At 71.4% G+C, this 56,910-nt stretch carries 50 protein-coding genes (1 of these 50 running past the window's edge); 32 read left to right on the top strand and 18 right to left on the bottom strand.

Annotated features, from left to right (window positions below; translation table 11 throughout):
- The 7 genes from BUE48_RS20630 to BUE48_RS20660 all read left to right on the top strand — a co-directional run.
- Positions 1-1,872, top strand: partial view of an FtsK/SpoIIIE domain-containing protein gene (locus BUE48_RS20630; RefSeq protein ID WP_286990767.1) — the 3' end only. 2,637 nt of this gene lie to the left of the window's left edge; 1,872 of the gene's 4,509 nt are visible here — the last part of the coding sequence; the start codon falls outside the window, past its left edge; its stop codon occupies positions 1,870-1,872.
- A gap of 386 nt (positions 1,873-2,258) precedes the next feature.
- Positions 2,259-2,498 carry a hypothetical protein gene (locus BUE48_RS20635; RefSeq protein ID WP_012854459.1) on the top strand — a complete coding sequence of 80 codons (240 nt, stop codon included), beginning with the start codon at positions 2,259-2,261 and terminating at the stop codon, positions 2,496-2,498.
- Positions 2,498-3,121: a DUF6879 family protein gene (locus tag BUE48_RS20640; RefSeq protein WP_286990768.1), complete on the top strand. Its 624-nt coding sequence runs from the start codon at positions 2,498-2,500 to the stop codon at positions 3,119-3,121. Before BUE48_RS20635 ends, BUE48_RS20640 begins: the two co-directional genes overlap by 1 nt.
- A gap of 27 nt (positions 3,122-3,148) precedes the next feature.
- A complete protein-coding gene (locus BUE48_RS20645; RefSeq protein ID WP_281055027.1) occupies positions 3,149-3,280 on the top strand; it encodes a flagellar basal body-associated FliL family protein in 132 nt (43 codons plus the stop codon).
- A 5-nt stretch (positions 3,281-3,285) separates the two neighbouring features.
- Positions 3,286-3,753, top strand: a complete 468-nt coding sequence (locus BUE48_RS20650) for a DUF6082 family protein (protein ID WP_286990769.1) — start codon at positions 3,286-3,288, stop codon at positions 3,751-3,753.
- A gap of 1,367 nt (positions 3,754-5,120) precedes the next feature.
- Complete coding sequence (locus tag BUE48_RS20655) at positions 5,121-5,363, top strand: WD40 repeat domain-containing protein (RefSeq protein ID WP_353745308.1); 243 nt, start codon at positions 5,121-5,123, stop codon at positions 5,361-5,363.
- A 770-nt stretch (positions 5,364-6,133) separates the two neighbouring features.
- On the top strand, positions 6,134-7,072 hold the full coding sequence (locus tag BUE48_RS20660) for a hypothetical protein (RefSeq protein WP_012854464.1): 939 nt from the start codon (positions 6,134-6,136) through the stop codon (positions 7,070-7,072).
- 433 nt (positions 7,073-7,505) lie between these two features.
- On the opposite strand, the gene BUE48_RS20665 is transcribed toward BUE48_RS20660, so the two are convergent.
- Positions 7,506-7,859: an ArsR/SmtB family transcription factor gene (locus BUE48_RS20665; RefSeq protein ID WP_245536910.1), complete on the bottom strand. Its 354-nt coding sequence runs from the start codon at positions 7,857-7,859 to the stop codon at positions 7,506-7,508.
- Positions 7,860-7,988: 129 nt separating this feature from the next.
- Here BUE48_RS20665 and arsI point away from each other — a divergent pair, with 129 nt between their 5' ends.
- The gene (gene arsI, locus BUE48_RS20670; protein WP_286990771.1) at positions 7,989-8,444 is read left to right on the top strand and encodes a trivalent organoarsenical cleaving protein ArsI; all 456 of its coding nucleotides are present in this window, start codon (positions 7,989-7,991) and stop codon (positions 8,442-8,444) included.
- 642 nt (positions 8,445-9,086) lie between these two features.
- Here arsI and BUE48_RS20675 read toward each other — a convergent pair.
- Positions 9,087-10,124 (bottom strand): TIGR03617 family F420-dependent LLM class oxidoreductase, encoded by a 1,038-nt coding sequence (locus BUE48_RS20675; RefSeq protein WP_286990772.1) that lies wholly within the window; start codon positions 10,122-10,124, stop codon positions 9,087-9,089.
- A gap of 205 nt (positions 10,125-10,329) precedes the next feature.
- Here BUE48_RS20675 and BUE48_RS20680 point away from each other — a divergent pair, with 205 nt between their 5' ends.
- From BUE48_RS20680 to BUE48_RS20710, 6 genes are all read left to right on the top strand, one after another.
- Positions 10,330-10,968, top strand: coding sequence for a DUF5753 domain-containing protein (locus tag BUE48_RS20680; protein WP_286990773.1), 639 nt, complete (start codon positions 10,330-10,332; stop codon positions 10,966-10,968).
- Positions 10,969-10,982: 14 nt separating this feature from the next.
- A complete protein-coding gene (locus tag BUE48_RS20685) occupies positions 10,983-11,186 on the top strand; it encodes a DUF397 domain-containing protein (protein ID WP_286990774.1) in 204 nt (67 codons plus the stop codon).
- A gap of 235 nt (positions 11,187-11,421) precedes the next feature.
- Positions 11,422-11,754 carry a DUF397 domain-containing protein gene (locus BUE48_RS24550; protein WP_353745307.1) on the top strand — a complete coding sequence of 111 codons (333 nt, stop codon included), beginning with the start codon at positions 11,422-11,424 and terminating at the stop codon, positions 11,752-11,754.
- Positions 11,755-13,307: 1,553 nt separating this feature from the next.
- Entirely contained in the window at positions 13,308-15,926 is a 2,619-nt protein-coding gene (locus tag BUE48_RS20700; RefSeq protein ID WP_286990775.1) for a helix-turn-helix transcriptional regulator, read from the top strand.
- 104 nt (positions 15,927-16,030) lie between these two features.
- Complete coding sequence (locus tag BUE48_RS20705) at positions 16,031-16,237, top strand: hypothetical protein (RefSeq protein ID WP_012854471.1); 207 nt, start codon at positions 16,031-16,033, stop codon at positions 16,235-16,237.
- 124 nt (positions 16,238-16,361) lie between these two features.
- On the top strand, positions 16,362-16,604 hold the full coding sequence (locus BUE48_RS20710; RefSeq protein ID WP_012854472.1) for an HGxxPAAW family protein: 243 nt from the start codon (positions 16,362-16,364) through the stop codon (positions 16,602-16,604).
- Between the two features lie 66 nt (positions 16,605-16,670).
- On the opposite strand, the gene BUE48_RS20715 is transcribed toward BUE48_RS20710, so the two are convergent.
- Both BUE48_RS20715 and BUE48_RS20720 read right to left on the bottom strand, forming a co-directional pair.
- Entirely contained in the window at positions 16,671-17,957 is a 1,287-nt protein-coding gene (locus BUE48_RS20715; RefSeq protein WP_286990776.1) for an ArsB/NhaD family transporter, read from the bottom strand.
- 19 nt (positions 17,958-17,976) lie between these two features.
- Positions 17,977-18,435 (bottom strand): CBS domain-containing protein, encoded by a 459-nt coding sequence (locus BUE48_RS20720; protein ID WP_286990777.1) that lies wholly within the window; start codon positions 18,433-18,435, stop codon positions 17,977-17,979.
- A 463-nt stretch (positions 18,436-18,898) separates the two neighbouring features.
- Here BUE48_RS20720 and BUE48_RS20725 point away from each other — a divergent pair, with 463 nt between their 5' ends.
- A complete protein-coding gene (locus BUE48_RS20725) occupies positions 18,899-19,285 on the top strand; it encodes a group I truncated hemoglobin (RefSeq protein WP_012854475.1) in 387 nt (128 codons plus the stop codon).
- A gap of 278 nt (positions 19,286-19,563) precedes the next feature.
- Positions 19,564-20,034, top strand: coding sequence for a GNAT family N-acetyltransferase (locus BUE48_RS20730; protein WP_286990778.1), 471 nt, complete (start codon positions 19,564-19,566; stop codon positions 20,032-20,034).
- A gap of 194 nt (positions 20,035-20,228) precedes the next feature.
- Here the strand turns inward: BUE48_RS20730 and BUE48_RS20735 are convergent, their stop codons facing one another.
- The 5 genes from BUE48_RS20735 to BUE48_RS20755 all read right to left on the bottom strand — a co-directional run bounded on the left by BUE48_RS20735 (position 20,229) and on the right by BUE48_RS20755 (position 27,833).
- Positions 20,229-22,382, bottom strand: coding sequence for a hypothetical protein (locus tag BUE48_RS20735; RefSeq protein ID WP_286990779.1), 2,154 nt, complete (start codon positions 22,380-22,382; stop codon positions 20,229-20,231).
- A 348-nt stretch (positions 22,383-22,730) separates the two neighbouring features.
- A complete protein-coding gene (locus tag BUE48_RS20740; RefSeq protein WP_286990780.1) occupies positions 22,731-25,343 on the bottom strand; it encodes a serine/threonine-protein kinase in 2,613 nt (870 codons plus the stop codon).
- Between the two features lie 155 nt (positions 25,344-25,498).
- The gene (locus BUE48_RS20745) at positions 25,499-25,894 is read right to left on the bottom strand and encodes a DUF1330 domain-containing protein (protein WP_012854479.1); all 396 of its coding nucleotides are present in this window, start codon (positions 25,892-25,894) and stop codon (positions 25,499-25,501) included.
- A 149-nt stretch (positions 25,895-26,043) separates the two neighbouring features.
- On the bottom strand, positions 26,044-26,856 hold the full coding sequence (locus BUE48_RS20750) for an ABC transporter permease (RefSeq protein WP_012854480.1): 813 nt from the start codon (positions 26,854-26,856) through the stop codon (positions 26,044-26,046).
- The gene (locus BUE48_RS20755) at positions 26,853-27,833 is read right to left on the bottom strand and encodes an ABC transporter ATP-binding protein (protein ID WP_286990856.1); all 981 of its coding nucleotides are present in this window, start codon (positions 27,831-27,833) and stop codon (positions 26,853-26,855) included. Before BUE48_RS20755 ends, BUE48_RS20750 begins: the two co-directional genes overlap by 4 nt.
- Before the next feature lie 74 nt (positions 27,834-27,907).
- Between BUE48_RS20755 and BUE48_RS20760 the strand changes: the two genes are divergently transcribed.
- Positions 27,908-28,882: a helix-turn-helix transcriptional regulator gene (locus BUE48_RS20760; protein ID WP_148233069.1), complete on the top strand. Its 975-nt coding sequence runs from the start codon at positions 27,908-27,910 to the stop codon at positions 28,880-28,882.
- A gap of 12 nt (positions 28,883-28,894) precedes the next feature.
- Here BUE48_RS20760 and BUE48_RS20765 read toward each other — a convergent pair whose 3' ends face one another.
- On the bottom strand, positions 28,895-29,164 hold the full coding sequence (locus BUE48_RS20765) for a WXG100 family type VII secretion target (protein WP_286990781.1): 270 nt from the start codon (positions 29,162-29,164) through the stop codon (positions 28,895-28,897).
- A 106-nt stretch (positions 29,165-29,270) separates the two neighbouring features.
- On the bottom strand, positions 29,271-29,888 hold the full coding sequence (locus tag BUE48_RS20770; protein WP_012854484.1) for a hypothetical protein: 618 nt from the start codon (positions 29,886-29,888) through the stop codon (positions 29,271-29,273).
- A gap of 358 nt (positions 29,889-30,246) precedes the next feature.
- Here BUE48_RS20770 and BUE48_RS20775 point away from each other — a divergent pair, with 358 nt between their 5' ends.
- The 4 genes from BUE48_RS20775 (at position 30,247) to BUE48_RS20790 (ending at position 34,952) form a co-directional block, all read left to right on the top strand.
- Positions 30,247-32,001, top strand: a complete 1,755-nt coding sequence (locus BUE48_RS20775) for an acetyl/propionyl/methylcrotonyl-CoA carboxylase subunit alpha (RefSeq protein ID WP_286990782.1) — start codon at positions 30,247-30,249, stop codon at positions 31,999-32,001.
- Positions 32,002-32,164: 163 nt separating this feature from the next.
- Positions 32,165-33,247, top strand: coding sequence for a baeRF2 domain-containing protein (locus BUE48_RS20780; RefSeq protein ID WP_012854486.1), 1,083 nt, complete (start codon positions 32,165-32,167; stop codon positions 33,245-33,247).
- 49 nt (positions 33,248-33,296) lie between these two features.
- A complete protein-coding gene (locus BUE48_RS20785; protein ID WP_286990783.1) occupies positions 33,297-34,568 on the top strand; it encodes a hypothetical protein in 1,272 nt (423 codons plus the stop codon).
- A gap of 60 nt (positions 34,569-34,628) precedes the next feature.
- Positions 34,629-34,952: a DUF5313 family protein gene (locus BUE48_RS20790; protein WP_012854488.1), complete on the top strand. Its 324-nt coding sequence runs from the start codon at positions 34,629-34,631 to the stop codon at positions 34,950-34,952.
- A gap of 117 nt (positions 34,953-35,069) precedes the next feature.
- Here the strand turns inward: BUE48_RS20790 and BUE48_RS20795 are convergent, their stop codons facing one another.
- The gene (locus tag BUE48_RS20795) at positions 35,070-35,345 is read right to left on the bottom strand and encodes a GlsB/YeaQ/YmgE family stress response membrane protein (RefSeq protein WP_012854489.1); all 276 of its coding nucleotides are present in this window, start codon (positions 35,343-35,345) and stop codon (positions 35,070-35,072) included.
- A 259-nt stretch (positions 35,346-35,604) separates the two neighbouring features.
- The gene (locus BUE48_RS20800; RefSeq protein WP_012854490.1) at positions 35,605-36,987 is read right to left on the bottom strand and encodes an NAD(P)H-quinone dehydrogenase; all 1,383 of its coding nucleotides are present in this window, start codon (positions 36,985-36,987) and stop codon (positions 35,605-35,607) included.
- A 99-nt stretch (positions 36,988-37,086) separates the two neighbouring features.
- On the opposite strand from BUE48_RS20800, the gene BUE48_RS20805 reads away from it, so the two are divergent.
- From BUE48_RS20805 to BUE48_RS20815, 3 genes are read left to right on the top strand one after another with little or no spacing between them, the layout of a single operon-like run.
- Positions 37,087-37,548 (top strand): gamma-glutamylcyclotransferase family protein, encoded by a 462-nt coding sequence (locus BUE48_RS20805; RefSeq protein ID WP_041440179.1) that lies wholly within the window; start codon positions 37,087-37,089, stop codon positions 37,546-37,548.
- 24 nt (positions 37,549-37,572) lie between these two features.
- Positions 37,573-38,370: a purine-nucleoside phosphorylase gene (locus BUE48_RS20810; RefSeq protein WP_286990784.1), complete on the top strand. Its 798-nt coding sequence runs from the start codon at positions 37,573-37,575 to the stop codon at positions 38,368-38,370.
- Positions 38,367-40,043 carry a phospho-sugar mutase gene (locus BUE48_RS20815; protein ID WP_286990785.1) on the top strand — a complete coding sequence of 559 codons (1,677 nt, stop codon included), beginning with the start codon at positions 38,367-38,369 and terminating at the stop codon, positions 40,041-40,043. The genes BUE48_RS20810 and BUE48_RS20815 overlap by 4 nt, the downstream gene beginning before the upstream one ends.
- Before the next feature lie 130 nt (positions 40,044-40,173).
- On the opposite strand, the gene BUE48_RS20820 is transcribed toward BUE48_RS20815, so the two are convergent.
- Together BUE48_RS20820 and BUE48_RS20825 are read right to left on the bottom strand one after the other, a co-directional pair.
- Positions 40,174-40,782 carry a PH domain-containing protein gene (locus BUE48_RS20820; protein ID WP_012854494.1) on the bottom strand — a complete coding sequence of 203 codons (609 nt, stop codon included), beginning with the start codon at positions 40,780-40,782 and terminating at the stop codon, positions 40,174-40,176.
- Positions 40,779-41,873: an adenosine deaminase gene (locus BUE48_RS20825; protein WP_286990786.1), complete on the bottom strand. Its 1,095-nt coding sequence runs from the start codon at positions 41,871-41,873 to the stop codon at positions 40,779-40,781. The genes BUE48_RS20820 and BUE48_RS20825 overlap by 4 nt, the downstream gene beginning before the upstream one ends.
- 554 nt (positions 41,874-42,427) lie before the next feature.
- Between BUE48_RS20825 and BUE48_RS20830 the strand changes: the two genes are divergently transcribed.
- The 3 genes from BUE48_RS20830 (at position 42,428) to BUE48_RS20840 (ending at position 47,251) form a co-directional block, all read left to right on the top strand.
- Positions 42,428-44,032, top strand: coding sequence for a glycosyltransferase family 2 protein (locus BUE48_RS20830; protein WP_174315354.1), 1,605 nt, complete (start codon positions 42,428-42,430; stop codon positions 44,030-44,032).
- Positions 44,029-45,033 carry a glycoside hydrolase family 26 protein gene (locus BUE48_RS20835; protein ID WP_286990787.1) on the top strand — a complete coding sequence of 335 codons (1,005 nt, stop codon included), beginning with the start codon at positions 44,029-44,031 and terminating at the stop codon, positions 45,031-45,033. Before BUE48_RS20830 ends, BUE48_RS20835 begins: the two co-directional genes overlap by 4 nt.
- Before the next feature lie 703 nt (positions 45,034-45,736).
- The gene (locus BUE48_RS20840) at positions 45,737-47,251 is read left to right on the top strand and encodes an ArnT family glycosyltransferase (RefSeq protein WP_012854498.1); all 1,515 of its coding nucleotides are present in this window, start codon (positions 45,737-45,739) and stop codon (positions 47,249-47,251) included.
- A gap of 21 nt (positions 47,252-47,272) precedes the next feature.
- Here the strand turns inward: BUE48_RS20840 and BUE48_RS20845 are convergent, their stop codons facing one another.
- Together BUE48_RS20845 and BUE48_RS20850 are read right to left on the bottom strand one after the other, a co-directional pair.
- Positions 47,273-48,547: a thymidine phosphorylase gene (locus BUE48_RS20845; RefSeq protein ID WP_012854499.1), complete on the bottom strand. Its 1,275-nt coding sequence runs from the start codon at positions 48,545-48,547 to the stop codon at positions 47,273-47,275.
- Positions 48,548-48,570: 23 nt separating this feature from the next.
- Entirely contained in the window at positions 48,571-48,987 is a 417-nt protein-coding gene (locus BUE48_RS20850) for a cytidine deaminase (RefSeq protein WP_012854500.1), read from the bottom strand.
- A 292-nt stretch (positions 48,988-49,279) separates the two neighbouring features.
- Here BUE48_RS20850 and BUE48_RS20855 point away from each other — a divergent pair, with 292 nt between their 5' ends.
- The 4 genes from BUE48_RS20855 to BUE48_RS20870 all read left to right on the top strand — a co-directional run bounded on the left by BUE48_RS20855 (position 49,280) and on the right by BUE48_RS20870 (position 54,721).
- Positions 49,280-50,356, top strand: a complete 1,077-nt coding sequence (locus tag BUE48_RS20855) for a BMP family lipoprotein (protein ID WP_217265426.1) — start codon at positions 49,280-49,282, stop codon at positions 50,354-50,356.
- A 145-nt stretch (positions 50,357-50,501) separates the two neighbouring features.
- Entirely contained in the window at positions 50,502-52,139 is a 1,638-nt protein-coding gene (locus BUE48_RS20860; protein ID WP_012854502.1) for an ABC transporter ATP-binding protein, read from the top strand.
- Positions 52,132-53,412, top strand: coding sequence for an ABC transporter permease (locus BUE48_RS20865; RefSeq protein WP_012854503.1), 1,281 nt, complete (start codon positions 52,132-52,134; stop codon positions 53,410-53,412). The genes BUE48_RS20860 and BUE48_RS20865 overlap by 8 nt, the downstream gene beginning before the upstream one ends.
- A gap of 22 nt (positions 53,413-53,434) precedes the next feature.
- Positions 53,435-54,721 carry an ABC transporter permease gene (locus tag BUE48_RS20870; RefSeq protein ID WP_286990788.1) on the top strand — a complete coding sequence of 429 codons (1,287 nt, stop codon included), beginning with the start codon at positions 53,435-53,437 and terminating at the stop codon, positions 54,719-54,721.
- Between the two features lie 13 nt (positions 54,722-54,734).
- On the opposite strand, the gene BUE48_RS20875 is transcribed toward BUE48_RS20870, so the two are convergent.
- Positions 54,735-55,499: an SDR family NAD(P)-dependent oxidoreductase gene (locus BUE48_RS20875; RefSeq protein WP_012854505.1), complete on the bottom strand. Its 765-nt coding sequence runs from the start codon at positions 55,497-55,499 to the stop codon at positions 54,735-54,737.
- 157 nt (positions 55,500-55,656) lie between these two features.
- Between BUE48_RS20875 and BUE48_RS20880 the strand changes: the two genes are divergently transcribed.
- Positions 55,657-56,550, top strand: coding sequence for a helix-turn-helix domain-containing protein (locus BUE48_RS20880; RefSeq protein WP_012854506.1), 894 nt, complete (start codon positions 55,657-55,659; stop codon positions 56,548-56,550).
- The last annotated feature ends 360 nt before the right edge of the window (positions 56,551-56,910 follow it).

The following is a 56,910-nucleotide window of genomic DNA, read 5'->3' on the forward strand; positions in this document are numbered from 1 at the left end:
GTGCGGTCGGGCACCGCCGTCCCGCAGGCGGTGCAGTCGGCCCGCATCGCCGGCCGCCGCCCGCAGGGCCGGGGCGGGGCCGCGCCGGCCAAAGGCAAGATCACCGTGCGGGACGTCCCCTGGGGGCAGCTGGGCCGGCCGCTGCCGGAGACCGGCCCGGCCGAGGAGGACTCCGGCACCGTCACCGACCTGGCCGTGCTGGTCGGCGCGATCGGCGAGGCCGCGGCCCGCGCCGGCATCGGCCCGCAGCGCTCCCCCTGGCTGGACCCGCTGCCCGAGCGGCTGCGGGTGTCGCTGCGCACCGCCGCCGGCGGCTCGGTGGTGGACGTGCCGCCGATCGAGTTCGGCGTCACCGACCTGCCGGAGACCCAGTCCCGCCAGGCGCTGACGCTGAACCTGGCCGCCGACGGCCACCTGTACATCGCCGGGGCCGCCCAGTCCGGCCGCACCACCGCGCTGCGCACCCTGGCCGGGTCGCTGGCCTCCTCGGTCTCCCCGTTCGACGTGCACCTGTATGCCATCGACTGCGGCGGGGGCGGGCTGCTGCCGCTGGTGGCGCTGCCGCACTGCGGGGCGGTGGTCACCCGCGACCAGATCGACCGCTGCGAGCGGCTGCTGACGGCGCTGGCCAACGAGGTGTCCCGCCGCCAGCAGCTGCTGGCCGGGGCGGGGTTCGCCACGCTGGCCGAGCAGCGCGCCACCGTGGCCTCCTCCGACCGGCTGCCGTGGATGGTGCTGCTGCTGGACCGCTGGGAGGGCTTCGTCGGCGCCTTCGAGCACTACGACTACGGCCGGCTGGTGGACGCCTTCATCCGGCTGCTGCGCGAAGGCGCGGCGGTGGGCCTGCGCGCGGTGTGCACCGGCGACCGCACCGGCCTGAGCGGGCAGATCTCCACCGTCTTCGACCGCCGCCTGGTGCTGCGGATGGCCGACCCCATGGACTACGGCTATGCGGGCCTGAACGACCGGCAGGTCCCGGCGTCCATGCCGCCGGGCCGGGCGCTGGAGCAGCTCGGCCCGGGCCGGCCGCCGCGCGAGTCGCAGATCGGGCTGCTGGCCGACGACGCCTCCGGCGCCGCCCAGGTCGCCGCGCTGCAGGAGATCGCCCGCGCCTGCACCGGACGCTACGGCCGCCTGCCGCGCCGGCTGCGCCCGCTGCACGTGGACGAGCTGCCGGTGCGCGTCACCTACGCCGAGGCCCTGGCGCTGGACCCCGACCACCTGGCGCCCTCCCCGCTGTGGGCGCTGGTCGGCGTCGGCGGCGACACCCTCGGCCCGGTCGGCGTGGACCTGCTCAACCACGGCCCCGCCTTCATGGTGGCCGGCCCGCCCCGCTCGGGCCGCTCCACCGCCCTGCTGACGATGGTCGCCTCCCTGCTGGACCCGGCGGTCGGCGGCGGGCTGGTGCCCGTGCTGCTGCTGACCCCGCGCCGCTCCCCGCTGCAGGCGCTCAAGGGCCGTCCCGGGGTGCTGGGCGTGCTGGACGCCGACGCCACCGAGGACGACCTGCTGGAGGCCATCGGCCGGGAGCACCGCTACGTGGTGGTCGTCGACGACGCCGAGCTGCTGGACGACACCGACCTGGACGACGCCCTGCGCGGCGTGCTGCGCACCGCCCGCGACGGCGAGCACGCCGTGGTGCTGGGCGGCACCACCGAGGACATGAACCGCGGCTACCGGGGCTTCCTGGCGGAGGCCCGCCGCTCCCGCTCGGGCGTGCTGCTGTCGGCGGACTCCCCCGACGACGGCGAGCTGTTCGGCCTGCGCCTGCCCCGCAACTCCGGCGCCCTGGCCGGCCCCACCGGCCGCGGCCTGTTCGTCGTCCAGGGCGCCCACTTCCCCATCCAGGTGGCCCTCCCTCCCGAGGAGTGAGCGCAGGTCCCGCAGAGCCGCCGCCGGCACATCAGGCTCAGGACTTTCATCGAGTCAGGCGAATCATCGGGAAAAGTCACACTCCCCTGATGTCCCGCAAAGGCCCCCGTGATTTCCCGGAGCGATAGAGGATCACGAGGGAGTCCTTCGAGGTTTTGGTGAGGCGGTTACCGGATTTTGGTTTCCCGTTAAAGCGCAGGGCGCCACCGGCATCGGCCTTGAACAGGACCTTTACCGCATAACCGGCTCAGCTGCGGGTGAAGGCCGTCCTCGATCGGCCACTGCATTACCACCGCGGAGCATTGTTCCGAGCAACATGCAGGTACAGACTGGAAGCCGAGACATTTCGGGGCGGCCATCAGCCGCAGGGTCACCGTGAGGTTGCGATGAAGGCCATCGGACGGCTCGGGACGACTCCCTCAGAACGCGGCGACACGACCTCGGTGAGCGGTTCGCCGGACATCCTGGCGCTCGATGACGGCTCCTTCGCCGTCATCGGCGTCGACATCACCGACCGGCTCGGACGCCACCCGCTGCCGGACGCGCGGTGCGCGCCGAACGAGCGGATCGTCCAGATCACCCGCGCCACATTGGTTCACGCAAAGAAAGATATTCCGGACGAGTGATGCATCAACCACCTGCATGGATTCTGCAAGACGCACACCGCCTCACCCTGGAGGAGTTCCAGCAGGCGTTCGGCGAGGCCTGGAGCCGGCTCAAGCGGCGCTTCCTCAAGGTCGAATGCTGGCAGTCCTACCGGGAGGCCGACGGCGTCCGCTCGCAAAAGGCGTACCAGGAGGGAAAAGCCGAGCTCGCGCGCGAACTGCTCCGTGAGGAGGCCAAAGGCGATCAGCCGCTGTACGAGGAGGTGAACGCCCGGAATCTGGAGTTCACGCGCATCCGGTTGATCTCTCTCCCGCTCACCGACTACCTGCGCTACGAGATGATCAACTATGAGATCCGCCGGGCTTTGGGGGAGAACATCGAATTCGTCACACCTCCCACACCCGTCACCGACTATTTCGACTTCCTGTTGTTCGACGATCACACCGCTCTCATCCACGACTACGGCCCCGGACCGGTGGGCCACCAGGTCGGCGGCTGGGTCACCCGGGCCGCCGAGCCGCTGAAGCATCTGGAGAAACTGGCCTGCGAGCTGCGCACCTATGCGCGACCGTGGCCGAACGTCGGGGAAAAGGGACTTCCGGGACGAAAGACCGTGGACATCGCCGCCCAGTCGCGTAGATGAAGGTGGATGAAGGTAGCCTTCGCAAGCTTGATCCGAGTGGGCCTCGCCATCGTCGTGGGACTGGTGGCGGTGCTCCTGATCGTCTGCGGTCCCATCGTCTACCTGCTGGGCCTGGACGACGAGGAGCTGAACGCCGGGCCGACATCGGCCAGGCAGTGAGCCCCGTGGGCATCTTCTTCTCCGGGGTGGCGTTCCTGGGCATCGCCGCGGCCCTGCTGCTGCAGGGCCGCGAGCTGCGCAATCAGCGTGAGGAACTGGCCATCGCCCGCCAGGAGCAGATCCGCAGCAGCGAACTGGCGATGCGGCAGCTGCACACCGACCTGATCAAGATGGCCATCGAGGACAGCGAGCTCCGCTCGGTGTGGCCCGCCCCGGCCCCGGGCCATGAGACCACCCGCAAGGATCACTACTGCAACCTGATCCTCAATCTGCAGAAGGTCGCCTACGAGACGGGCACCATCGAATTGCAGGAGCTCCGCAGCGCGCTGCGCTTTTTGATGACCAGCCCCGACATGCGCTCGTTCTGGACGCGCAGCCGCGCGGCACGGGTGTCCGTGACCGCCGACGACGAGGCCGAGGACACCTTCACCGCCGAGGTCGACGCCGCTTACGCCGCCACCATCGCCCCTTGACCGAGCGTCCGGCTCATCCCGGAGGCCCGCCGGTCGCATGGCCATCTCGCGACAAATATGGCCTACGTCGATCGAGCTGCGAAATTCAAGGCAGCAGGTCACGAGGAAACTATCGCCATATCTTGATCAACTCCACCTTCTACGCCAGAGACGGTGGAGGGGCCGGCGAAGCCGAAAAAGACTTCTCAAAGACGAAGGAGATGCACTGCAAAGCCAGGGGAACAAAATGCCGCGACCTTCCTGGAACGGGAGACGAGGCATACTACTGACACGAACTCGATCAGATCACCAGCGTTCTATGCTTGAAGCGGGTTGTTGCCTCATTCCGGCACCGGAACATTTTGATTGAGATCACCTTAAGCATATATATTGAAAAGCCCGACGCCGACCCTCAGTATGAACAGGATGGAATCGAGCTGGCCCGATCTGTTGCGTCGTCCCTGGCCGTCAAAGCCAAATGAGGCGACGGCGTCCGTGCGTAGGTGACCGTGATGTCCGGGATCTAAGGCGCTGGTCATCGACTGCGCGCAGCAGGCCGTTCAGCTCGGTGGTTGCTTCCTCGTCCTGCCAGGCGGCCAAGACCGCTTCGGTCAGCCGCCCGTGGATTTCGGCATCGCCCGCGCGCTGGGCATCATCACCTCCGATGTCGGCAACCCGATCGGCACCCCGTCTGCATGGCCCCCGAGCAGTTCCGGTCCGGGACGATCGGCCCGCACACCGACATGTTCGCCTGGAGTGCCACCATGCCGTGCGCGGCCACCGGCGTGCACGTCTTCAACCCCGGAGGCCTCCGCGCCCCCGCCGCCATCATCCACCGGGTGCTGAACCACCATCCCGGCACCAGTCCGCTGCCCCGGCCTCTGCGCGACCTGGTCGCCGCGGCCCTGTCCAAAGACCCCGCCGAACGCCCCACCGCCTTGGACGCCCCGGTCACCCTGCTCGGCAACCGCCCCCGGTGGGGCACCGCGCCCGAGAACCCCCGCCCCGACTCCGCACGCCCGCAGAGCGCGTCCCCGGCCGCCGATCCGGCCCCGTTCGGCGCTCCCTCACCAGCCACGCCGGCGCGGTCTGGTCGGTGGCGTCCGGGCAGATCGACGGGTACCCCCTCGTCCGGTCCAGGGGTGACGACCGGACCATACGGCATGGGACCTGACCACCGGGCGGCCGGTGTGCACACGGCTCCTCAGACGGTCTTCCTTCCGGGAAGATCCTGCCGGTGGCGTCCGGGCAGATCGGCAACGCTCCCACCGCCCTGCCCGGCGACGCCGACCCGGCCATGTGGATCAGGGAGCTGACCACCAGGCGGTCACTCGGCAAGCGACTTGTTCGGCCGGCACCTCAATGGCCACTCCGATTTCGTCAGGTCGGTGGCATCCGGTTGGATCAACGGCATCCCCATCGCCATCTCCGGCGGAGAGGACCGGATCGTGCGGGTATGGGACTTGCCCAGCCGGCAGCCGCTCGGCCGACCTCTCACCGGCCGCATCCAGGAGATCCGGTCGGTGGCGTTCGGAGAGATCGGCGGCGCTCTCATCGCGATATCCGGTGGGGACGACGGGATCGTGCGGGTGTGGAGCCTGCAATCACCTTGGTCGGCTCCGCATCCCTGAGTGTCGGGGACCTGAGGTGTTGGTTCAGCCTCATTGCGCCGCGCGGTTTCGGCGGTGACGGTCCGGCGATCGCCTTGAACAGCGTCGCCGGGTCGGTGGCCTCCCCTCGCTCAACGGTGCGCACACCGGCGGCGAACCGGCTTGTGCCGCCGTACAGGGCGGCAGCGAGGGGACCGGTGGTGCCATGGTCCCCTCGCCGGCGTTTCGGCCCACTCCACCAGGCCGTTTCTGCTCGTCCCTTTTCACGCCCGCCCGTGGCACTGAGAACAAGGCGCCGGGAACTTCCTGCCGCGTTCTTGCGTTCGCAGGCCTCGATTACATCCCACTTTCCCCGCGCGGGGCGACCGGCGGCACCGCTTCTCACCGGTCTTCAACGCTCCTCAACGCTGCTGCACGATCATGCACGACACCGGCATGCACGTGCATTCGGAGGCCGAATACCAATCGGTATCAAGGAATCCTCAAAATCTACATGCGCATGACATTTGTGCTACGTCACCATTAACATCGGAGGCCACCAGCCGGCGGAGGCGCTCCACCCTCACGCACCGGCCAAGATCAAAATTCCGCCCGTGGCACGGCGGTTTCATAGCAAAAACCGCAAAGAGGACAAAGATGTCATCGACCGGTCTTATCGGCCTGCCCTTTTCCGGGAGCGGCCTTCTCCGCGATCACTCTCTCGTAAGACCCGCCGGTCGCAGCCGGTCATTGCGACTCCGGCGGTCGTCCACCCTGTTCCGGCCGACCGGGCCCGGCGGTCTGGAGAGGGCATGGTGACGGTGGCCGGAGAGCTGGGGGCGACCGGCCGGCTGCTGGCGGAACTGGTCGAGCCGGTCTCGTTCGACGTGGCCGGCATGGACGTCCGCGAGGTACGGCGGCTGCGCGAGAGCAAGCAGCAGAAGCTGACCGGGCTGCGGGCCCGGCTGAATCTGCTGATCACCGGGGCGGTCCAGTTCGAGCTCGACCGCATCGGCGACGACGGCGTGGAGGTGATCGCCGCGGCCGCCGGGATGGCGCCGGAGGAGGTGTGGCGGATCCTGGCCGGGGAGTACCGCACCTCCCCGATCTGGTGGCGCCGGATCGAGCGCGTGCTGATGCTGTGCCGGCCCTCCCAGGAGCCCGAGAAAGTACTGCAGGCCCAGGAGCTGTTCGTGCAGATCGCCCGCCTGGACAAGGAGGTGGGCATCCTGACCCAGCGGGCCGCCGAGCTGCTGCGCCGGCGCCGCGCCGCCCAGCTCTACCCCGCCGGCACCGGACGCCACCCCGATGAGGGCGACGGCGGCAAGGCACCGGCGCCGCGGCCGGCCGAGGCCGACGGCAAGCAGGAGGCACCCGCCCCCGCAGAGAGCGAAGCCCCCGAGACACGGCCCGCCTCGTCATGGCAAACCCCGGCGATTCCGGACCTGCACGGCCATGACCAGCGCCCCGACCCGCTGCAGGCCACCACCGAAGCCGAATTCGTGGCGGCCATGCGGGCCTACCGGATCTGGGCCGGCAACCCCAGCCTGCGCCAGATGCAGGACCGCTGCGGCGGGCAGATCTCCTACTCCACGTTCCGCAACATGCTGGCCGGCACCACCGTGCCCACCCAGCTGGCCACGTTGGAGACCTTCGTGCGAGTGTTGGGCGGCACCGCCGAGGACCTGCAACGCTGGACCACCGCCTGGCGCCGCTTCGCCCTCAGGCAGTCCACCTCCTCCGGCCCGTGACCGTCCCCGGCGTTTCGGACACGCCGTGAGCGGAGGAGGGCCGGGGCGTTGCCGCGGGAGCCGAAGTTGCCGGGACACGCCGTGAACGGGGGCGGGGAGGGCTTGGAGCAGGGCGGGGATGCGCAAGCGCCCCTCTCCGTTCGATCTGGCCGACGAGCAGTGGGCGTTGATCGAATCGCTCCCGCCACCGGAGCACTGAGGTTTTCTCCACGATCTGGCGTTCTGAAGACGCGGCCACGCGCCGGGGGCAGGGCGAAGATGCCTCGTGAGGGCGCAGATGGAGCCTCACCGAGCAGGCTGTGGGATTTGCCGGTTCACGAGTGGGGCCCCGCCTGCGGCCTTGTCAGGAAGCGCCACGTTGTAAGGCGGCTGCCGGCTTCGTTGAGAAAGCCTCACCGCAGCTCCTGTGCCCCGTGCCCAGAGGCTCACGGGTTCAGCGGGACGTCGCCGTGAGCGGGCGAGGGTCCAAGAGCGACGAGAGGCGTTCCAGCAGGTGCGGGTTCACCCGGTAGTACACCCAGGTTCCGCGTCGCTCGGAGACGACCAGGCCGGCCTGTTTGAGCACCTTCAGGTGGTGGCTGATCGTCGGGGCGGTCACGTCGAAGGCGCCGGTCAGCTCGCACACGCACACCTCACCGCCCTTGCGGCAGGCGATCAGTGACAGCAGCCGCAGCCGCACCGGGTCGGCGATCGCCTTGAACAGCGGTGCCAGCTCGGCGGCCTCCTCCTCGCTCAGCGGTGCGCACACCAGCGGCGAGCAGCACGCGTCCGCATCTGGGGACGTCACGACCGGCAGTTCTTGATTCGACACCCTTCTAATTTGACATCCGTCTAGATGGAGGCGCAAGCTGAGGTTCAGGCGCTGATTAGACGTTCATCGAATCAGCGCGGATCTTCGGCGCTCAGGAGGAAGCCCATGTCCCGCGTCCAGCTCGCCCTGCGTGTGCCCGACCTGGAAGCCTCGATCGGCTTCTACAGCAAGCTGTTCGGCACCGGGCCCGCCAAGGTCCGGCCCGGCTACGCCAACTTCGCCATCGCCGAGCCTCCGCTCAAGCTCGTCCTCATCGAAGGCGCCGGCGAGGACGCCACCCGGCTGGACCACCTGGGCGTGGAGGTCGAGGACTCCGCCCAGGTCGGCCACGCCGCCCGGCGGCTGAAGGAGTCCGGGCTGGCCACCGTGGAGGAGAACGACACCGCCTGCTGCTACGCCGTCCAGGACAAGGTGTGGGTCACCGGCCCCGGCGGCGAACCCTGGGAGGTGTATGTGGTCAAAGGCGACGCAGACACCCTTGCCAAAGCCGACGACTCCGCCTGCTGCACGCCCCGGGACTCCGGTTCCGCCGGGGCCGCGGTGGGCACGGACTGCTGCTGACTCGCTCCCTGGGAGCACCGCCTTCCTCCGGCGCCCCGCTGCGGAAGGCGGTGCGGGCCGGAAGGCAGACCGCAGACACCCGGCCTGTGGCGCGGCGCCGGGCGGAAAGCCGCCGGTCCTCTTCAGCGGAGCCGGGCGATCATCGTGGCGATATCCGCCCAGGCCAGCGCCGGAATGAGCCCCTTTCAACGCAACGTCTCCGCAGGTCGGGACGGAGACGTCGCTGTTAGAGACGATGCGGTGACCCGGCACGCCGCAGTACCGGAGGCCACCCGGGCTCCCGTCCCCGACACCTTGGGCCACGTGCTGAAAAAGGTTCATGGGCCAGGCCCGGTGAGCCTTGTCCAACACGTGGTCTTCGGGGCCCGGATGGTGTTCGAGACCGTGACGTTGCAGGTCACCGCATCGTCCTCGACTGTGACGCCCCGCATGCGACCTGCAGGAACGGCATGTGGAAAAGGCCCAGCGTCCATGGCCGTCGCCTGCCCGCCGATGGGACGGTTCTCGGACGATCAGACCGGCGGGGCCGAACGCATCAGCGGACGCCGGTCTCGGCCATGCCCGACGCCCCACCGCCGCGGCCGCAGGAAGCTCCAAGCCTGCTTCAGGGAACTCGTGGAGACGGCTGTTCATCGGCCGCCGTCAGGCGGGAGCGGCGGGAATCCCGCGGCACTGATCCACCAGCAGCCGGTAGAGGTCGTCGTGCTCAGAGTCGTCCGGGACGTTGATCACGATCCCGGAGCAGCGCCCGGCATACCAGTCGCTGAGGATGCCGGGCATCTCCTCGAAGGTTCCCTGGGGGACGAGCATCGCGATGACGTCGTCGCTCATGAGATCGGCGAGGTTCGCCCAGTCCTTGCGGCGGGCCATGTCCGACAGCGCCGCACCGAGGTCGCCGAGGCCGAACTCCTCCAGTTGCCTGCGGTAGGCGGGGGTGCTGTAGAGGAACGCCAGCTCTGCACGGCGTTCCCGCCTGACCCGGGCGAGTTCACGGGAATCTTTCGCGATCAGCGGATACGGCCCGACGACGACCGCGGGGCCGTTGTCGTCACGTCCGGCCTCCCGTGCCCCGCGGGCGAGGGCGGGAAGGATTCTGCGCTCGAGCATCCGGGGGTGGGAGCTGGTCGGATGGCAGACGAAGCCGTCGGAGACCCGCCCGGCCAGGGCGCACATCTCGGCGTTCACGCCGCCGGTCCAGATCTGCGGGGCGGGATGGTCGATGGGGCCGGGGTTGAAGTACGGCTGGAGCCGCTCGAACCGGTAGTGGCTGCCGGTGTGCTCCAAGGGCTCGCCGGTCTGGAAGGAGTGGAAGATCGCGCGCAGCGAGGCGACGTAGTCGCCCAGCCGCGCGACGGGATCGGACCACGGGGTGGAGAACCGCCCGACGATGTTGCCGCGGACCTGGGAGGCGATGCCGAGCTGGAACCGTCCCGCCGACAGTTTCGCCAGGTCCCATGCGGCGTAGGCGGTCAGCATCGGGCTGCGCGGGAACGCCACGACCATGCTGGTGCGGATCACCAACCGCGAGGTGTGGGTGATGGCCAGGGCCGCGACGGTGAAGGCGTCGTGGATGGTCTCGGGGACGTGCAGCACGTCATAGCCCAGGCTCTCGATCCGCTGGGCGTACCGTCCGACCTCGCTCAGCGGCAGGCGGGGCGGGCACGAGGCAATGATCTCCAACGAGCGCCTCCGTTCCTGATGATGCGCGGGACGGGCTCCGGCGAACACCGGCCCGCCCGGCAGCAGGGTGGCGCTTCGGCCGGCTCCCGGGTCGCCGAGTTCCCGCTCATCGGACTATGCGGTCTCACCGAGCAGGCCCCAGTGAGAACTCGCCGCTGGACAGCGGGCACGGCCCCATGAACCCGTCCGTCTTCCACGACCGGACGTGCCATCGGCCCGGGGCGAACCCGTCGAGGATCACATCGGTGACGATCGTCCGGTCCTTCCCGCCGGTCGTGCCGGGCCGGAGGGGCGCCCGGTATCGGAAGCCGAAGCCCAGACGCTGCTGACGTACAGCGCGATACTCATTCCCGGACTGCTTCAAACTGAGGACTACGCCCGCGCCGTCATCAGGGGCATGCTCCCGGAACTCTCCTCTGAAGAGGTGGAGCGGCGAGTCATAGCCCGGATGGATCGGCAAGCCGCCCTGAGCAAAGAAAACCCGTTGCGGCTCTGGCTGGTCGTGGACGAGGCCGCACTCCGACGCCAGATCGGCGGCCCTCAGGTCATGCGCACGCAGATCAAGCACCTGCTGGAGTCTTCGGAGCGCCCAGAGATCACACTCCAGGTACTTCCCTTCGAGGCAGGCCCTCACCCAGCGATGCTGGGAGAGTTCATCATCCTCAAGTTCGAGGATCCACCTGCGCCAGACATCGTCTACATCGATGGCCTTGCTGGCGACCTATTTGCAGACGATGATTCAAGTATCAAGCGGTATGCCACGGCCTTTGAGTACCTGCGTGCCATCGCGTCCAGCCCGTCAGCTTCGCGCGAGGTTTTGTCATCTCTGATCCGAAACATCTGATTGAGAGGTACCCAATGCACACGCTCAACCCCTCCCAAGCCAAATGGCGTAAGAGCAGCCGCAGTAGCGGCAATGGCGCCTGCGTCGAGGCCGCCCGACTGGAGACCGCCATCGGACTGCGCGACTCCAAGAACCCCGACGCCGGACACCTCACCATCTCCCCCGAAGCCTTCGCCACCCTCCTGACCCGCATCAAACACGACGAGCCGACCATCTGACCCTCACGTCACCAGCCAGCCGGTGACGCAGCCTCCGAGAACAAGCACAGCAAGCGGGCCGCAGGACCGTCCCTCCGCTCGTCCTAAATGATCGGCCTGCGGCCCCAAGCGCTAAGCCGCCTCACCAACCCCATCCCTCAAGCCATATTCGCGAGCTGAGGGGTGACGACTCCTCTGCTTCCCTTCACACTGGATGTGACGAACACTCCAGCCGCTGCGTCCAAGGAAGAACACCATGGACCTTCTCACTACCTGGCGTAAGAGCAGCTATAGCGGCAACACCGGAGGCGGCTGTGTAGAGGCCGCCCGAATCGCTCCTACCGCTTGGCGCAAGAGCACCCACAGCGGCGGAAATGGCGCCTGTGTCGAAGTTGCCCGAATGAACACTGCCACTTGGTGCAAGAGCAGTCACAGCGGCGGCAACGGCGACTGCGTCGAAGTCGCCCGGCTGAAGACCGTCATCGGACTGCGCGACTCCAAGAACCCCGACGCCGGACACCTCACCATCTCCCCCGGAGCCTTCGCCACCCTCCTGACCCGCATCAAACACGGCGAACTGACGGCCTGACCGCCTCTCTCCCGCCCCGACCGGCCATGCGGCCTCTCGAGAACAAGCACGGCAGGCGGATCGCAAACCGCCTCCTGTGCTCCGGGCATCGAGCGAGCCCAGCGAGCAGGTCATCTCTGCGAAGCCTCCGCCCCTCCCCGCCTCCGCGTGGACCAGGCGAGGCGGCTGCCGGCCGAGCAGGCCCGAAAGGAACGGCCCGCCATCGGGAGTCCCCTCCCCTCCCGATGACGGGCCGGTGGCCGGCGTCCTGCACAAGGCAGGAGAGATGCACGGGTCTGGAAAATCCCGTTCGGTGAACGCAACGAAGACTCGGTCCCCTGCACACCGCGGCGGTCTTTGACGCCCCGCGTCAGACCGCAGGCCTGGCACAGCCTATATCGCACCTCACTTCATCGGATATGTAAAGCCGTCGCTGTCCGTAACCCTACCTTCGCTCAACGCAAGACGCGCCCCGAACGGGGAGCACGGGCTCGGCGGGTTCGCCGGGAACCGGCCCGGATCGCATGCCGAGCACCCCGGCCGGCCTCCTGTTTGAGCTGCTCAACGGGGCTATGGCTCGCCTCTGGGACGCACCTTGGCGCTCAGGGCCGTCCAGAACGACGCACCAATCAGTCATGTCACTTCTATGCAGAAATCATCATTCGCGCAAGTGACCGCAATACCAATAACGGTCACCCTTTCGGCCTCTTGGGCGGGAACACCAAGGATGGCCCACACGTCCGAAACCTTGATCAGAAAGTCGCGGCAAATGATCAGACCCAGGCATGTGAGATAAAGAGGCCAAAACCATTACATTCTTCTGCTCTCGTGCTTCAGAGAGAATGCGATCTTGTGCGCTGTCTCGGAGGCAAGTCCGCAGGGCACGCCGCCGCACGTCTCGGCACCGCCCTTCGCTCACATCCGCCCGAGAGCGGCGGGCACCGTGCGCTCGCCCCAGAGTCTGGGCGCTGAGCAGCTTCAACATCGAAAGCCGGTGTCCCGAGGCCCACGGCATGCTCACATGGCCGCGTCCAGGGCGGCCCGGCACCCGCCCGCCGACGCGAAAAGCGATCACCGGGTGAGCCGGCGCGGCGCATCAGCGCTTCTTCAGAAACCGGATCGCTTCCGTTGGCGGGCACGCGCCCAGTCTTGCGATGTCGATCGCGATCAGGCGCCATGGTGCGCGTTCACCTTGTGGGGCCCGCCGTGAGCCGCCAGGACGATGCCCCCACCGGCTCTTGCGACAGTTCGAACCCGTCCTCGAACACCCTGCGCACCACCAAAAAGCCGCAGCCGAGAGGGCCAAGCACCCGGCCACTGCTTCGCTCACCACCGGAGACGGCGCGTCCCGGCCTCCGGCCCCGCGCCCGGTCCGCGTTCAAGAGGCAAAGGAAGACACGCCACGCCGCGTCGCGATCGTGGAATCTTTACTGGGACGGGACCAGCGGTGCGCTGCGGTCCTCGGCGAGTGCGGGAAGGGCCGCGGCCTTGTGGTGTCCGCCTCGTCTCCCGCTTTGAACCCCGCCGTCCGTCCGGTCCGTCATGTGAAAGAGCCATCACGAGGAGAGTGCCGGATGCGTTTGCTGGAGCGGGACGATGCGCTGGGCCGGCTGCGGGAGGCGACGGAGCAGGCCGCGGGCGGCGCCGGGCGCGTCGTGGTGGTCGGCGGGGAGGCCGGGGTCGGCAAGACGACCCTGGTGCGGCGGTTCGCCTCCGAGCTCGATGACGGGGTGCGGGTGCTGTGGGGGGCCTGTGACGACCTGACGGTGCCGCAGCCGCTGGGACCGCTGCTGGAGATCGCCGAGCAGACCGGGGGGCTGCTGCTGCCGGCGGTGCAGGGCGGCGACCCGCGGGAGGTCGGCCGGACGCTGCGGGCCGTGCTGGCCGAGGACGTGCCGCGGGTGTGCGTGCTGGAGGATTGCCACTGGGCCGACGAGGCCACCTTGGACGTGCTGGCGCACGTGGCCCGGCGGCTGCGGGGCCTGCACACGGTGCTGCTGGTGACCTTCCGCGACGAAGGGCTGGGCGCCGACCACCGGCTGCGGGCGGTCATCGGGTCCATCCCGCCCGACGACCTGGTCCGGGTGCCGCTGCGTCCGCTGTCGCGGGCGGCGGTGGGCGAGCTGGCCGGGGCGGACGCCGACGTCGACGCCCTGTATGCGGCCACCGGGGGCAACCCGTTCCTGGTCACCGAGATGCTGGCGGCCGGCACCGGGGGCGAGGCCGGGCCGGTGCCGCCGACGGTGCGGGACGCGGTGCTGGCACGGGCGGCGCGGCTGGGCCCGGCGGCGCGGGCGCTGCTGGAGGCGGTGTCGGTGATCCCGGCCCGGGCCGAGCTGTGGCTGGTGGAGGAGCTGCTGGGGCCGGTGGCGGAGGCGGTGGAGGAGTGCGAGCGCTCCGGGCTGCTGGTGGTGGAGGGGCAGACCCTGCACTACCGGCATGAGCTGGCCCGTCTCGCCTACGCCCGCTCCCTGCCGTCACTGCGGTCGGTGGAGCTGAACCGGGCGATCCTGCGGGCGCTGGAGGAGCGCCGGCAGGACCCGGCCCGCCTGGTGCACCACGCCGAACAGGCCCACGACCACCGGGCGCTGGCCCGGCACGCGATGACCGCCGGGCGGCGGGCGGCCCGCAGCCGTTCCCACCGCGAGGCGGTGGCGTTGTTCGAACGGGCGCTGCGGCACCCGCAGGCGCTGGAACCGGCCGAACGCGCCGCGGCTTATGAGGCGCTGTCGGAGGAGGCCTACATCGACGGCCGCTCCGACCTGGCGCTGAGCGCCCGGCAGTCGGCGCTGGCGCTGCGGCGCGAGCAGGGCGACCTGCGGGCGGTCGGGGTGAACCTGTGCCGGCTGTCGCGGCTGCAGTGGTGGACGGGGCGGCGCCGCGAGGCCGAGGAGACCGCCGAGCAGGCGGTGGAGCTCCTGCGGCGGCTGGGGCCGTCCCGGGAACTGGCGCTGGCCTACAGCCACCAGTCGAACCTGCTGATGCTCGTCCAGCGCACCGGCGAGGCCATCACCGTCGGGGAGAAGGCGATGGAGCTGGCGCGGGTGCTCGGCGACACCGCCACGCTGCTGGACGCGCAGACCAACGTGGGCTCGGCGCGGATGTTCCACGACCCCGATGGCGGGCGCGAGCTGCTGCGGCGGGCCGGGGAGACGGCACTGGCGTGCGACCTGGAGGAGGATGTGGACCACATCGCCTGCCGGGCCTTCCACAACATCGCCTCCATCGACTTCGACCACTTCCGGCTGCGGGAGGCCCGGCCGCGGATCGAGCACGCCCTGTCGGTGGCCCGCAAGCTGGAGCAGTGGTGGTTCGAGGCCGACACGCTCATCCTGCGCGCGATACACGATCTGGCCTGCGGACGCTGGCAGGCCGCCGTGACGACCGTGGAGGAGCTGCTGGGGAGCGCCGAGCTGCCGAGTGTGTCGGAGGCGCCGGCGCTGCGGGTGCTGGCGGCCGTGGAGCTGCGGCGCGGCGGCCGGCAGGCGCACTCCCTCATCGAGCAGGCCTGGCGGCTGGCCCGTCCCACCGAGGAGCTGCAGTGGATGCGGCCCGCGGCGGCGTTGCGCGCCGAGGCCGCCTGGCTGGTCGGGGACGTGCGCGGCGTGCGGGAGGCCACCGACGCGGTCTACCCGGTCGCCCTGGAGCACGGCCACGCCTGGGACATCGGGGAGCTGGCGGTGTGGCGGTGGCGCGCCGGGCTGCTGCAGGCCGCCCCGCCCCGCTGTGCCGAACCTCACGCGCTGTCCATCGCCGGGGACTGGGAGGGCGCGGCCGCCGCCTGGGAGCGGATCGGCGCCCCCTATGAGCGGGCGCTGGCGTTGTGCGACGCCCCCGACCCGCAGGCCGTGCTGACCGGGCTGGGGATCTTGGACGAGCTGGGCGCGTCCGCCCCGGCCCGGCTGGTGCGCCGCCGCCTGCAGCGGCTGGGGGTGCGCAACGTGCCCCGCGGGCCGCGTCCGGCCACGCGCGCCCATCCGGCCGGGCTCAGCCGCCGCCAGGCCGAGGTGCTGGAGCTGGTGGCCGCCGGGATGTCCAACGCCGAGATCGCCAAGACCTTGTTCCTGACGCCCAAGACCGTCGAGCACCATGTGTCGGCGATCCTGCGCAAGCTGCGGGTGGATTCCCGGGCCGCCGCCGCCGAGGCCGCCCGTTCGCTGGGGCTCGTCCGTCCCCCGGCGGCGAGCGGCTGACCTGGGGACCGGCCTGAGAATCCCATGGGTTATACATGGTGGAGGATTGACCGATTCGCACCTTGCAGCCGGGGTGGGCCGCCGGCCGGGGGGAGCTTTACACGATGCCAGCCTTCAAAAAGCCGTTCGGCTTCCAGCCGCTCGAACAGCAGCTCGCCCAGCGGCAGGCCGAGCAGGAACGGCAGCCGGTCAAGCACGGCAAGTACATCGACCATCCCACCGCGCGTTATGTCCTCATCCTGCTGCTGACCCTCGTCGTGGTCGTGCACGTGGGCGGTGCCATCGTGCTGGCCCTGCTGGGCATCCACTAGGGCCGCGGAAGGCGGGGCGGGTCGAGCGGCCATCCCCCCACGGGGACCGGGGGCGGGCACCCGTACCGTTGACAGGATCTGGCGTTACCACGGGCGCCCGGGGCGCCCTTCGACAGGAGGTTCAATGTCCGCAAGTCATGCTGGACGGCCCAGCTCGTGGCTGGTCGTCGCGCTGGGCCTGATCGGTTTCACCATCGGCGGGGTCGCCCTGTGCATCGGCCCGAACTGGGTGCTGTTCGGTGTGGGCGTGGCCGTGACGGTGGTGAGCGGCGTGCTGGGCCTGGCGGTCGGCATCATGTCCGATGTGGTGCTGGACAAGCCGCGGGCGGTCTCCGGCGGTACCCCGGCGGCCAAGTCCGGCAGCTGACCCCCGAGAAGACGGCGAGCGCCCGCCTCCCGGATCCGGGAGGCGGGCGCTGTCATGTCCGGCCCGTCAGGCGAAGTAGCGCAGGTAGACGTAGACCCACGCCATGAAGGTGGTCAGCAGGGTGACGGTGATCCCGTACCGGGTGAACTCCCAGAACGAGATGCGGTGACCGCTGCGGGCGGCGATGCCGATGGCGACCACGTTGGCGCTGGCGGCGACGGCGGTGCCGTTGCCGCTGAAGTCGGCGCCCAGGGCGAAGGCCCACCACAGGGCCTGCCCGGTGGCCGCGTCGGGGGCCTCGGCGACCAGGCCCTCGACGATGGGCGCCATGGTGGCGGTGTAGGGGATGTTGTCGAAGAACGCCCCCAGCACCGCCGAGCCGAACAGCAGGGCCGTGGCGGCTCCGAAGAAGTTGTCGCCGACCGCCTCCACCGCCCAGGAGCCGGCGGTCTCGATGACCCCGGTGTGGACCAGCCCGCCGACCATCACGAACAGGCCCATGAAGAACACCAGGGTGGGCCACTCGACCTCGCCGAGGACATCGTTGATGTCGGTGCGGGCGACCAGGATCATCACGCCCGCCCCCAGCAGGGCGACGATCGAGGGCTCTATGTGCAGCACCGAGTGCAGCCCGAAGCCCAGCATCACCAGGGCCAGCACCACCAGGCAGCGCGCCAGCAGCGCCGGGTCGGTGATCGCCCGGCGTTCCTGCAGGGCCATCACCTCGGCCACCCGGTCGGGGTTGTAGTGGAACGACTTGCGGAACAGCACCCACGCCAGCAGCACGAACGCCACGCAGATGATCACGACGATGGGCGTCAGGTGCACCAGGAAGTCGTTGAAGCTCAGCCCGGCGCGGCTGCCGATGATGATGTTGGGCGGGTCGCCGATCAGCGTGGCCGCGCCGCCGATGTTGGAGGCCAGCACCTCGGCGATCAGGTAGGGCTGGACGGGGATCTGCAGCCGGTTGCAGACCACCACGGTGACCGGGGCCACCAGCATGATGGTGGTCACGTTGTCCAGGAACGGCGAGGTGATCGCGGTGATGGCCACGAGCATGACCATCAGCCGGTAGGGACGTCCCCGGGAGCGTTTGGCGGCCCAGATCGCCAGATAGTCGAAGACCCCGGTCTGCTTGATGATCCCGACGATGATCATCATGCCGAGCAGCAGGAAGATGACGTTCCAGTCGATCCCCTCGTGCTCGGAGAAGAACACCTCGGCGCCGGGGATGAGCTTCAGCGCCGCCATCGCGCCGGCGGCGATGAGCACGACCTTGACCTTGTCGGCCTTCTCGGTCGCGATGAAGAAGAAGGCGGTGACGAAGATGGCCAGGGCGAGGGTCGCGCTCATCGGCCTCGCCCCCCGCCGTTCACTCCTGCGGTGCGCTCAGCGCCAGGCTGCCCAGCAGCCGGTCCAAGGTGACGGCGCCGGTCATCGTCCCGCCCCGGTCCACCACGACGACCAGCGGGGTGCGCCGGCGGGCCATGAGCGCCGCGGCTTCCAGCAGCGTGGCGTCCTCCCGCACGGTGACCGGGCGGAAGTCCTGGTCGTGCAGGAAGTCGCCGATGGTGAGCTCGCCCAGTTCCCGCCAGAACAGGTCGGCGTGCGGCTCGTCCACGGTCCGGGCCAGCGCCGGGTCCTCCTGGTAGGACCGCGGCACCAGCATCCGGAGAATCTGGGTGCCGGGCACCACCATGCGGGGACGGCGGCGTTCGTCCACCACGATGAGTCCGGGCAGTCGCCCCAACGCCATGACCCGCACCGTCCGGGTGACCGAGTCTCCGACGGCCACGGTCGGCACCTGTATGGCGATGTCGCGTGCTCGCATGGCGTCCTCGCGGGGGGTGGACGTTCGTGATGACCCAGGCGGCCCGCCCTGCCTCCGCGTCCGATGCGCCGGGCGGAGCGGGCGGGAACAGCGCGGCGGGGAAGCTGAGCAAGGCCATCACTGCTCGTACCGGCGCCCGTCGTGGATGGGGGTCGTTGAGACGGTGATGTCTTTGCTCACAGGCGTTCCTTCCTCGCTGTCTACAGATCTGCCATGACAGGGTTTCCGATCAAGGAAGCCGACCGGTATGGGTGACAACCCCCATATGGGCACTTACGGAGCATGTATTCACCATGACGGACAAACCTCACAGCCCTCCGCCTGTGACCTGCAGTCCTCTCATTGAAGGTATCGCAGAGTGAGAACATCGTGACTTTCTGTTTTCACGGTGCTGATTCACAAGAAACCTCTCGCTGATGCAGTGGGCTGACATGCAAGCCCACATCGCGGAGAGGACGGCGTTATGAGCGAAACTCCCCGACAGTCCATCTACGAGGCCATCGGAGGCGAGGACGCGCTGATCGCGGTGGTCGACGACCTTTACCGCAGAATCCTCGACGACCCCCTGCTGAAGGGCTTTTTCACCTCGGTGAACATGCCCCGGCTCAAAGGACGGCAGGTGGAGTTCTTCGGCCAGGCCCTGGGCGGGCCGATGACCTACACCGGAGCCTCGATGCGCAAGGCGCACGCCGGGCTGGGCATCGGCCCCGAGCATTTCGCGGCGGTGGCCGGGCATCTGAAGGACGCGCTGGCCGGCGCCGGCGTCCCCGCGGACCTCATCGAGGAGATCATGAACCTGGTGGCGCCGCTGGCCGACGAGATCGTCACCGTCCCCGCGTCCACCGGCTGACCCGCCCGGTGGCGGCCGGACGAGCGGTGCGCCCGGCCGCCACGGAAACCGGCCCCGCCGCCGGATCTCCCCTCCACACCCGGCGACGGGGCCGCGCGGCGCCCGCTCCGGTGAGCGGCCCTGCGGGCCGGCGGCGTCCCACGCGCAACGGGCGCCTCACCGGACAGGACGCACGAGTCGCCATGATAGATGACCGTTAAATCAATCTTGCTGAGATTTCCTGGGACGACCGTCTGCTCGGTCCCGGGCACCGGCCGCGGTGGGCGAGCATGATGGCCATGGAGATCAAGACAGTGGGCTACGACCACCCCGACGCCGCCCGGCTGATCGACGGCATTCAGCAGGAGATGGTCGTGCGGTACGGAGGCCCGGACGAGACACCGGTCGAACCCGCCCAGTTCTCCCCGCCGAACGGGCTGTTCCTGGTCGGCTACCGGGACGGGGAGCCGGTGGCGTGCGGCGGCTGGCGCTCCCACGGGAACGGCACCGTCGAGATCAAGCGCATGTACGTGGTGCCGCAGGCCCGCGGCAACGGGTACGCCAGGCGCCTGCTGGCCGAACTCGAGCACACCGCCCGCCGGGCCGGGCACCGCCGCATCATCCTGGAGACCGGCGAGAAGCAGCCCGAGGCGGTGGCGCTGTACCGGTCGGCGGGCTACGGCGACGTCCCGCCCTTCGGGCACTACGCCTGCGCCCCGGGCAGCATCCACCTCGGCAAGGACCTCGACACCCCGGAAGACTCCGGCTGAGGCCGCGTGGAAGGGCGCGCGGCGCACCCCGCGGCCGCGCGCCCGAAGACCGAACCCTTTTCAACACGTGGCCCAAGGCCCCGGGGGTGGGAGCCTCGAGGGTCTCCGATGCCGTGACGTTGCAGGGCACAGCTTCGCCCCCGCCTGCGAGGCCTCGTCTCGACCTGCGGAAACGGTGCGTTGAAAAGGCTTGCTCACGCTCCGATGCTCCAGCGGTCGCCCCCGGCCACCACGTGCAGCAGCGAGCCCGGCTCCAGGACGAAGGAGGCCTCCCGATGATCCCACCCCACGGAGGCCAGGCAGGGGCCGCGGGTCAGGTCCTCGGTGAGGAGATGAACCTGAAGATCCTCCCACTTCTCCGAGGTGAAGCGGCGGAGGCGGAGCTCACGGCGAGGACCGGTGTACACGATGACCTCATCGTTGGCGCTCTCGATGAACGTGTCGAAGGAGCGCACCGGCAGATCGCCCTCCCCCAAGGGGGTGACATCGATGAACCAGTCGCGATCGGGGTTGTACCGCCTCTCTCCATGGGTTTCGATGGACCAGTTCCACCGAGCGTCGACGACGAGGATCATGGGCCCCTTGATCGGGAAGGTCGCCTCGACCGTGTCGGCGAGCACTCCCAGCTCGCGCCAGCGGAGGTCATAGCCCTTGATCCTCACGCCCTTTCGGCTGTTGGCGACTTTGGCGATCGCCGGCGGCCCGGTGTAGAGGAGCACCTCGCTTTCCTTGCCGGTGGCGCTCCGGTGCAGTAGGACGGCGTCGTGGGTCTCGTAGAAGGCCAGGTGCCAGACGGCATCGGAGGTGACGGACAGGTAGTTCAGGGAGCTGTGCCGCTCAAAGTGGAACCTGCCCTCTTCTCCGTGGAGTTCGTAACTGTTGAAGTAACCCTTATCGGAGGAGCGCTTCTTGCGCCCCTTGACCACGGTTTCTCCCAGCTTGCGCAACCCGACTCTCCAGGCGACGTCGTCGGGCTTTTCCTGCCTGATCTCCAGGATGGAGTCATAAGGCAGCTCCGGAGGAATGGGGACGACCTTGTTGCCCTTCCCCTCGATGACCGCCAGCGGGATCTTCACCCCTTCGCCCAGGTCTTTCCCAAAGTGCTCGAGCCGCCAGGAGGAGTCCTCAGAAATAATCTGCACCAAAGAATTTTGGTGCAGCGTGAACGTGGCCTCTTGCTTTTCGGACGTCCGGCTTTCCGGCCCGTTCAAGCCGACCTCATGACCGATGCGCAGGTCGTCGGTGAGCTGCCGGAAGACGACGCCGAACTCACCGGAGAGGGCCTTGGCGCGGACGGTGCAGGACGGCCCGGTGTAGCGGAACAGCTCGCTTCTTCCTCCCCCGCCCTCCACCAGGCCCGCCGAGGAGCGGACCGGGATCATCGCGGTCGTCATGGGCTCCACCCGGATCGACCACGAGCCGGCCGCCTCGACCTTCAGCACCGCCGGGCCGGGCAGTGGAACGAAGTCCGACCCTCCCATGGAAAGCCGGCCGAGCGCGCACATGTCCGTGCCGAATTCGATGATCTCGCCGAGGAGAAGAGCGTGGGGCACCTGTCCTTCAAAGCCGGTGCCGTCGTGCTCGAACCGCGCGAACCCCTTCGGGCCGGTGTAGACGAAGTATCCACCCCCCTTCCCGCTGATTTCTCTGCCGAAGCGTTCCAGCGACTGCGCGTCGAAAAAGGAGATCTCCCAGTCGGCGTCGCGAGGGGCGTCAATGCTGAGATAGGGGTATCGGTCCCCCGGGTAGAGGCGCCGGCCGCGGCCCATGCGCCGACGCCGCCCGCGTATCGCGATCGGCTCTGCCGCATTGGACTCGACTCTGTACAGCACGTAAGGCGGAAGATTCTCAGGCCGCCGCAGAAGCTTCGGGCCCCGACCGGAGAGCACGACCACCGGCGGACGGACCGGGCCGCTCCAGTCCAGCCTCGCGGCCTCGGGGGGCACGGTGTAATCTTTGCCGCCATGCCGGCGCGGCCTGCTCACCCATCTTCCCACCAGGGCGATCTCAAACCTGGCCAGCGCGTTATAGGCGTCCCGGAGAGCGACCTCAGCGCACATGCCTCCTGGTATGGATACCAGTGAGGGGGGAAGCACCATCTTGCGTTCCCCTTTATCCAGCTCACTCTCCAGCAGCCATGTGTAAGCGCTCCGGTAGTTTTTCCAGGGAACCTTCGCATGCGCTACTTCACGGGCGATCCTGATGGCTCGCCTGATCCTTTGCAGCTCCCAGTGCACAGACTCGTCGTCACTTTTCTCCTTATATTCGAAACGAAGCAATTCCACGGCCCAGGAGATCTGTGATATCTCCTTCTTCACCCGCCGTTGCAGCAACTTTTGCTTCAGCATGCGCACTCCGCGATCACCAGAACTGACGGCATGATATGCGCCATCGCCCGCCTGCACCGAAAATCAACGGCCCCCACTTGCGGATGACAGAAACACACTCATTTCGGAATGCCCGAAACACGGAGAGGCGATGCAAAGACACGCAGTCGGCACGGCCTCAACCTGCCCGGCGCGCTTTCCCGCGCACGATTTCAGCCGCCGGGAGCGCCGCGTCCCGGCCGTACCGTCCGGATCACGGCTGCGACCACACCTGTGAGCGCCCCTCTGGCGGCATGGCAGAAAGGCCGGTGAGGCTCCGGATGGAGGGCGCGGGGACGGGCCGTTCCAGATCGCGCCCTCTCCGGCGGGTCAGCGGCGGGTGACGGAGAAGGTGGTGCAGGACGAGCCGTCGGATTCGATGGTGCCGCTGATGCGCGAAGGACGGTTGACGGGGATCCGGGCGACCAGGTCCACCATCAGATAGTTGGCGGGACGTCTGATCCAGCGTTCGCCCTGCAGACGGAGAACACCATCGTCGGTGTAGGTGCCCTTCATGAGATAGGCACCGGAGGGAACTCCCGGATTGCTCGGATGGGCGAAGAAGCGGAAGACCGCCTCCAGCCCGTTATCGGAGGACCTCCTGATCCTCAGCCGCATGCCGGTCAGTCCCTGAGTGCAGGTGTAGGTGCCCTCCCACAGGCCGAGCAGGCCCGCCACCCTCCTGCGGCCCTGCGGCGTCGCCGAAGGCTGCGGCGTCTGTGTCGAAGGGACGGGTGCCGGCGGGTTCACCGCGCCGCTGTGGGGAGCGGCCGGCGGCGCGCTCGTCCGGGCGACCGGGGCCGGTTCCTCGCCGGAGCCGGAGGAGACCGCATACAGCCCCACGGCGGCCAGGCAGATCAGGGCGAACGCCGCCGCGCCCGCCACGGCGACCTTCGTCTTAGCGCGTCCGGCGGGCTGTTTCGCGGCGTCGGCGTAGCCGCCCGGGATGGTCGCCGCCCCGTAGGGGGCAGCGGCTCCCCCGGCACCGGGCTGCCCGGAGCCGTAAGGCCCCTGCCATCCACCGGGACCGGCGGGAGGCCACCCTCCGGCGCCCGGTCCCCATCCGGCGGCCCCCGGATACGGTCCGGCCGGGCCGCCCGGCGGCGCGGGAGGCGTTCCGGCAGGAGACCATGGAGCCGCCCCGGACGTCCCGAAAGATCCAGGTGTTCCGGGAGGCGCGGGCTCTCCGGAGGGTGCGAGCGGCGGCCCGAAGGGCGCAGGCGCCCCGGGCTGCTCAGACGGTGTGGAAGCCCCAGACGGCTCACCGGGCGCCGGCGGCATTCCCAAGGGCGCAGGTGATCCAGGCGGCCCAGGCTGCGGCCCGAACGCCGCGGGCGCCTCGGGTGCTCCGGGCATCCCGGACCGGTCGGGCGGCGCAGCGGCTCCCGGCGGTGCTCCGGACGCGCCGGCGGACCCGGCCGAGGGCTCCACCGGCGCGGGCCCACCGAACGGGCCGGGCGCCCCAGGGTGCTCAGCGGGCATGGAACCCCCCAGCGGCGTCCCGGACGCGCCGTCAGGCACAGGCGGCGCCCCGGAAGAGGCGAACGGCCCCGGTGGCGGCCCGAAGGGCGCAGGCTCCTCGGGCGCCCCCAACGGCGCAGGCCCGCCGAACCCGGCGGGCGCCCCAGGCGGCACAGGCGCCCCGAACGGCGGCTGGGCCGCCCCACCGGACGGCACGGGCGAACCGGATGCTCCAAACGAGGCGGGTTCCCCGGGCCGGTCAGCCGGTGCGGGAGCTTCGAACGGCGCTCCGGACGACTCGCCCGGTCCGAAAGAGGCGGACGGATCAGAGGCCACCCCGGGCGGCGGCCCGGTGGGTCCGGAAGGCGCGGGCGGACCGGACGGCGCCCCGAGGGGGGCGGATGCTCCGGACGGCCCGGGTCGGTCATACGGCATGGACGCCTCCAGCGGCGCCGCGGCGGACCCGGCTGAGGGATCCGCGCCGGAGGGTGCGGCAAGCGGCGGCACGGGCGCCCCGAACGGGACCGATCCGCTGGACGCCCCGAACGACTTGGGGAACGTTCCGGGCGAGTCGGCGGGAGCGGGCGCCGGAGCGGCGAGCTCGGGGGCCTCCCGTTCGGCGATCATGGCGGTCACCGCGGGGGGCAGCCAGGGGCCGGCGGTCTCCTGGGGGGAGGCCGCCGACAGCCGCTCCAGCACCTGGGAGACCGAAGGGCGGGCGGCGGGGTCCTTGGCCAGGCAGGCGGTGACCAGGTCGTGCAGCGGCTGCGGGAGGGCGGGCAGGTCGGGTTCGGCGGAGGTGATGCGGTGCACCACCGTGGCGAGCGAATCGCCGTCGAAGGGGCCGCGGCCGCAGGCGGCGAAGACCAGCACCGAGCCCAGGGAGAACACGTCGCTGGGCGGGCCGAGGTCGGTGGCGCCGCGGGCCTGCTCGGGAGACATGAAACCGGGGGTGCCGATCACCGAGCCGGCGGCGGTCAGCGCGGTGGCGTCGACGGCGCGGGCGATGCCGAAGTCGATGATCCGCGGGCCGTCGGCGGCCAGGATCACGTTGCCCGGTTTCAGGTCGCGGTGCACCAGCCCGCAGGAGTGGATGGCGGCCAGGCCCTCGGCCAGCCCGGCGCCCAGCCGCAGCACGGTGTGCAGCGGCAGCGGGCCGTGCGCATCGACCGCCTCCTGCAGCGACGGGCCGGGCACATAGGCGGTGATCAGCCAGGGCGGGTCGGCGGTCGGGTCGGCGTCCACCACCTGGGCGGTGTGGAAGCCGCCGACCCGGCGGGCCGCCTCCACCTCCTGGGCGAAGCGGCGGCGGAAGCCCTCATCGTCGGACAGGCCGGGCAGCACCAGCTTGACCGCGACCGGGCGCCCGCCCGGGGAGCGTCCCAGGAACACCTGTCCCATGCCGCCGCCGCCGAGCCGGCCCAGCAGCCGGTATCCCCCGACCACGGGCGGGTCCCCCGGCCGGAGAGGTTGCAGTGCCATAGCGTCCGTCCGTCGCCCGTTCGTCCCGATGCCGGCGCCCGGGCGCCGGCGGTGCCGCCTGTCGTCCTGCGGCCGTTTTCAGTGAACCACCATTCCAGCAGCGCGGTGGGACCGACGGCAAAATGCCGATTCCGGACACGGACGGTCCGGTGCGGTCAGCCGGCGTCCTCGCGGGGCCGGGCGCCGGGGTTCCAGGGGGTCGTCGCCTGCAGCACGGCCTCGGTGAGCGCCTGGGTCCGCAGCCCCGTCACCTCCCGGTACTCGGGGTCGGCGACCATGCGGCTGAAGGCCTCGCGGCTGGGGTAGCGCACCAGCATCACCGCGTCCCAGGCCTGGCCGTCCTCGGCGACCAGCGCCGTGGAGCCCTCCCCGGCGTACAGCACCTCCACGCCGTAGCGGGCCGAAAAACGCTTGGCGACCTCGCGGGCGTACTCGGCGTACGGCTTGCGGCCGCCGGGGGCGAACCGCAGCAGGTTCAGCATGACCACCGGGCCGCCGGGGTCTTCTTCCAGGAACTTCTTGAGGGCCTCTCCGGTGGGGTTCACGGCCATGGGCGTCTCCTGCTCCTCCAAGCGCAACGACGCGCCGAGTGTAAGTGCGTCCTTGAGCCGCGCCGCCGCGCCGGGGCCGCCTGCCCACCGCCTCGGGGGCGGTGCACAAGACGGCCGCCGTGCGGTTGTGGGACGGCCCAAGCCGGGGCTCAGGCGCGGCGCATGGCGGTGATGCCCGCCTGCAGCCCGACCAGCGCCATGGCCACGGCCGACAGGACGCCGTAGGCGACGGTGGCCGAGACCGGCTCGCCGTTGAAGAGGGCGCGTTCGGCGTCCACCACATAGGTGAGCGGGTTGAACTTCGACAGCACCTGCAGCCAGGCCGGTCCCTGATCGACCGGCAGCAGCATCCCGGCCAGCAGCAGCAGCGGGAACAGCAAGGTCTGCTGGACGATCCAGAACAGCGACTCTTTGTTCTTGGACGCCAGCGCCAGCGCGTACGACAGGCCGCCCAGTCCCACGGTGAAGGTCGCCACGATCAGCAGGGCGGGCACGGTGCCGAGCGGGTCGGGGCGGAAACCGAACGGGACGGTGACGGCGATGATGAGCAGCGCCTGCCCGATGGAGGGGACGATCTCCTTCAGCGCGCGGCCGACGATCAGGGCGGGCCGGCGCAGCGGGGAGACCAGCATCCGCTCGTGCGAGCCGGTCTGCATCTCATACAGCAGGTTGGAGCCGGTGGCCGAGCCGGCGAACAGGCACGACATGACGATGATGCCGGGCACGAACCACTGCAGGGCCGCGCCGCCGCCCACGCCGTCCGGCAGCAGCGGGCCGAACAAAGCCAGGAAGAACAGCGGCTGCACCATCGCGAACACCAGCGAGAACGGGTCGCGCAGGAGGGGGCGCAGCTCGCGGGTGAAGACGACGGCGATGTCGGAGAGCATGGTGGTGCGCACGACCGTCCCGGCCTCGTCCGCGGGCCCCTGGGGGAGGGCGGTCCTTTCTTGTAGTTCGGTCATGCCTTCTCCTCGGTGGCGGTCGTGGCGTTCTCTTCGCGGAGGCTGCGGCCGGTCAGGTTGAGGAAGACGTCGTCGAGGGTGGGGCGGGCGACCTCCACGGCGGCCACCGCGGCGCCCGCGTCCTCCAGGCGGCGCAGCAGCCCGGGGACGAGGCGGGAGCCGCCGTCGACGCGGATCCGCAGGCGCGCGCCGGTGCGTTCCAGGCGGGCGCCGGCCGGCAGGCCCGGCCGCTCGGCCGCGACGCGCCGGGCGTCGCCCTCGCGGTCGAAGGTCAGCGTGATCAGGTCGCCGACGTGCTCGGCCTTGAGGCGTTCGGGGGCGTCGTCGGCGACCAGCCTGCCGCGGTCGATCACCAGCACCCGTTCGGCCAGCTGCTCGGCCTCATCCAGGTAGTGGGTGGTCAGCACCACGGTGGTGCCGTGCTCGGCGCGCAGCCGGCGGATGTGGTCGGCCAGATTGGCCCGGTTCTGCGGGTCCAGCCCGGTGGACGGCTCGTCCAAGAACAGCAGGCGGGGGGCGTGGATCAGCCCCATCGCGATGTCCAGCCGGCGGCGCTGGCCGCCCGACAGCGACGAGACCACCCGGTCGGCCACCTCCGTCAGCTCCAGGGACTCGATCAGCTCCTGCGCCCGGGCGCGGGCCGCCGCGCGGCTCATCCCGTAGGCGCGGCCCTGGCTGATCAGCTCGTCCCGGCCGCGCTGGCCGTGCGCGGCGGCGTTGCCCTGGCCGACATAGCCGATCCGGGCGCGCACGCCGCGCGGGTCGGCCACCACGTCGTGCCCGGCGACGTGGGCCGTGCCGGAGGTGGGGGTCAGCAAGGTGGTGAGCATGCGCAGCATGGTGGATTTGCCGGCCCCGTTGGGGCCCAGCAGCGCCACCAGTTCCCCGGCCTCGACGGTCAGGTCCAGGCCGCGCACCGCCTCGACGACCTGTTTTTTGACGACGAAATGCTTGGTCAATCCGCGGGTGCGGATCATCGGTGCGGTCATGCCCTCACGCTAAGGAGGGTTCCGGTCAATATCTGTCCGGAATAGACCGGCATGATGGGGCCATGGCGAGCACGAGCGCGCGCATGCTGCGGCTGCTGTCCCTGCTGCAGACCCGCCGCTACTGGCCGGGGCCGGAGCTGGCCGCGAAGCTGGGGGTGAGCGAGCGGACGCTGCGGCGCGACATCGACCGGCTGCGGGAGTTGGGGTATCCGGTCGACGCCGAACGCGGGGTCGGCGGCGGCTACCAGTTGCGGTCGGGGACGGCGATGCCGCCGCTGCTGCTCGACGACGAGGAGGCGGTGGCGATCGCGGTGGGGCTGCGCTCGGCCGCCGCGGGCGCGGTGGGCGCCGGCGTCGGGGAGACCTCGGTGCGGGCGCTGGCCAAGGTCATCCAGGTGATGCCGCCCCGGCTGCGGCGGCGGGTCCAGGCGCTGCAGGACTACACCGAACCCGGCACGGGCGGTGCGGGCCCGGCGGTGGACGCCGAGGCGCTGACCGTGCTGGCCCAGTGCTGCCGCGACGGCGAGCGGCTGCGCTTCGCCTACCGGGCGCGCGACGGCCGGCAGAGCGCGCGGACGGTCGAGCCGCACCGCCTGGTCGCCCTGGACCGGCGCTGGTACCTGGTGGCCTGGGACCTGGAACGCCTGGACTGGCGCGTCTTCCGGGTCGACCGGCTGGGCGACCCGCTGCCGGCCGGCGAGCGTTTCCGCCCCCGGCCCATCCCCGGAGGGGACGCCGCCGCGTTCGTGTGCCGCCGGCTGGCCGCCGCTCCCAGCCGTCACCGCGTGGTGGTGGACGTGCAGGCGCCCGCCGCCCGAGTGCAGCGCGCCCTGGGCGTCTGGGGAAGGGTCGAGGCCACCGGCGAGCACTCCTGCCGGCTGGAGATGAACACCGACTCCCTGGACTGGCCGGTCATGATCTTGGCCATGCTGGGCGCGGACTTCCACGTCGTCCGGCCGCCCGAGCTGCTGGAGCGGCTGCGCGCCACGGCCGCGGCCCTGACCCGTTCGCTGGAGCGGCCCGCAGGCGGCGGATGAGGGCCGCCCGCCTCAGCGGGTGGCGGCCTCGATGTTCTGCTGGGAGCGCTTGATGTCCCGGCTGCCCTCCTCCAGGGCCAGCGCCATGCGGTCGAAGGTGGCCTTGGCCTCCTGCCAGGCGGCGCGGAAACGGTCGGCGCCCGGCCCCCACCAGATCTCGGTGCTGCTCACCGTGCGCCCGTTGAGGTCCTTGATCAGCGCGTCCAGGTTCCTGGCGTGCTTGCTGAACATGCGGGAGAGCTCTTCCAGAGCCGCGATGTTGGCGCCCCGCCTGTCGCTCATTGCCCCGTTCCTTCCGTCGGCACCGGTGACATCACTATTTACGCGCATGAGCGGCGCATGTGGAAGGCGTTCGGCCGAACCGGTCGCGGCAACAAGCGGCCGCCGCTCAGCCCACCGACTCCGGCGCCGCCGGCTGCGGAGCCTGCGGCGGGAGCGGAGGCGGCGGGTAGTCCCCCGGGTCGTTGATCGGGTCGGCGTCCGGGTCCACCACCTGCTCACCGACCAGCGTGATGCGGCCGCCTTCGGTGGCGAACTCAAAGCGCCGCCGCACCCGCTGGGTCATCGCCCGCTCCCCGGCCGGGGTGGCGTACTCCACCTCGGTGTACTCGGTGGCCTCCAACGTGATCCGGTCGCCTTCGTGGACGACGGTGGCCTCCTCCAGCCGGGTGCGCGCCGCCGTGAACGGAGGCCCGCCCGGCAGCGGCGCCCGGTTGCGGGTCTTCAGCCGGCGCAGCGCCTCCTGCTGCCGCCTGGCCAGCTCCGGCGCGATCCGCACCCCCAGCACCTCCGACGGCAGCGGCCGGGTGCGGGACCGCTGGACCAGCGCCTCGGTGCGGCGTTCCAGCATGGTGCGGGCGGCGGCGGTCAGCTGCTGCTTGGTCTCCTCGTCCACCGTGACCGGGCCGGCGGGTCCGGCGGCCGACGAGTGCGTCAGCAGGCAGGCGGCCAGCAGCACGACGGCCGGACCGGCCGCCTTGCACAGGCGGGTCGGGCGGCGAGGCATCCGGGCGGCTCCTGCGATCACCACGCTGCGGCGCCACCGGCCACGGCCGAGACGACGGCCCATGGCGCCGATCGATTCATCCCCATCGAATGGTCAAACGCTAGCCAAGACGGAAGATACACCCGCGGCCCGAAGACCCGCCGCGGGCAACCTTGTTCCCAAAGCCCTTCCGCGCCGCCGTGCCGTGGTCGAGTCCGGCGCGAGTGTGTGGGCGAACGATAAAAGCGGGGGCTTACGAAAGTCACCGAACGCGGTTATCTAGACTGCCGAGCAGGTTTGCAAGGGTCGCCGGTCCGGCACGGAGCCGCCGGTCAGAGCGGGGTCCGCATTGGGAGCGGCACCTCGGGAGGAGACGTAGGTGCGCAAAGTCCTGATCGCCAACCGCGGCGAAATCGCCGTACGCATCGCCCGTGCCTGCCGGGACGCCGGCCTGGCCAGTGTGGCCGTCTACGCCGAGCCCGATCTGGACGCGTTGCACGTGCGCATCGCGGATGAGGCTTATGCGCTGGGCGGGCAGACCGCCGCCGAAAGCTACCTGGACATCGAGAAGATCCTCAAGATCGCGGCGGATTCGGGCGCGGACGCCGTGCATCCCGGTTACGGGTTCCTGGCGGAGAACGCCGATTTCGCCCGGGCCGTCATCGACGCCGGGCTGATCTGGATCGGGCCGCCGCCGGAGGCCATCACCGCGCTGGGCGACAAGGTCAAGGCCCGCCACATCGCCCAGAAGGTGGGCGCCCCGCTGGTGGCCGGCACCAAGGACCCGGTGTCGGGGGTGGAGGAAGTGGTGGCCTTCGCCGAAGAGCACGGGCTGCCCATCGCGATCAAGGCCGCCTACGGCGGTGGCGGACGCGGCCTGAAGGTCGCCCGCACCCTGGAAGAGGTCCCCGAGCTGTATGAGTCGGCGGTGCGCGAGGCGATCGGCGCGTTCGGCCGCGGCGAGTGCTTCGTGGAGCGCTACCTGGACAAGCCCCGCCACGTGGAGACCCAGTGCCTGGCCGACAAGCACGGCAACGTGGTGGTGGTCTCCACCCGTGACTGCTCGCTGCAGCGCCGCCACCAGAAGCTGGTGGAGGAGGCCCCGGCCCCGTTCCTGACCGACGAGCAGATCGAGCTGCTGTACTCCTCCTCCAAGGCCATCCTCAAGGAGGCCGGCTACGTGGGCGCCGGCACCTGCGAGTTCCTGGTCGGCCAGGACGGCACGATCTCCTTCCTGGAGGTCAACACCCGGCTGCAGGTCGAGCACCCGGTCACCGAGGAGGTCACCGGCATCGACCTGGTGCGCGAGATGTTCCGCATCGCCGCCGGCGAGGAGCTGGGCTATGACGACCCGCCGGTGCGGGGTCACTCCATCGAGTTCCGCATCAACGCCGAGGACGCCGGGCGCAACTTCCTGCCGGCGGTCGGGACGCTGCGCACCTGGCGTCCGCCCTCCGGCCCCGGGGTGCGGCTGGACTCCGGGTACGAGGAGGGCCAGACCATCCCGCAGGCGTTCGACTCGCTGATCGCCAAGCTGATCGTCACCGGCGCCACCCGCGAGCAGGCCATCGAGCGGGCCCGCCGGGCGCTGGCGGAGTTCACCGTCGACGGCACGCCCACCGTGCTGCCCTTCCACCGGGCGGTGCTGGAGGACCCGGCCTATGTCGGCGAGCCGTTCGCGGTCCACACCCGCTGGATCGAGACCGAGTTCGACAACACCATCGCCCCCTACCAGGCCGACCCCGCCGAGGAGAGTGAGGCGGCCGAGCGGGAGCGCATCACCGTGGAGGTCGGCGGCAAGCGCCTGGAGGTCACGCTGCCGGCCGGGCTGGGCGCCTCGGGCGGCGCGGCGGCCGGCAAGGCCGCGCCCGCCCGCCGCCGCGGCGGCCGCAAGGGCGGCGGCGCGTCGGCCGGCGGCGACTCGCTGGTCAGCCCGATGCAGGGCACCATCGTCAAGGTCGTCGTCGAAGAGGGCCAGACCGTGGCCGAGGGCGACACCGTGGTGGTGCTGGAGGCCATGAAGATGGAGCAGCCGCTGACCGCCCACAAGGCCGGCACCGTCACCGGCCTGTCGGCCAAGGTCGGCGACACCGTCGCCAACGGCGCGGTGATCTGCGAGATCAAGGACGCTTAAGGCCCGGCCCGGTTTCCGGCCCGCCGGTCTCGTCATGCCGCGAAGACCGGCGGGCCGTTTCGTCTCCCCAGGCCCGGACGGCGCCCGGATACGGGGGTTTCGTCCCAGGCCAGGCATGGTTCCCGCCTGCTGGGTAGGGGCAGCCCAAAGGAGGGAGCCACCTGTGAAACTGGCCTTTCTACGTCCTCTGTATGAGCAGCCGGGTCCGTTCGTCTCGCTGTACCTGGACACCCGGCGGCACACCGTCGAGGCCACCAAGGCGCTGACGCTGCGCTGGCGCAACGCCCGCGAGGAGCTGCAGCGGCGGGGAGCCGACACCGCGACGCTGGAGGCGATCGCGGACATCGTCACCGACCGGGACAACCCCGCCCCCGGCCGGGCGCTGCTGGCCGCCGGCGGCCGGGTGATCTACCAGGAGGTGCTGCCCGAACCGCCGCTGGAGGTGATCGCGCACGTCGGCGACCTGCCGGAGGTGATGCCGCTGCTGGAGCGCCGGGAGGAGCCGGTGCGGCACGTGTGCGTCAAGGCCGACCGGCAGGGCGCCGAGATCGTCAGCGTGGGCGAGCGGCGGCGGACGGTCACCACCGTCGAGGGCATCGAATGGCCGATCCGCAAGGTCAACAGGGGCGGCTGGTCGCACTCGCACTTCCAGCGCAGCGCCGAGGACACCTGGGAGACCAACGCCCGCGAGGTCGCCACCGAGACGGCCCGGCAGGCCGACGCGGTGGACGCCGAGGTCATCATCGTCAGCGGGGACGTGCGCGCCCGCGAGCTGGTGATGAAGGACCTCGGGGAGGCCTACGCCCGCCGCGCGGTGCTCGCCGAGCACGGCAGCCGCAGCCCCGGCGCCGATGAGGCGGCCTGGGAGAAGGAGGTCCGCTCGATCCTGCAGCGGGTCATCGACGAGCGCCATGACGCGGTGGTGGCCCGTTTCCGGGAGGCCTACGGACGCGGCGACGCGGTCGCCGGGCTGAACGACGTGGCCGAGGCGCTGCGCGACGGCCAGGTGGAGACCTTGCTGGTGGTGCGCCCGCTGCGCGGCGAGCTGTGGTATGGGCCGCACCCGCACGAGCTGGGCGTCTCCCGGCGGCAACTGCAGGACCTGGGCGTCGCCGAGCCGCGCCGCGCCACGGCCGGGGCGGTGCTGGCCCGCGCGGCCGCCACCACCGACGCCGAGATCGTCTTCACCGAGGCCATAGATCCGCCCGACGGGGTGGGCGCGGTGCTCCGCTACCTGGCCGCGTGAAGCGGCGGCCCGGGTCCGTCCGGCTATCTGAAGAGGCAGGCATGAGGAGATGGGCACCATCGTCGCCCGATCCGCCGCGGTGGCGGCGGCCGGGCTGCTGCTGTTGGTCGCGCTGATCGCGCCGGGCGCGCCCGCCCGGTCCGACACCGTCGGCCAGATCACCGAGGGGCTGCGCTCCTCCCGGCTGTATGTGACCACCGAGGCCCGCGGCGCGCTGGACGCCGCGGGCCAGGCCCGGGTGCGCCGGGCGCTGGAGGCCGCCGACCGGGCCGACGTCCGGGCGGTCGTCACCCGGGCGGGGGTGGACCAGCGGACCTTGATCGGGATGCTGCGCGCGGTGCAAAGCCGCCTCGACCGGGGCGGGACCTATGTGGCGATCACCGCCGACGACCGGATGCTGGCGATCTCCGACCGGATGTCCGGCACGGAGCTCAACCGGCTGATCGCGCAGACCGGCGGCGGCATCGAAGAGCGGCTGGTGGCCTTCAGCCGGCTGGCCGAGGACCAGGCCATTGAAAGCGCCCGCTCCGGCGCGATCACCACGTACGTGATGCTGGTCCTGCTGGTCCTGGTGGCGGCCGCGGTCACCGGGCTGATGCTGGTGTCGCGCGCCCGCGGCCGCAGGCGCCTGGCCCGGCAGATGGCCGAGCTCAAAGACAGCGTCCAAGAGGACGTCACCAGGCTGGGCGAGGACATCGCCGCCTTGGACCTGCGCGTCACCGACCCCGGGCTGGACCCGGCGGCGCGCGAGGACTACGCGCGTGCGCTGGACTCCTACGACGCCGCCAAGGCGGCCGTGGCGGCCGCACGGCGCCCCGAGGACATGCGCGAGGTCACCTCGGCGCTGGAGGACGGCCGCTACCACATGGCCGCGGTGCGCGCCCGGCTGGCGGGCGAGCCCGTGCCCGAACGCCGCCCGCCGTGCTTCTTCAACCCCCAGCACGGCCCGTCCGCCCGGGACGTGGTGTGGGCGCCGCCCGGCGGCACGCCGCGCGAGGTTCCGGCCTGCGCCGCCGACGCCGAGGCGGTGGAGGGCGGCGCCGATCCCGACGCCCGCCTGGTCCCGGTCGGCGGCACCCGGCGGCCCTACTGGGACGCCGGCCCCCTTTACGCCCCCTACGCAGGCGGCTACTACCGTGGTTTCGGCGGCGTCGACCTGCTCAGCGGCATGCTGATCGGGACGACGCTGGGCGCGGTGCTCACCCCCGGCTGGGGCTTGGGCGCCCACGGCGACCAGCTCGGCGGCGACGCCGGCGACCTGGGCGGAGGCTGGGACTTCGGCAGTGGCGACTTCGGTGGTGGTTTCGGCGGCGACTTTTGACCGGCGGACTTTCGGCGGGCACGTCCTGACGCGGGTGCGCCGGCCCGGGCGGGAGGCGCGGTGACCCGTCTGCCCGGCGACCCCTCGCCGTGGCGGCGGGCGTGTTATGCGCTCGGCTTCCGGCTGCCGCCGGAGAACCGCGAGTGGGTGTGGCACGACCTGACCGACGCCGGGTGGCGGGGCCGGCTGCTGCTGCGCCACCTGGCCGTCATGCTTCCGCTGTGCGCCCTGCTGGCGCTGCTGCCGGGGGCCTGGTGGCTGCGGGTGGCGGTGCCGTTGCTGGCCCTGCTCACCAGCGCGCTGACCGTCCTGGTCAGCGCGGACGACCTGCGGCGGGCCCGGTTGCGCCGCCACGGGCTGCCCCCGGCCGGCCGGCGCGGGTAGCGGCGGCCGGCCCGCCGAGACGCAAAGGGCCCGGCGCGTCCCCGGCCGCCCGCACGGGCCGCCGGTGAGAACGCACCAGGCTCGATCGGCGCCGTGGCGGCGTCCGCCCGGCCACGGTCACTGCGGGTGGGTGCGCCCGCGCCGGAACGCGGCGACCAGGGCCACGCCGATCACGGCCAGGACGATCTGGAAGAGCAGTTCGATCCAGTCGATTCCGCGGGTGGTGGCGACGCCCACCCACTGGGCCAGCGCGGTGCCCAGCAGGGCGGCGACGATGCCGACGCCGATGGTGAGCAGGATGCCGATGGGCTGCCGTCCCGGCAGGATCAGCCTGCCCAGCGCCCCTATGATCGCGCCGACGATGATCGCGGTGATGATTCCGGTAACGGTCACTCGGCTTGACCTTTCCTTGAGTCTTGCTGTCCCGCCACGTGTGCCCGCTGAAACCGGTTTCTCACCTCTGGTGCCGATATTGGCTGCTCATCGCCGTATGCGGCGGCCTTCCCGGGCGCAGCGGCCCGCTGCGCGTTCAGGTAGATCCCAGGTCAGGATTTCCCAGCGCCGGGCTCGCCGGCCCGCCGGGTGAGAGCCGCCGGCGCGCTCCCCGCCGCGGTGCCGCCGAAGGCGGCGGGGCGGAAAGCCTCAGAAAGCCTCAGTACGCCGACTCCTGCATCAGCCGGCGCGACGCCTCGGTGATGCTGCCCGACAGCGAGGGGTAGACGGCGAAGGTCTGGGCGAGCTGGTCCACCGTCAGGTGCTGCTGGACGGCCAGCGACACGGCCAGGATCAGCTCGCTGGCGCGGGGGGCCACGATCACCCCGCCCAGCACGATGCCGGTGGAGGGGCGGCAGAACAGCTTGACGAAGCCGTCCTCAAAGCCCTGCATCTTGGCGCGCGGGTTGCTGAACAGCGGCAGCATCACGCTGCGGGCGTTGACCTCCCCGGCGTCGATCATCTTCTGGGTGACCCCGACGGTGGCCACCTCCGGGTCGGTGAAGATGTTGGCGGCCACCCAGCCGAGCTTGAGCGGCTGGACGGCCTCGCCGAGGGCGTGCCACATGGCGATGCGGCCCTGCATGGCGGCGACCGAGGCCAGCATCATCACCCCGGTGCAGTCGCCGGCGGCGTAGATGTGGCTGACCGAGGTGCGGGAGACCTTGTCGACCTGCACAAAGCCCCGCGACAGCTTGACGCCGGCCTTCTCCAGGCCGATGCCGCGGGTGTTGGGCTCCATGCCCACCGTCATCAGGCAGTGCGAGCCTTCGACCTTGCGGCCGTCCTCCAAGGTGACGACCACGCCGTCGCCGGTGCGTTCCACCGCGGCGGCCCTGGAACGTGACAACACCTTCATGCCGCGGCGCAGGAACACCTCCTGCAGCACACCGGCCGCGTCGGCGTCCTCGGTCGGCAGGATGCGGTCCCGCGAGGAGATCAGCGTGACCCGCGAGCCCAGCGACAGGTAGGCCCCGGCCAGCTCGGCGCCGGTGACGCCGGAGCCGACCACGATCAGCTCCTCGGGCAGCTCCGTCAGGTCGTACAGGTGCCGCCAGCTCAGGATGCGCTCACCGTCGGGCTCGGCGCCCGGCAGCACCCGCGGGGTGGCGCCGGTGGCGATCAGGATGATGTCGGCCGGCAGGTCGGTGCCGTTCACCGTCACGGTGTGCGGGTCGCTCAGCCGGGCCTCGCCGCGCACGATCCGCACATCCTCATAGGCCAGCCGCTCGGCCACATCGAAGGACTGGGCCCTCGCCAGGTCCTTGACCCGCTTGTTGACCTGGGCGAGGTCGACCGTGAGGCCGCCGACGATGCCGTCGGGGCCGCCGTCGAAGCGCAGCCCCAGCGAGGCCGACTCGCTCATCACCCCCATCCGGGTCGAGGTGGCGATGAGCGTCTTGGAGGGCACGCAGTCGGTCAGCACACAGGCGCCCCCCAGCCCGGTGCGCTCCACGATCGTCACGTCGGCGCCGAGTTGTGCGGCGACCAGTGCGGCCTCGTAGCCGCCGGGGCCCCCTCCGATGATCACGATGCGGGTCATATCGTCCATTGTTTCGTATCAAGACAAGTGAACGGTCCGGTCGGGATACGGCGCGGGCCGCTCCCCCGGCGGCCCTTGAAGGCCGTACGCTTGACAAGCGTGGCTCTGTACGCGGCGTACGCCTCCAACATGGATCCGGCGCAGATGGCTCAGCGCGCGCCCCACTCTCCCCTGCGCGGCACCGGCTGGCTGCAGGGCTGGCGGCTGACGTTCGGCGGCCAGGACGTCGGCTGGGACGGTGCGCTGGCCACCGTGGTCGAGGACCCCGACGAGCAGGTCTTCGTCGTGCTGTACGACGTCCCCTCCTGGGACGAGCAGGAGCTGGACGCCTGGGAGGGCGCCGAGCTCGGCGTCTACCGCAAGATCCGGGTGCGGGTGCAGACCCTCGACGGCGACGTTCTGTGCTGGACCTACGTGCTGGACGACTACGAAGGCGGCCTGCCGTCGGCGCGCTACCTGGGCATCCTGGCCGATGCGGCCGAGGCCGCCGGGGCGCCCGACGACTACGTCAAGGAACTGCGCAACCGCCCCTGCAAGTCGCTGGGCGATCCCCCGCTGTGAGATCGCGGCGGTAAGGTCTGGCGGGTGAGCAACGACGCCCTTGCCCTGGCCGAGGCCGCCGCCGCGAAGCTGCGGTCCCGGTCCTTCGACTCCTTCGACGTGGCGCTGGTGATGGGCTCCGGCTGGGTGCCGGCGGCCGACGCGCTGGGCGAACCGGCCGTCGAACTGCCGGTGACCGACCTGCCGGGTTTCGCGCCGCCCGCCGTGGCCGGGCACGCCGGGCGGGTCCGGGCGGTGCAGTCGGGCGGGCGCCGGGCGCTGGTGTTCCTGGGCCGCACCCACCTGTATGAGGGCCGCGGCGTCGAGGCGGTCGTGCACCCGGTCCGCACCGCGCTGGCGGCCGGGGTGCGCACGGTGGTGCTCACCAACGCCGCCGGGGGACTGCGGCCCGAACGGCAGCGCGTCGGCGACCCGGTGCTCATCAGCGACCACCTCAACCTGACCGGCGCCAACCCGCTGCGCGGGGCCGACTTCCTGGACCTGACCGAGGTGTACTCGCGGCGGCTGCGCGCCCTGGCGCAGGAAAGCGACCCGTCCCTGAGCGAGGGCGTCTACGCCGCGCTGCGCGGCCCGTCGTATGAGACGCCCGCCGAGGTGCGGATGCTGCGGACGCTGGGCGCCGACCTGGTCGGCATGTCCACCGTGCTGGAGGCGATCGCGGCCCGCCGGGGCGGCGCGGAGGTGCTGGGGATCTCCCTGGTCACCAATATCGCCGCCGGGCTGGCCGAGCGTCCCCTCGACCACGCCGAGGTCCTGGAGGCCGGCCGCGCCTCCGCCGCCCGCATGGGCGAACTGCTGGCCGCCCTGCTGCCCAAACTGTGACAACCGTGGACGAGCTGCGTCAGGCCGCCGCCGAGTGGCTGGCCCAAGACCCCGACCCGCAGACCCGCGCCGAGCTGCGGGCCCTGCTGGAGGCCGGCGACACCGCCGCGCTGGCCGACCGGTTCGGCACCCGGCTGCAGTTCGGCACCGCCGGGCTGCGCGGCGAGCTGGGCGCCGGCCCGGGCCGCATGAACCGGGTCACCGTCATGCGCGCCGCCGCCGGGCTGGCCGCCCGCCTGAAGGCCGAGACCGCCCGGCCCGGGGTGGTGATCGGCTACGACGCCCGGCACGGCTCGCGGCGGTTCGCCCTGGACACCGCCGCCGTGGTGACCGGGGCGGGCCTGCGGGCCTGGCTGCTGCCGCGTCCGCTGCCCACGCCGGTGCTGGCGTTCGCCGTCCGGCACCTGGGCGCGGACGCCGGGGTGATGGTGACCGCCAGCCACAACCCGCCGCGCGACAACGGCTACAAGGTGTACTGGGGGGACGGGGCGCAGATCCTCGCCCCGCTGGACGGTGAGATCGCCGCGGCGATCGACGCGGTGGGCCGGGTGGACGAGCTGCCGCTGGGCGCCGAAGGCGACTGGACGGTGCTGGGCGACGACATCGTCGGGGCCTACCTGCGGGCGCTGGACGCCCTGCCGCTGGGGGACGCCCCGCGTGAGATCTCGATCGCCTACACGCCGTTGCACGGGGTGGGGGCGCAGGTGCTGCGGCGGGCGTTCGCCCGGGCGGGCTTCCCCGAGCCGACGGTCGTCGCCGAGCAGGCCGAGCCGGACCCGGATTTCCCGACGGTGGCCTTCCCCAACCCCGAGGAGCCGGGGGCGATGGACAGGGTGCTGGCGCTCGCCGAGCGCACCGGCGCCGACCTGGCCATCGCCAACGACCCCGACGCCGACCGGTGCGCGGTGGCGGTGCCGGCCCCGGGCGGGTGGCGGACGCTGACCGGCGATGAGGTCGGCGCCCTGCTGGCCGAGCACGTGCTGCGCCACACCGGCGGCGCCGACCGCCTGGTGGTCACCACGATCGTCTCCTCGTCCCTGCTGGGCCGGATCGCCGCCGCGCACGGGGTGCGCTACGCCGAGACCCTCACCGGCTTCAAGTGGATCATGAAGGCCCGCACCGCCCCCGACGACCGGCAGGTCTTCGGCTATGAGGAGGCCCTGGGTTACAGCGTCGGCGGCGACGGCGGCGTCCCGGTCCGCGACAAGGACGGCATCGGCGCCGCCCTGACCGTGGCGGCGCTGGCCGCCGAGGCCAAACGGGACGGGCGCACCTTGGTGGACCTGCTGGACGACCAGGCCCGCCGCTACGGCCTGCACGCCACCGGCGCGCTGTCGGTCCGCGTCACCGACCGTTCCCTGATCGGCGCCGCGCTGGACCGGCTGCGCCAGGCGCCGCCCGCCGCGCTGGGCGGACGCGCCGTCACCGAGGTCGAGGACCTGGCCCGCGGCGCCGGCGGCCTGCCGCCCACCGAGGGCCTGCGGCTGCGCCTGTCCGGCCCCGAAGGCCGGGCCCGCGTGGTGGTCCGTCCCTCGGGCACCGAGCCCAAGCTCAAGTGCTACCTGGAGGTCGTCCTCCCGCCCACCGAGGACGTGCCACAGGCCCGGGCCCGCGCCGAAGCCGCCCTCCAGGCCATCCGCACCGACCTGCGCACCGCGCTGGGCCTCGCCTGAGAGGCCGACGGGCCGGCCGTCGGCATGGGGTGCTGCCGAAAGGCGCATGCCGAGCGCAGGTCACCCGCATGCGTCACTGCCGGCAAAGGCCTTCCATCCGGTTATCCGCGCCGGAGCCAAGGCCCGCCTGTCAGCTGAGAACCCCCAGGAAAACCGTCACCGTCAAAAGGGCGGCGGGCACGAGCAGGGCCGCGAGGGCGGGGAGCGACCAGGTGACGGTTCCGGGCTCCTTCCGGGCGGGGCGGGCGGCGCGGGCGGACAGGTCGGTGAGCTGTTCGACGGCGTGGTCCAGGAAGGTGCGGCCGGCGAGGTGGGCGGCCACGTCCGCGGGCAGCTCGCGGGCGCGTTTGCGCAATCGGCGTTCCTCGCGGGCGCGGGCGCGCGGGGAGGTCTGCAGGGACCAGGCGCGCAGGGTCTGCTCGGTGCCGCCGGGGCCGGTGAAGCGGACCGTCAGGGTGTGGTCGGCCTTGAGCTCGCGGACGGCGGGCCAGGGCAGGCGGGCGTCGCGCAGCGGGTTGCGCACCCGCAGGCCGGTCTTGTCGGCGCTGACGCGGGGGCGCAGGCCCAGCACGTAGGCCAGGCCGCAGCCCAGCAGGATGGCGCAGGCGGCGACGGCGGAGGCCAGGGTGCGGCCGCGCCAGGCGATGTCGGCCAAATTGAGCGCGGCGAACGCCAGCCAGGCCCAGGCCCCGGCCCGGGCCGCCGGCGAGCGGAACACCACCGGCTGCCCGGCGGTCATGGCAGGGTGCGCGAGCCGGTCCACTTGAGCTGGGCGAAGCCGGGTTTGATCACGCCGTTGATGAACTCCAGCCGCTCGTCGAAGCCGATGAAGGCCGACTTCATGGCGTTGACGGTGAACCACTGCAGGTCGTCCCAGTCGTAGCCGAAGGCGTCGACCAGCTTGGCGAACTCCTCCGACAGGCTGGTGCCGCTCATCAGGCGGTTGTCGGTGTTGACGGTGACCCGGAAGTACAGCCGGCGCAGCAGCCCGATGGGGTGTTCGGCGATGGACTTGGCGGCGCCGGTCTGCACGTTGGAGGTGGGGCACATCTCCAGCGGGATGCGCTTGTCGCGCACGTAGGCGGCCAGGCGGCCCAGCTTGGGGTGCGGGGTGTCGCGGTCGGTGATGTCGTCGACGATGCGCACCCCGTGGCCGAGCCGGTCGGCCCCGCACCACTGGATGGCCTGCCAGATGGACGGCAGCCCGAACCCCTCCCCGGCGTGGATGGTGAAGTGGGCGTTCTCCCGCTGCAGGTACTCGAAGGCGTCCAGGTGCCGGGTGGGCGGGTAGCCGGCCTCGGCCCCGGCGATGTCGAAGCCCACCACGCCGGCGTCCCGGTGGCGGACGGCCAGCTCGGCGATCTCCATGCTGCGGGCCTGATGCCGCATCGCGGTGACCAGGGTGCCGATCCGGATGCCGTGCTCGCGTTCCCCCTCGGCGAAGCCCGCCAGGACGGCCTCGACCACCTCGTCCAGGGACAGGCCGCCTTGGGTGTGCAGTTCGGGGGCGTAGCGCACCTCGGCGTAGACGACGCCGTCGGCGGCCAGGTCCTCGGCGCACTCATAGGCCACCCGGCGCAGCGCCTCGGCCGACTGCATCACCCCGACGGTGTGCCGGAAGGTCTCCAGATAGCGCTCCAGCGACCCGGAGTCGGCCGCCTCGGCGAACCAGACGCGCAACTGCTCGGGGTCGTGGGTGGGCAGCCCGCGGTATCCGCCCGCGCGGGCCAGCTCGACGATGGTCTCCGGCCGCAGCCCACCGTCCAGATGGTCGTGCAGCAGCACCTTGGGGGCCCGGCGGATCGCCTCAAGCGTAGGTCGACCTGTCATCTTTCGCACAGTACCCGAGGCCGCCGCGCCTCCCCAGCGCATTTTCGCCGCGCCCGCGGGCGTGCCGCCACAGTCACCGGTCACATCCGTAGTGTGACATCACACGACTTTTATGTGTTTACACGATACACATGCTATCTTCATCACCACTAGATCAACAGAGCAGACCGCTCCGGAGACCTCGAGCCCGGCCGGCTCATCACGGTCACAGCCCGTCAGCACTGCGGAACCGGAGGCACCGATGCCCCACGGCGACGAAACCGCGAAAGGAACACGCCAGTTAGCGGGTTTTTGACGTCCGAAAACCCATTACCCGCGCTCTCGAGAGCCGCCGCCTTTCGCCCCGCATCCGCCGGCGCCGCACCGTCCGCGCGACCACTCGATGCCCGAGTTCGACGCCCGGACGCCCGTCTTGGATGACACCGAACTTCTGCGACTTTCATCACGGTGCAGACGGCCTCCCGCAAAATACGACCGTGGGATCCTTATTCCCATATTCGGCGCCCCCAGCTTTGTCCTTTTTGTCCGAACTGGAGAACACGTCCGTGAGCGCGATGCCGCAGACGCGCGCCCCCCATGCGCCCGAGCGCAACAGCCCGCGCCGATACTCGGCCTACCGCGAGGCCTCCGGCGCCTGGGGACTTCTCCCGCAGCCGCCGGACGACAAGGAGAAGTACAGCTACGTCAAGCGGAATCTGTGGGTGCTGACCGCCTCGTCACTGGTCAGCTTCTCCTGCCTGGTGGTCAGCCAGTACCAGCTCGCCCGTTCCTCACCGTGGCTGTGGGCGTACGTTCCGTTCCTGATCTTCACGATCCTCTACTACCTGACTTCGCTGCGCGTCAACGCCTTCACCCGCGACTTCGATCTGGAAAAGCACAAAGAACTCGTCCGCTCATGGTCCCCGCGGGAATACCCGTCGGTGGACGTGTTCCTGCCGGTGTGCGGAGAGCCCATCGAGGTTCTGCACAACACCTGGACGCATGTGCGGCGGATGGCCGACCACTACCCCGGCGTCGTCACCCCTTACGTGCTGGACGATTCAGCCAGCCCGGAGCTGGCCGCCATGGCCGCCGATTTCGGCTTCGTTTACGGCAGCCGCCCCAACCGGGGATGGTTCAAAAAGGCCGGAAATCTGCACTTCGGGTTCGGCATCTCCAACGGGGAATACATCCTGATCCTCGATGCCGACTTCGCACCGCGCGCCGATCTGCTCCACGAAATGCTTCCCTACATGGAGGCGAATCCGCGCCTTGGGATCGTCCAGTCGCCGCAGTACTTCCGGGTCCTGGACTCGCAGAACTGGATCGAACGGGGGGCGGGCGCCGTCCAGGAGCTCTTCTACCGCTCCATCCAGGTCTCCCGGGACCGCCGCAACGGGGCGATCTGCGTCGGCAGCTGCGCGATCTACCGCCGCAAGGCCCTGGAGGAGAACGGCGGCACCACGCTGATCGGCCACTCCGAGGACGTGCACACCGGCTTCGACCTGCGCCGGCTCGGCTGGGACCTGCGCTACCTGCCCATCCCGCTGTCCACCGGGGTGTGCCCCGACACCCTCGGCGCCTTCTACAACCAGCAGTACCGCTGGTGCTCCGGCTCGATGAGCCTGCTGGGCAGCAAGAAGTTCTGGCAGACCAAACTCCGGCCGGCCACCCGCATGTGCTACATGTCGGGGTTCTTCTACTACATCCACACGGCGCTGTTCACTTTCGTGGCGCCGCTGATCCCCATCACGCTGCTGGTGGCCATGCCGGAGAAACTCCGGGTCGAGCACATGATCATGATCCTGCCCAGTCTCATCTACAACGCCCTGATATTCCCGATGTGGCACCGCTGCGAATACCGGCTCGAAGCGTGGGCCGTGCGGATGATGTACGGCTGGGCGCACGTCTTTGCGATCTGGGACATCCTGCGCGGACGGCAGATGGGCTGGCAGCCCACCGGCTCCTCGGGCGCCAAGAAGAACAAGACCCGGCGTTTTTGGATCGGCGTCATCGTCTGGAGCGGCGGCACGGCGCTGCTGTGGGTCGGCCTGGCCATCTGGCGGATCCTCACCCTCTACCCGCCGGACTTCGCCCTGGTGTTCGCCTCCGGCCTGTTCTACGCCGCGATCGTCGTCCGGATCCTGGTGCAACCCCGTAAGGAGATCGAAGCCGCATGAGCCCCCTCATCCGGACGAGACCCCGCATCGTCCTCAGCGCGCTGCTGGCGGTCCTGCTGCCCGCCGGCACAACCGCGTGCACGGCCGAGCAGAGCAGCGCACCCAGGGCGCCTCGGACTCAGATCTCGGTCGGCACCCCGTTCACCCCCTACGACATCCGGCCCCTGCTCAAGCCCAGGAAGAAGTACATCGGAGTCGCCATCGACGGCGTCTCCCGCTCCATCGCCCCGGTGGCGGCCTTCAACCGCGGGATCGGCAAGAAGGTCAACATGGTGACGATCTACGCCGCCGTGAGCGACCATTTCGACAGCCGGGGCGCCCGGCGCATCTGGCGGGCCGGCGCGATCCCGCTGATCATGTGGGAGCCCTTCTCCCCGTCGCTGGCGACGATCGCCCGAGGAGCGATCGATGACCACCTCCGCCAGTTCGCCACGGCCGTCCGCGCCCTCAACATCCCCGTGGCGATCAGTTTCGGCCACGAGATGAACGGCTTTTGGTACCCCTGGGGCACCCGCAAGAACTCCCCCGCCGACTTCGTCCGCGCATGGCGTCACATCCACCGGGTCTTCAGCGAGACCGGGACCACGAACGTCATCTGGGTATGGAACCCCAACGTCATCAACCCGGTGCCCCGGGTGGCGCTGCGGCCGTACTACCCCGGTGACTCCTATGTGGACTGGATCGGGCTGATCGGCTACTACACCCTGACCGGGGCGCACACCTTCACCACGCTGTTCGGGCCGACCATGCGGCAGGTGCGCCGCTTCAGCGACAAGCCGTTCATCATCACCGAGACCGCCTCCCAGCCCGGACCGCGCCGGGTGCGCGATGTGGCCGACCTGCTCAAGGGCGTGGCGTCCTCCCGCGACGTCATCGGTTTCATCTGGTTCAACTACCGCAAGCGCGCCGACTGGCGGCTGCCCGCCCGCTCGCCGGAGCTGCTGACGTTCCGGCGCTACGTGGCCGCCGACATCTTCGGCTTCGACCCGACCAGGTCATGACGGGGCCATGATCATGTCTTCCACCGCGCACCCCCCGTACCCGCCCGCCGACGAGCCGCTTCCCTGGCCGCCTCCGGAGCCGGCAGACCGCTCGCCGCAAGAACCCGCGCCCGCGTGGCCGCCGCCTCCCGCGCACCCCGGCGGACCCCGCGCGCGGCCGGAGCAGCCCGCCCCGGCCGAACGTTTCAACCACGCAGAACACCTCCCCCCGCCGCGGCGGCCGGCCCCTTCAGAACACCTCGCCCGGCCGGAAGGCCCCCGCCGAGCGGGCGGCGTCGAAGGAAGCGAGCATTTCGCTCCGCCCAGGCCTCCCGTTCCCCCCGCGCCGGACCCCTACGGACGGCCGGGACACCCCGGGCCGTCCGGCTGGACGGACGATTTCGGTGAGCCCTCGGTTCCGCCCGACCGCCCCACCCGGCCGGAGCATCCCGTGCCGCCCGAGCACACCGGCCGGGCGGCGGATCTCCGTACTCCGCCCGGGCATCCCCTCACCCCTGCAGGCCCCGCCCGGGCCGGACGGCCCGGTGAGGCCGCACACTTCGCGCCATCCGGACCGCCGGCCGCTCCGGCAGGTTCCGGTGCGGCCGGGGCACCCCCCGCCGGCCCGGCGGTGGTGGAACGACCCCCTCCGGCACCCGGCGGCCCCGCGGCCCCGGCGGGCCCGCAGGGCGGCCGCGGTTACCGGGTCCCGCCCTCTCCCGACATGGGGTGGACGGCGGCGCCCAGCCGGCGCCGGGACCGGGTGAGCCGTGCGCTGCTGCTCACGATCCTGCTCATGCAGGCCCTGCTCAGCCTGCGGCTGCGCAACGCGGTGTCCCCGGACGAGGCGTTGCTGCTGAACACCGGCCGCCAGTACCTGGACCGGATGCGGGAGGGCACTGCGATCACAGAGGCCGACACCGCCTCCTCCTACCTGCACCCCATGGTCGCCGCGGCGATCGACGGCCTGGCGGGACCGGCCGGGGCCCGGCTCTTCAGCCTGCTGTGCCTGCTGGGGGCGACCGCCGCGCTGTACTCGCTGGCCCGCAGGCTCTTCAACGAGCGCGTGGCGCTGTTCACCGCCGCCTCCTTCGCGGTGGTCGAGCCCACGCTCTTCCTCGGCAACTTCGTCAGCCCCGACCCGCCGGCCATCTTCATGCTGGCGCTGGCCGGCCGGCTGGCCGCGCGCCTGGACCGCAGCCCGGCCTGGCACGTCCTGCTCGTGGCGCCGGCGGCGGCCCTGGCGGTGCTGATCTCCCCCACCGCCGTGCTCCTGCTGCCCGCGGTGGTGCTCCTGGCCGTGCTGGTGGCCGGACGCGGCCACGGGCCGGGCCGGTCGCTGGGCTGGGGGGCGGGCCTGGTCGCCGTCCTCGGGGCGACGCTGGCCGCCGCCGCGGTGGGCGTGGGCATGCCCGTCGCCCCGGACCCGGCCGCGACGGGCACGGACGCCCCGCAGACGGTGCTGCGGACCGCCGCGTCGCTGGGCGGGCTGCTGTTCCTCCTCGCCGTGCTCGGCACGATCTTCTACACCCACCGGGACCGGATGGGCGAGGCCCCGATCCTGCCGGATGAGCGGCCATCGCCCTCCCGGGCGTGGCGGCTCGCCCTCGGCACGGTGCTCAGCGGGGCCGCGCTGGCGGTGCCCGGGTACGCGCTGCTGCAGCACACCTCGGCCGATCTGCACCGGCAGCTCGGCTACGGGCTGCTGCTGGCCGCCCCGATGGCCGGGGTCGGCATCGCCCGGATCATCGGCCCGCACTTTCGCAACCTGCAGCTGGGCATCGCCGCCTGGATCGCGCTCCTGCTCTTCGGCATGGCCCAGTCGGAGCGGTTCTACTACGAGTGGATGGACTACCGGCCGGTGGCCGACGCGCTCCGGCCGCTGGTCGGGCCGCAGGGCCGCTACCTGAGCCCTTCGCCGGAGCTGCCCGCCTACTACCTGGGGTCGCGCACCGAGCGAGAGCAGTGGGCCGATCCGCAGGAGCTGACCTACACCGATCGCAGGGGACGCACGCTCCAGGGGACGGCGGCGTTCCTGGCCGCCGTCCGCGAACGGCACTTCGACATCGTCGTGCTGGGCGGCCTGACCGCCCCCGACCCGCGGCAGCGGGCGGCGGTGGTGACCGGCAGGCGCTACTACATGGCCGTGGAGATCCCCTTCTCGGTGGGCTCCCGCTCGGGACGCTATGAGATCTGGGTCAAGCAGGACACCGGCCCGCCCGCCCGCAGCCCGTCCTGAGCGGCGGGGCGGCGCGGGCCCTCAGGCGATGCGGTCGATCACCAGCGGCAGCAGGTCGGGGCTGCCCTCGGGCTCGATCGTGATGGCGCCGTCGAGGGCCTGCAGGGCGCGTTCGAAGCGGGCCGGTTCGTCGGTGTGCAGGGTCAGCAGCGGCTGTCCCGCCCTGACCTCCTCGCCCGGTGCGGCGTGGCAGACCACTCCGGCGCCGGGTGAGACCGGGTCCTCCTTGCGGGCCCGGCCGGCGCCCAGCCGCCAGGCGGCCACTCCCACCGCGTAGGCGTCCAGCCCGGTCAGCACGCCGGAGGCGGGGGCGGTGAGGGTGTGCGACTCGCGGGCGACGGGCAGCGGGGCATCCGGGTCGCCGCCCTGGGCGCGGATCATGCGCCGCCAGACGTCCATGGCCGAGCCGTCGGCGAGGGCGTCGGCGGGGTCGGCGGCGTCCAGCCCGGCCGCCGCGAGCATCTCGCGGGCCAGGGTGAGGGTCAGCTCGACCACATCGGGCGGGCCGCCGCCGGCCAGCACCTCCACGGCCTCGGCGACCTCCAGGGCGTTGCCGACCGCGCGGCCCAGCGGGCGGTCCATGGCGGTCAGCAGCGCCACGGTCTTGACGCCGTGGTCGGTGCCGATGGCGACCATGGTCTCGGCCAGCTCGCGGGCGCGCTCGACGGTCTTCATGAACGCCCCGGAGCCGACCTTGACGTCCAGCACCAGCGCGCCGGTGCCCTCGGCGATCTTCTTGGACATGATGGAGGAGGCGATCAGCGGGATCGACTCCACCGTGCCGGTCACATCGCGCAGGGCGTACAGCTTGCGGTCGGCCGGGGCCAGCCCGCTGCCGGCGGCGCACACCACCGCGCCGACCTCGCGCAGCACGCTCAGCATCTGCTCGGGGGTGAGCGAGGCCCGCCAGCCGGGGATCGACTCCAGCTTGTCCAGCGTGCCGCCGGTGTGGCCCAGGCCCCGCCCCGACAGTTGCGGGACGGCGGCGCCGCAGGCCGCCACCAGCGGGGCCAGCGGCAACGTGATCTTGTCGCCCACCCCGCCGGTGGAGTGCTTGTCGGTGGTGGGACGGTCCAGCGCGGAGAAGTCCATGCGCTCCCCGGAGCGGATCATGGCCTCGGTCCAGCGCGTCACCTCGGCGCGGTCCATGCCGTTGAGCACGATGGCCATGGCCAGCGCGGCCATCTGCTCGTCGGCGACCTCACCGCGGGTGTAGGCGTCGATGACCCAGTCGATCTGCTGCGGCGACAGCCGGTGGCCGTCGCGTTTGGTCACGATGACGTCGATGGCGTCCACGGGGCTCCTCGCGGGTTCGGGGCTCAGGCGAGCCGGGTGAGGTCGTCGGGGCCGAAGGCGTCCGGGAGCACCTGCGACATGGGCACGATGCCGCGGGCGGTGGCCAGCAGCAGGTGCGGCCCGCCGTGCTCCCACAGCAGCTGGCGGCACCGGCCGCAGGGCATCAGCGGGTCGCCGTTGCCGTCCACCACCGACAGCGCCACCAGGCGGGGACGGCGCGACCCGGCCGGCAGGTCGGGGCCGTAGAGGGCCGAGACGAGGGAGCACTCGGCGCACAGGCCCAGTCCGTAGGAGGCGTTCTCCACATTGCAGCCGGTGATCACCCGGCCGTCGTCGGTCAGCGCCGCCGCGCCCACCGGGAAGTTCGAGTACGGCGCGTAGGCGCGCTGCATCGCCTCCCGGGCGGCCTCCCGCAGGCGCGCCCAGTCGATCTCCGTCATGGGCCTACCGTACGTGAGCCGCCGCCGCCCACCGCAGGAGACCGAATTCACATTTTCGGACATCTGCATAAGGGATCCCCGGCATGATCACCACCATAAAGCCACCTCATGACCGTCCGTTACAGGCGACGATGAGTTGAACGCGGCGATTGTCTCCATATGTCGGCGTTTGGATAACGGTCTTCCCACAACTTGGTAGGAGCATGGCGGGAGGCCCGTCCGGATGGTGATGCTGAGGCCCGAGCGAGCGATTGAAACGGGCCTTGCGCCCTGTTGCATGCGCTTAGGAGGCATGGTGACTACGTTGATGCGGCTGGTCGCCGGGGCGGCCGGGTTGTCTTTGCTGCTGGCCGGGTGCGGGTCGGCGCCCGAGGAGGATTCCGGCTCCGGCACCGCCGCCTCGGACTTCTCGGCCTGCATGGTCACCGACCTCGGTGGCATCGACGACCGGTCCTTCAACGCCTCCTCCTGGGAGGGCATGCAGGCGGCCGCCAAGAGCACCGGCGCAAAGGTCAACTACGTGGTCTCCACCAGCGAGAACGACTACGTCCCCAACATCACCCGGCTGATCTCGCAAAAGTGCGACCTGATCGTGTCGGTGGGCGGGCTGATGGCCGAGGCCACCAGCCAGGCGGCCAAGTCCAACCCCGACCAGAAGTTCGCCATCGTGGACTCCTCCTCGGTGCCGCCGAACGTCTACGGCATGGAGTTCAACACCGCCCAGAGCTCCTTCCTGGCCGGTTACCTGGCCGCCGCGATGTCCAAGACCGGCAAGGTCGCCACCTTCGGCGGGCTGCCCATCCCGCCGGTGACGATCTTCATGGACGGCTTCTACGAGGGCGTCCAGTACTACAACGAGCAAAAGGACAAGGACGTCAAGGTCCTGGGCTGGGACCCGGCCAAGCCCAAGTCCGGCTCGATGGCCAACTCCTTCAACGACCAGGCCGCCGGCAAGCGCATCGCCGGCAACTTCATCCAGCAGGGCGCCGACATCATCTTCCCGGTCGCCGGCGGCACCGGCCTGGGCGCCGCCGCCGCGGCCCAGGAGAGCGGCGGCAAGGTCAGCGCGATCTGGGTGGACACCGACGGGTGCGTGTCGGCCGCCCAGTACTGCGACGTGTTCCTGACCAGCGTGATGAAGAGCGTCGCCAAGGCCGTGCAGACCACCGTCGAGACGGCCGCCAAGGGGCAGCAGCTGAGCGGCTCCTACCTGGGCACCCTGGAGAACGGCGGCACCGGCCTGGCGCCGTTCCACCAGTTCGAGGACAAGGTCCCCGCCGAGCTGAAGCAGGAGCTGGAGCAGATCAAGCAGGACATCATCTCCGGCAAGATCAAGATCAAGTCCGCCAACCAGCCCAAGAGCAGCTGAGCGGCGCACCGGCTCGGCCCGGCGCGGCGGCGCCGGGATGAGGTTCGCTCTTCACCGAGGTCGTGGGGCGGGGCCGAACGCTCGGTCCCGCCCCACGGGCACGCCGGGGCAGGTCCCCGGCGGCACCCCACAGGGAGGTCGGCGGTTGACCCTTGAACTGCGCGGGATCACCAAGCGCTTCGGCTCGCTGGTGGCCAACGACGGCATCGACCTGGAGGTCCGCCCCGGGGAGATCCACTGCCTGCTCGGCGAGAACGGCGCCGGCAAGTCCACCCTGATGAACGTGCTGTACGGGCTGTATCAGCCCGACGCGGGGCAGATCCTGATGGACGGCCGGCCGCTGACCATCAACGGCCCCCGCGACGCCATCGCCGCCGGCATCGGCATGGTCCACCAGCACTTCATGCTCATCCCGGTGTTCACCGTCGCCGAGAACGTCATGCTCGGCGACGAGCGCACCGGGCCGCCCCGCTGGGCCCGCTCGCTCGGCCCGTTGGCCCGCCTGGGCTGGTCCGGCCCGGTGGGCTGGCTGGACCGCCGCCGCGCCCGCCGCGACGTGGCCGAGATCTCATCCCGCTACGGCCTGCAAGTCGATCCGGACGCCCTGGTGGCCGACCTGCCGGTGGGCGTGCAGCAGCGGGTGGAGATCATCAAGGCGCTGATCCGGGACGCCCGGGTGCTGATCCTGGACGAGCCCACCGCGGTGCTCACCCCCCAGGAGACCGAGGAGCTGTTTTCGGTCATGCGCTCGCTGCGCGCCTCCGGACGCTCCATCGTCTTCATCACCCACAAGCTCAAGGAGGTCAAGGCCGTCGCCGACCGGATCACCGTGATCCGGCGCGGCGCGGTGGTCGGCACCGCCGGCCCGGAGGCCTCGGAGCGGGAGCTGGCCGGGCTGATGGTCGGCCGCGACGTCCGCCTCACCGTCGACAAGGCCCCGCCGGCCGTGCCCGAGGACGCCGAACCGGCCTTCCAGGTGCGGGACCTGACCGTGCTGGACGAGTCCGGGCAGCCGGTCGTGGACGGCGTCTCCTTCGACATCCGCGCCGGGGAGATCCTGGGCATCGCCGGGGTGCAGGGCAACGGGCAGACCGAGCTGACCGAGGCCATCTTGGGGTTGCGCCCGGCGGCCGGCGGAAGCATCCGGCTGGACGGCCGGGAGCTGACCGGCCGCTCCCCCCGCCAGGTGCTGCGCGCCGGGGTCGGCTACATCCCCGAAGACCGCGGCCACGACGCGCTGGTGGCCGACTCCAGCGTCGCCGAGAACCTGGTGCTGGACCTGTTCGACCGCCCGCCGTTCGGCCGCCGCGGCAGCATGGACGTGCGGGCCGTCCGCGCCAACGCCGCGCACCGGGTGGAGGAGTTCGACATCCGCACCTCCTCCATCGACGCCCCGGTGGGCACCCTGTCGGGCGGCAACCAGCAGAAGGTGGTCGTGGCCCGGGAGATGTCCCGGCCGCTGCGGCTGCTGGTGGCCTCCCAGCCCACCCGCGGCGTGGACGTGGGCGCCATGGAGTTCATCCACCGGCGGATCGTGGCCGAACGCGACCAGGGCCGCCCGGTGCTGATCGTCTCCACCGAGCTGGATGAGATCTTCGCGCTGGCCGACCGCATCGCGGTGATGTACCGCGGCAAGATCATGGCGATCGTCCCGCCGGAGACCTCCCGGGAGGACATCGGCTGCCTGATGGCCGGCACCTCCCCGGACGCCGCCGGCCCGCCCGAGGGTGCCGCAGATTCACAAAAAGACGCGGCCGCGAAGGACGGTGACGCAGATGAGTGAGCAGACGGCACCGTCTGAGGCCGACCAGACGGTGCGGCAGACGCCGGAAAAGGAGCGGACGCCGCAAAGCGGGCGGCTTCGCAGGCTGGCCGCCCATGTGGCGGCCGGGCCGCCCTGGGTGGTGACCGTGCTGGCGATCGCGCTGGCCCTGCTGGTCGGCGCGGTCCTGATCATCGTCTCCGACTCGGAGGTCACCACCGCCTTCGGCTACTTCTTCGCCCGTCCCAGCGACGCGCTCACCGCGTCCTGGACGGCGGTGTCCACCGCCTACGGGGCGCTGCTGAAAGGCGCGATCTTCAACCCCGGCAACGCCGGGTCGGCGACCGCGGCGCTGACCCCGATCAGCGAGACCCTCACCGAGGCCACCCCGCTGATCTTCGGTGGGCTGGCGGTGGGGCTGGCCTTCCGCGCCGGCCTGTTCAACATCGGCGGCCAGGGCCAGCTGATCATCGGCGCCATCGCCACCACCTGGGTGGGCTTCACCCTGGACGCCCCGGCGGTGATCGCGCTGCCCGCGGCGGTGCTGGCCGGGATCGCGGGCGGCGCCCTGTACGGGGGGCTGGCCGGCTGGCTCAAGGCCGGGCCCGGGGCGCACGAGGTGATCGTCACGATCATGCTCAACTACGTGGCCTACCTGCTGCTGGGCTACCTGATCTCCAGCGAGGTCTTCCGCGACCCGGACAACCCCCAGCCGGTCTCCAAGCCGGTCGCCGAGGCGGCCCGGCTGCCGCACCTGCTGGGCGACTCGCTGCGGGTCAACGCCGGGCTGCTGCTGGCCATCGCCGCGGTGGTCTTCACCTGGTGGCTGCTGAACCGCTCCACGCTGGGCTTTCAGCTGCGGACGGTGGGCGCCAACCCGCACGCCGCCCGCACCGCCGGGATGAGCGTCGGCTACGGGCAGATCATGGCGATGGTGATCTCCGGCGGGCTGATGGGCCTGGTGGGGGTGTCGCAGGTGCTGGGCACCGCCAACGCCCACAACGCGCTCACCCAGCAGATCGACGCCGGGCTGGGCTTCACCGCGATCACCGTGGCGCTGCTGGGCCGGGCCTCGCCGCTGGGCACGGTGGCCGCGGCGCTGCTGTTCGGCGCGCTGCAGGCGGGAGGCCGGGAGATGCAGGCGGCGGCCGGGGTGTCGATCGAGATCGTCACCGTCATCCAGGCGCTGATCGTGCTGTTCGTGGCGGCCCCGCCGCTGGTGCGCGGCCTGTTCCGGCTGCGCGGGGACGGCGGCGCCGGCACCGGCCTGCTGGCGAAGGGATGGAACGGCTGATGCGGATGAAAGGGAGCGGCCGGTGAGCGCGACGCTGACGCCGACGAGCACCCCGGTGGCCGGCACCGGAGGCGACCGGCGGCACTGGTACGTCGGCGGGGCGATGGTCCTGGCCGGGGTGTACGCGCTGGTGGCGTTCGGGCTCGGCAGCCGCACCGACGACGGCGCCACGGCCGTCTTCAACCTCAACATGGTCGGCGACGAGGCGATCAAGGTTCCCGACCTGACGGTGCCGGCCGGGCCGGCCGCCGTGGCGCTGTCGCTGGTCTGCGTGGCGATCGGGGTGCTGCGGGCGGCCCTGCGGCCGAGCGGGGTGCGCCGCTCCCTCGGCACCGCCGTCTACCTGGCCGCGTTCGTCGCCGCGTTCCTGGTGTGGGCGGCCGCCGGGCACAACCTCAACTTCACCTCGGTGCTCAACGCCATGGTGCTGGCCGCCACCCCGCTGATCCTGGGCGCCCTGTGCGGCGTGCTGTGCGAGCGGTCCGGCGTGATCAACGTGGCGATCGAGGGGCAGTTCCTGGTCGGGGCGTTCTGCGCCTCGCTGCTGGCCTCCATCTCCGGCAGCCTGTGGGTGGGGCTGGTCGCCGGGTGCCTGGGCGGCGGCCTGCTGGGCGCCATGCTGGCCGTCTTCGCCAACCGCTACCTGGTGCAGCAGGTGGTGCTGGGCGTGGTGCTCAACCTGTTCGCCGCCGGGCTGACGGGCTTTCTGTACGAGCGGCTGATGCAGACCAACCCCGACTACAACAAGACGATGGCCTTCCCCGCCATCGACATCCCGGGGCTGTCGAGCCTGCCGGTGGTCGGCCCGGTGCTGTTCGGCCAGAACGTGATCTTCTACATCACCGTGGCGCTGATCGCCATCGTCCACATCGGGCTGTTCCACACCCGCTGGGGTCTGCGCACCCGCGCCGTCGGCGAGCACCCCACCGCCGCCGACACGGTCGGCATCCGGGTGGTGGCGATGCGCTACCGCAACGTCATCCTGGGCGGGCTGATCGCCGGGATGGGCGGGGCCTGGCTGACCATCGGCCTGAACATCACCTTCAACAAGAACATGGCCGCCGGGCAGGGCTTCATCGCCCTGGCCGCGCTGATCTTCGGCCGCTGGTCTCCGCTGGGCGCGGTGTGGGCCGCCCTGCTGTTCGGTTTCGCCGGCGGGGTGTCGGTCTCGCTGCAGCCGCTGCAGACCCCGGTGCCGACCGCCTTTTTGTCGATGACCCCCTACCTGGCCACGATCTTCGCGGTGGCGGGCCTGGTCGGTGCCGTCCGCGCCCCCGCCGCGGACGGCGTCCCCTACACCAAGGGCTGACCCCGGCCGCCGGTCAGGAGCCGCCGCTTACGGTGACGACCTGGCCGGTGATGCCGGTGTTGGCGGCCGAGGCCAGGTAGACGATCGGGCCGGCGACCTCGGCGGCCTCCAGCAGCCGGCCGATCGGGGCGCGGGCGCTGTAGATGTGGCCGTGCTGCTCGGTGATCTCGGCGTTGGTGTCGGTGCGGGTCAGCCCCAGCATCACCACGTTGGAGAGGATGTCGCCGTCGGCGCCCAGGGAGAAGGCCGCCGAGCGGCTGAACCCGTGCAGCGCGGCCTTGGCCGCCGCGTAGTACTCGCTGCCCGCGGCGCCGTCGGAGACGAGGGTGGAGGACAGGTGCACCAGACGCCCCCAGCGCTGCCGCCGCAGCACCGGGGCGACCTGGCGGCTGAGCCGCACGGCGCCCTCGATGTTGACGTTCACCGTCCGCGTCCACAGCTCCTCGGGGACGTCCTCGAAGCGGTGGGCGGGGACGGGGGCGTCATCGCCCCACACCACCGCGTTGTTGACCAGCACGTCGATCCGGCCGCTCCACTCCAGCACCGCCTCGGTCAGCGCGGCGGCCGCCTGCGGGTCGGCCATGTCGTAGCGGGTCGCCAGCGCCCGGCCGCCGCCCGCCTCGACCTCCTTGGCCAGGCGTTCGGCCTCCTCCCGCCTGCCGTGGTAGGTCAGGACGAGGTCGGCGCCCTCGGCGGCGAACGCACGGGTCAGCGCGCGGCCGATCCCGCCGGAGGCCCCGGTCACGATGACGGTGCGGCCGTTCAGTCCCAGATCCATCGCATGCCCTCCCGGGGTGTGCTTCCTGCTTGCCCGCGGCCTCAGGGCGAGACCGCACCGCCACGGTGCCGGGGCGGCGGCGCCGCATACAGACCGGGCCGAGACTGGCCCCGCCAGGGCCACGATCCCCGGCGGGCCGGCCGGTAGCGTGGACGGCATGAGCGGCACCGGCAACGCGCGCGGCAATGAGCTGGGGGCGTTCCTGCGCGCCCGCCGCGAGGCCATCACCCCGGCCGAGGTCGGGCTGCCGGCCGGTCCCCGGCGGCGCACCCCCGGCCTGCGCCGGTCCGAGCTGGCCATGCTGGCCGGGATCAGCGTGGAGTACCTGACCCGGCTGGAGCAGGGACGCGACCGCCGCCCCTCCTTCCAGGTGCTGGCCGCGCTGGCGGACGCGCTGCGCCTGTCGGCCGCCGACCGCGAGGTGCTGCGCAACATCGCCAAGGAGGCCAACGGTTCCTACGGCTGCCTGACGGCGCCGTCATCGGCGACCCGCACGGTGCGGCCCACCGTGCGGGCGGTGCTGGAACGCCTGGAACCCGCCCCGGCCGTGCTGGTGAACCCGCTGGGCGACGTGCTCGCCTGCACCGTGGGCTATGAGCTGCTCGCCGGGCCGCTGGGCGTGCTGGAGGGGCGCCCGCCCAATCTCGTCCGGCATGTGTTCACCGACCCGCGGGCGCGGGCCGCCTACCCGGAGTGGGACCGGGTGGCCGACGAGCAGGTCGCTCATCTGCGGGCCAGGACCTCGCGCGGGGACCCGCACGCCGCGGGGCTGGCCGACGAGCTGGCCCTGGTCGCCGGGGCCGCCTTCACCGAGCGCATGCAGCGGCCGCCCGCCGCTCCGCCGCACACCGGGGTGCAGCGCCTGGTGCATCCCGACGAGGGCGAGCTCCGCCTGGCGTATGAGATCTTCGACCTGTCCCCCGACGGTCAGCGCATGGTCGTCTACCTGCCGGCCGACGAGGCCGCCTCCGCAGCGCTGGACCGGATCACCGGCCGCCGCCCCGGCACGCTGCGCGCAGTGCCTCTCCGCCCGGCCGCGCACACCGGCTGACCGCGCCGAAACGCCCGCCCGGCCCGGCCGCCGGGAGCACCGGGACGCCCTCCGGCACGTGCGGCCCCGCGGCAAGGAAACCCGGCACGGATCGACCGGTCCGGCCGGGAGGCCCGCCGGGACGCCCATCCCCGGCGGGCGGACTCACCGGGGCGGGCCGATGGCGCTGCGGGGCCCGCGGGGCCGCCCCGCGGCGGACGGCGAATCGGGATACCGGGAATTCACGCCGTGCCGATCGCCCCGGAATCGAAATCCCGACACTCCACGATTCACCCGCCCTCAATTGAGGGACCGGCCTTCTTTCACGTCGCCCGGCCAACGGTCGGCAATGAGCCGATCAAGCAGGGAATTTGTTCTCCA

Source organism: Thermomonospora sp. CIF 1, assembly GCF_001896795.1.
Lineage (GTDB): Bacteria > Actinomycetota > Actinomycetes > Streptosporangiales > Streptosporangiaceae > Thermomonospora > Thermomonospora curvata.

What these genes read in the sequence shown, in the direction of transcription:
- BUE48_RS20765 (WP_286990781.1), bottom strand. Translation starts at nt 29,164, where the DNA reads ATGAGCGACAGGCGGGGCGCCAACATCGCGGCTCTGGAAGAGCTCTCC.
- BUE48_RS20635 (WP_012854459.1), top strand. Translation starts at nt 2,259, where the DNA reads ATGAAGGCCATCGGACGGCTCGGGACGACTCCCTCAGAACGCGGCGAC.
- BUE48_RS20825 (WP_286990786.1), bottom strand. Translation starts at nt 41,873, where the DNA reads ATGACAGGTCGACCTACGCTTGAGGCGATCCGCCGGGCCCCCAAGGTG.
- BUE48_RS20820 (WP_012854494.1), bottom strand. Translation starts at nt 40,782, where the DNA reads ATGACCGCCGGGCAGCCGGTGGTGTTCCGCTCGCCGGCGGCCCGGGCC.
- BUE48_RS20715 (WP_286990776.1), bottom strand. Translation starts at nt 17,957, where the DNA reads ATGAGCGCGACCCTCGCCCTGGCCATCTTCGTCACCGCCTTCTTCTTC.
- BUE48_RS20840 (WP_012854498.1), top strand. Translation starts at nt 45,737, where the DNA reads ATGGGGTGGACGGCGGCGCCCAGCCGGCGCCGGGACCGGGTGAGCCGT.
- BUE48_RS20835 (WP_286990787.1), top strand. Translation starts at nt 44,029, where the DNA reads ATGAGCCCCCTCATCCGGACGAGACCCCGCATCGTCCTCAGCGCGCTG.
- BUE48_RS20875 (WP_012854505.1), bottom strand. Translation starts at nt 55,499, where the DNA reads ATGGATCTGGGACTGAACGGCCGCACCGTCATCGTGACCGGGGCCTCC.
- BUE48_RS20705 (WP_012854471.1), top strand. Translation starts at nt 16,031, where the DNA reads ATGCCAGCCTTCAAAAAGCCGTTCGGCTTCCAGCCGCTCGAACAGCAG.
- BUE48_RS20880 (WP_012854506.1), top strand. Translation starts at nt 55,657, where the DNA reads ATGAGCGGCACCGGCAACGCGCGCGGCAATGAGCTGGGGGCGTTCCTG.
- BUE48_RS20785 (WP_286990783.1), top strand. Translation starts at nt 33,297, where the DNA reads ATGGGCACCATCGTCGCCCGATCCGCCGCGGTGGCGGCGGCCGGGCTG.
- BUE48_RS20740 (WP_286990780.1), bottom strand. Translation starts at nt 25,343, where the DNA reads ATGGCACTGCAACCTCTCCGGCCGGGGGACCCGCCCGTGGTCGGGGGA.
- BUE48_RS20760 (WP_148233069.1), top strand. Translation starts at nt 27,908, where the DNA reads ATGGCGAGCACGAGCGCGCGCATGCTGCGGCTGCTGTCCCTGCTGCAG.
- BUE48_RS20750 (WP_012854480.1), bottom strand. Translation starts at nt 26,856, where the DNA reads ATGACCGAACTACAAGAAAGGACCGCCCTCCCCCAGGGGCCCGCGGAC.
- BUE48_RS20725 (WP_012854475.1), top strand. Translation starts at nt 18,899, where the DNA reads ATGAGCGAAACTCCCCGACAGTCCATCTACGAGGCCATCGGAGGCGAG.
- BUE48_RS20710 (WP_012854472.1), top strand. Translation starts at nt 16,362, where the DNA reads ATGTCCGCAAGTCATGCTGGACGGCCCAGCTCGTGGCTGGTCGTCGCG.
- BUE48_RS20855 (WP_217265426.1), top strand. Translation starts at nt 49,280, where the DNA reads ATGGTGACTACGTTGATGCGGCTGGTCGCCGGGGCGGCCGGGTTGTCT.
- BUE48_RS20685 (WP_286990774.1), top strand. Translation starts at nt 10,983, where the DNA reads ATGCACACGCTCAACCCCTCCCAAGCCAAATGGCGTAAGAGCAGCCGC.
- BUE48_RS20700 (WP_286990775.1), top strand. Translation starts at nt 13,308, where the DNA reads ATGCGTTTGCTGGAGCGGGACGATGCGCTGGGCCGGCTGCGGGAGGCG.
- BUE48_RS20660 (WP_012854464.1), top strand. Translation starts at nt 6,134, where the DNA reads ATGGTGACGGTGGCCGGAGAGCTGGGGGCGACCGGCCGGCTGCTGGCG.
- BUE48_RS20745 (WP_012854479.1), bottom strand. Translation starts at nt 25,894, where the DNA reads ATGGCCGTGAACCCCACCGGAGAGGCCCTCAAGAAGTTCCTGGAAGAA.
- BUE48_RS20735 (WP_286990779.1), bottom strand. Translation starts at nt 22,382, where the DNA reads ATGCTGAAGCAAAAGTTGCTGCAACGGCGGGTGAAGAAGGAGATATCA.
- BUE48_RS20800 (WP_012854490.1), bottom strand. Translation starts at nt 36,987, where the DNA reads ATGACCCGCATCGTGATCATCGGAGGGGGCCCCGGCGGCTACGAGGCC.
- BUE48_RS24550 (WP_353745307.1), top strand. Translation starts at nt 11,422, where the DNA reads ATGGACCTTCTCACTACCTGGCGTAAGAGCAGCTATAGCGGCAACACC.
- BUE48_RS20720 (WP_286990777.1), bottom strand. Translation starts at nt 18,435, where the DNA reads ATGCGAGCACGCGACATCGCCATACAGGTGCCGACCGTGGCCGTCGGA.
- BUE48_RS20640 (WP_286990768.1), top strand. Translation starts at nt 2,498, where the DNA reads ATGCATCAACCACCTGCATGGATTCTGCAAGACGCACACCGCCTCACC.
- BUE48_RS20850 (WP_012854500.1), bottom strand. Translation starts at nt 48,987, where the DNA reads ATGACGGAGATCGACTGGGCGCGCCTGCGGGAGGCCGCCCGGGAGGCG.
- BUE48_RS20770 (WP_012854484.1), bottom strand. Translation starts at nt 29,888, where the DNA reads ATGCCTCGCCGCCCGACCCGCCTGTGCAAGGCGGCCGGTCCGGCCGTC.
- arsI (WP_286990771.1), top strand. Translation starts at nt 7,989, where the DNA reads ATGTCCCGCGTCCAGCTCGCCCTGCGTGTGCCCGACCTGGAAGCCTCG.
- BUE48_RS20830 (WP_174315354.1), top strand. Translation starts at nt 42,428, where the DNA reads ATGCCGCAGACGCGCGCCCCCCATGCGCCCGAGCGCAACAGCCCGCGC.
- BUE48_RS20865 (WP_012854503.1), top strand. Translation starts at nt 52,132, where the DNA reads ATGAGTGAGCAGACGGCACCGTCTGAGGCCGACCAGACGGTGCGGCAG.
- BUE48_RS20755 (WP_286990856.1), bottom strand. Translation starts at nt 27,833, where the DNA reads ATGATCCGCACCCGCGGATTGACCAAGCATTTCGTCGTCAAAAAACAG.
- BUE48_RS20730 (WP_286990778.1), top strand. Translation starts at nt 19,564, where the DNA reads ATGGAGATCAAGACAGTGGGCTACGACCACCCCGACGCCGCCCGGCTG.